Below are 48,674 nucleotides of genomic sequence, written 5' to 3' on the forward strand. Positions count from 1 at the left end.
CTACATGACCGATGAGGCCGTCGAGGGCAGGGACGCGTTCCTGCAGAAGCGGGACCCCGACTGGTCCCCCTTCCCCTGGTACTTCTGAAACCTCCGCGGCACGTCGGAGACCCGCAGCAGGCAGTGTTGGTCCGAACCGTCCGTGATCAATCTCGGTTTTGCCAGGACGGTTCGGACCAAAACCGCCCGCACCGAGGCCACCGACGGCAATCCGGCACCCGATTTCAGTGGAAATCCGGGACCCGATTTCCACTGAAGTCCGGTGCCCGAGTTCCACTGAAGTCCGAAGCTGATGACAATGGTTGTCGTTTTCGTTAGGGTGGAGGTGCATTGCTCGAGAGGAAGGTCGTGGAACGGTGAAGGTGCGCAAGTCGTTGAGGTCGTTGAAGCAGAAGCCCGGGGCTCAGGTGATCCGCAGGCACGGCAAGACCTTCGTGATCAACAAGAAGAACCCGCGCTACAAGGCCCGTCAGGGCTGAAGGAGGGGCGGCCATGGCACGAGGGGGCGAGGTCGGCACGCGGGACGCGTTCGACGCCGCTGCGGCGGACTTCGCCGCTCTCGGTCGTCACCTCTGGGAACCGGTGGGTGCGGACGCGGTGTCGGTCGCCGATCCGCAGCCGGGTGAGCGGGTCCTCGACGCCTGCTGCGGGACGGGTGCCTCCGCGATCCCGTCGGCCCGGCGGGTCGGCCCCGAAGGGCTCGTCGACGCGGTCGACGTCTCCGGCCCGATGATCGCCGAGCTGCGCGAACGGGCCGCCGGGCTGCCGCAGCTGCACGCGCACGAAGCCGACGTCACCAGCTGGGGCGGCGCGGGGTACGACCTCGTCCAGTCGGTGCTGGGCATCTTCTTCTTCCCGGACATGGAAGCCGGCGCCCGGCACCTCATCGGCACCGCCAGGCCGGGAGGTCGGGTCGCGTTCACGATCTGGCGTCGTGGGGCGATGGACCCGGCGGGAAGGCAGCTCGCCCTCGCCGTCGCGGAGGCGACCGGTGCCGAGCCGCCGGGCGAGCGACCGAAGCGTCCCGGTGACCGCATCAACCAGCCGGACACGTTCGCCACCTGGCTGAACGACCTCGGCCTGTCCGAAGTGGACATCGCCGTCCACGAGCGCGGGCTGCCGATGACGCCCGAGGTGGCCTGGCTGCTCGTCCTCGGCTCCGGCTACCGAGGCATCCTCGGCGACCTCGATCCGGATGAGGTCACCCGCGTCCGGGGCCGCTACCTCGCCCGTCTCGACGACGCGGGCCTTTCCGAGCTCGACACCACCACGCTCGTCGGAACAGGCCTCGTCCGCTAGTCACGCCACGTTCGGATCGGTGCACCGCCAAAGCGCCGAACAGCCTCCGACGGCCCAGCCCATCCGCGAATCGTGCGGTTGTGGGCGGTTACGTTTTGGTGTTCCGGGTGTTAACTTAGCGATCGATAAGTGCATCGGAGTTCGGCGGAGGGCGTGTGAGCACAGTGGACAGTGACACCGTTCTGGCGGATCAGCGCGGGCCGGTCCTGACGTTGACGCTGAACCGACCGCAGCGCAAGAACGCCATCGACCCGCCGACCTGGGACGCGCTCCACGAAGCGCTGCGCGAGGCGGAGCTGGACGATGCCGTGCGGGCAGTGGTGCTGACCGGGGCCGGTGGGGACTTCTGCGCCGGAGCCGACCTCTCCGCTGACCGGGGCGGGCACCCGCTGAACCGCATGCACCGGATCAACGACGTGGCGCTGACGCTGCACGAGCTGTCCAAGCCGGTGATCGCCAAGGTGCGCGGGGTCGCGGTGGGGGCGGGCTGGAACCTGGCGCTGGGCTGCGACCTGGTGGTCTCGGCCCCGGATGCCCGGTACTCGCAGATCTTCGCCAAGCGCGGCCTGTCGCTGGACTTCGGCGGCTCCTGGCTGCTGCCTCGCCTGGTCGGCTTGCAGCAGGCCAAGCGGCTGGCGCTGCTCGGCGAGATCATCGGCGCCGAGGAGGCCCGCGAGCTCGGTCTGGTGACCTGGGTGAAGGACGACGACGAGCTGGACGGCTTCGTCGACGAGCTCGCCGACACGCTCGCGGGCGGGCCTCCGGTGGCGATCTCGCAGAGCAAGGCCATGCTCAACGCCGCAGGTCAGCAGACGTTCCGCGAGGCGCTGGAATCCGAGGCGCGAGCACAGTCGGTCAACTTCGCGACCGCCGACGCACCCGCGGCGTTCCGGGCCTTCGTGAACAAGACCGAGCCGGAGTTCACCGGCGAGTGGTTGGTCGACTGACGCCCTCTTGTGCCAGCCGGGACGTGTGCTTAAGGTCACTGAACGGGCGCTAAGGAGGCTTGCATGGACTTCTCGATGCCCGGTGAGCTCGTCGCCCTGCTCGATGAGCTCGACCAGTTCATCGAGTCCGAGATCGTCCCGCTCCAGCAGCAGGACGACAACGAGCGCTTCTTCGACCACCGGCGGGAGTACGCCCGCACCGATTTCGAGGCAGGTGGCACGCCCCGCCCAGAGTGGGAAGCGCTGCTGCGCGAGATGTCCCGGCGCGCCGACGCGGCCGGCTGGCTGCGCTACGGGCTGCCGCAGGAAGTCGGTGGCGGTGGTGGCGGCAACTTCGAGATGGCCGTGATCCGCGAGCACCTGGCGGCCAAAGGTCTTGGTCTGCACAACGATCTGCAGAACGAGGCATCGGTGGTCGGCAACTTCCCCGTCGTGCACATGATGCTGGAGTTCGGGACCGATGCGCAGCGGCAGGAGTTCCTGCAGCCGATGCTCACCGGTGAAGCCCGGCTCGGCTTCGGCCTCACCGAACCCGACCACGGCAGCGACGCCACCTGGCTGGAGACCACCGCGGTCCGCGACGGCGACGACTGGATCATCAACGGCGGCAAGCGCTTCAACTCCGGGATGCACTCCGCTACCCACGACGTGATCTTCGCGCGCACCTCCGGTGAACCGGGCGATGCCCGGGGCATCACCGCGTTCATCGTGCCCACCAGCACGCCGGGGTTCTCGGTGGACTTCCACTGGTGGACCTTCAACATGCCCACCGACCACGCCGAGGTGTCGCTGCGCGACGTGCGGGTGCCGGCTTCGGCGATGTTCGGCGAGGAGGGCCGGGGTCTGGAGCTGGCGCAGTGCTTCGTGCACGAGAACCGCATCCGCCAGGCCGCCTCGGGTGTCGGAGCCGCGCAGTTCTGCATCGACCGCAGCGTCGCCCACGCCCGCGAGCGCGTCACCTTCGGTCAGCCGCTGGCCCGCAGGCAGGCCATCCAGTGGCCGCTGGTGGAGTTGCAGACCGAGGCCGAGATGGTGCGCGGGCTGGTGCGCAAGACCGCCTGGGAGATGGACCGGCGGCCGAACTTCGAGATCAGCGACAAGGTCTCCATGTGCAACTACCGGGCGAACCGGCTGGTGTGCGATGCGGCGGACCGCGCGATCCAGGTGCACGGCGGGCTCGGCTACACCCGGCACGCACCGTTCGAGCACATCTACCGCCACCACCGCCGCTACCGGATCACCGAGGGCGCCGAAGAGGTGCAGATGCGCAAGGTCGCGGGCTACCTGTTCGGCTTCGCCGGTCCGGGGAAGCGCGCATGAGCGCTGCGGAGCTCGGCGAGCGACTGGCCCAGCGGCTGAGCGCGGTCCGAGGGCACCCGGTGCGGGTGATGCGGTTGGAGCGGGCCAGCGGCGGCGCGAGCCGGGAGACGTGGTTCGTCGAGCTCGACAGCGGTCGCCTGGTGCTGCGGCGGGACCCGCCCGGCCTGGTCCGTCCCGACGGCATGGCCCGGGAGGCGGTGGCGCTCGAAGCCGCTGAACAGGCCGGGGTTCCGGTGCCGCACGTGGTCGACCACAGCGCTGACGAGTCGGTTCTGGGTTCGCCGTACGTGCTCACCGAGCACGTCGACGGCGAGACGATTCCCCGGCGCCTGCTGCGGGAGGACGCCTACGCCGCCGCGCGCGACGGGCTGGCCCGCGAGCTCGGCAGGGCCGCCGCGCGCATCCACCTGATCCCGGTTCCGGAGGGTTTCCCGGAGCCCGACCCGCTGGAACAGCTCGTCGCCGACCACGACGCCCTCGGCGACCCGATCCCGGCCGTGGAGGTCGCCTTCCGCTGGCTGCGCGAGAACCGGCCGGTCGGATCGGGAAGGGCCCTGGTGCACGGGGATTTCCGCAACGGCAACCTCATCGTCGACGAGACCGGACTGCGCGCGGTGCTGGACTGGGAGCTCGTGCACGTCGGTGATCCGATGGAGGACCTGGGTTGGCTGTGCACCAACGCGTGGCGCTTCGGATCGCCCTTGCCGGTGGGCGGTTTCGGCACCGCGGACGATCTCCTCGACGGCTACGCCGAGATCGCGGACACGCGGCCGGACCCGGAGGTCGTGCGCTGGTGGGAGGTCTACGGCACCGCCAGGTGGGGCGTGATCTGCCGGTCCCAGGCCGAACAGCACCTCAGCGGCGCGCGCCCGTCGGTGGAACTCGCCGCGATCGGCCGCAGGGTCTGCGAGCAGGAGCACGACCTGCTCACCGAGCTGGGAATCCCGAAATCAGCCGTCGAACCGCAGGTGGAGTCCGATTCCGCGGACCTGCACGGGCGGCCGACCGCCGCCGAGCTCGTCGCGGCGACGCGGGACTTCCTGCGCGACGAGGTGCTCACCGCGTTCGACGGCAGGATGCGGTTCCAGTCGTTGGTGGCGGTGAACGTTCTGTCCACTGTGGAACGTGAGCTGCGGTTCGGCGCCGACCAGGGGCGGCGGCATCGCGAGCGGCTGGGTGCGCTGGGATTCGCCGATCGCGCCGCGCTGGCAGCCGCGCTGCGGGCGGGCGAGGCCGACCCGTGGGACGAAGACGTCGCCGCGCTGCTGTGGTCGGAAGTCCGGGACCGGCTCGCGGTCGCCAATCCGAAGCACGCCAAGGGAACGACCAGGGGAGGCCACGGTGCCTGAGGAGCTGCGCGAACGCCTGCTGGACGAACTGACCGGACCCGGCGGCGATTTCGAGATGACAGACGCCGTGGTGCGCGGAACACCCATGCGCGTCTACGCCAAGCCGTTGCGCACCCTGCGCGACGCCGCCCTGCTCAGCGCCTTCCACGGCGACAACGACTTCCTCATCTACGAGGACCACCGCTGCACCTTCACCGAGCACCAGCGGCTCGTCGCGGGACTCGCCCGAGCGCTGCGCGAGGAGTACGGGCTGACCAGCGGAGATCGCGTCGCCATCGCGATGCGCAACTTCCCGGAGTGGGTGCCGATCTTCTGGGCCGTCCAGGTCGCGGGGCTCGTCGCCGTCCCGCTCAACGCCTGGTGGTCGCGCGACGAACTGCGCTACGGCATGACCGACAGCGGCGCGAAGCTCGTGTTCGCCGACCCCGAGCGCACGGCGCTGCTCGACCGCGAGGTCCCGGTCGTCGAGGTGCGCGGCGGCGAACCGGGGCCGGGCGTGCGCCCCTGGGCGGACCTGATCGCCGGCTTCCCGGACGACGTGCAGCCGCCCGCTGTCGTCGTCGAGCCCGACGACGACTCCACGATCCTCTACACCTCGGGCACCACGGGACGCCCCAAGGGCGCGGTCGCCACGCACCGCAACCACGTCACGAACCTGCTCAACACGGTCGTCACCCGCAAGGTCGGTTCCGCCATCGTCAACGGCGGCACCTTCCCCGAACCCGACTCGAACGATCCGCAGCCCGGGGCGCTGCTGACGTTCCCGATGTTCCACATCGCCGGCATCACCGTGCTGTGCTTCGCGACCCTCGCGGGAGCGAAGCTGGCGACGATGTACCGCTGGGACCGGGCGCAGGCCGAGAAGCTCATCCGCGACAACGACCTGACCAGCGCCGCCGGTGTTCCCACGGTGATGCGGGACCTGGTCGAGAACAGCGATTCGGTGCGCGGCCTGGAGGGCGTCACGATGGGCGGCGCCCCCATCCCGCCCGACCTCGTGCAGCGCATCGGCGGGCTCGGCAGCAGCGCGTCCAGCGGGTACGGGCTGACCGAGACGACCTCCACGGTCGTCGGCAACTCCGGCGAGGACTACCAGGACCACCCCGACAGCGTCGGAAAACCCATGCCGGGAGCGGAGATCCGCGTCGTCGACCCGGCGACCGGCGACGACCTCGCGGACGGCGAGATCGGCGAGCTGTGGTTCCGGGGTCCCAGCGTCGTGCGCGGCTACTGGAACCTGCCCGAGGCCACTGCGGAGTCCTTCACCGACGGCTGGTTCCACACCGGCGACCTCGGTTACGTCGACGACGGCTGGGTGTACGTCGTGGACAGGCTCAAGGACGTGGTGATCCGGGGCGGTGAGAACGTCTACTGCGCCGAGGTCGAAGCCGCGTTGTACGAGCACCCGGCGGTCGCCGACGTCGCCGTCATCGGGCTGCCGCACGCCACCCTGGGGGAGGAGGTCGCGGCCGTGGTGAACCTCAAAACCGGCGTGGATGCGGAGGAACTGCGAGCGCACGTCCGAGAACGCCTGGCGGGGTTCAAGGTGCCGGCGCACGTGGTGGTGCACGAGGACCCGCTGCCGCGCACGCCGACGGGCAAGGTCCTCAAGCGTCGACTCCGAGAGCAGATCGTCCAGCAGGGGTGAGCGCGGTGGAGCTGCCAGGCATCGAACACGACGCGGTCACCGGTTGGCTGGCCGAGCGCGGCGTGCCCGGACCGGTGGAGTTCTCGCTGGTCTCGGGCGGGAGGTCCAACCTCACCTACCGGGTCACCGACGCCGATGGCGTGGTGCGCGCCCTGCGCCGGCCGCCGACCGGGGGAGTGCTGAGCACCGCCCACGACATGAGCCGCGAGTGGCGGTTCATCTCCGCGCTGCACGGGACCGGTGTCCCGGTCCCGGCGCCGTTCGCGTACTGCGAGGATGGCGAGGTCACCGGCGCCGCGTTCTACGTGATGGACTTCGTCGACGGCACCGTGCTCGCCGACGGCTCCTCGGTGGCCGCGATGCCGCTCCCGGCTCGGCACCGGGCTGGGATGGCGACCGTGGAGTGCATGGCCGCGCTGCACAACCTCGAACCGGACGCCGTCGGGCTCGGCGACGTGGCCCGCCGCGACGGCTACCTGCAACGTCAGCTGCGACGCTGGCAGAAGCAGGTCCACGCCTCGGGCGCCCCGGACCTCGGTCTGCTCGACCAGGTGCACGACGCGCTCGTCGCGAACGCGCCCGAGCAGACCACCGGCATCGTGCACGGCGACTTCCGGCCCGGGAACCTCTCCTACGGCCTCGACGGCGAGGTCCTCGCGGTCCTCGACTGGGAACTGGCCACCCTGGGCGAACCGCTGGCCGACCTCGGCTGGCTCATCGCCACCTGGGAGGAACCCGGCGACGACCTCCCCGCCGTCACCCCCGGCCCCACGGCCGAGGACGGCTTCCCGACCCGCGACGACCTCATCGCCCGCTACGCCGAGCTGACCGGCCGAGACCTCTCCGACCTGCCGTTCTACGTCGCCTTCCAGCGCTGGCGCTCCTGCTGCATCACCGCAGGGGTCCGCGCCCGCTACGAGGCCGGCCACATGGGTGACGACGGCTACGACGCCACCGCCAGAGCGGACACCGAACAGCGCCAAGCCCAACTCGCCTGGCAGGCGGTCAAGGACCTCGGCCTGGCCTAGCTGGGTGATCAGTCGAGGGCGGCGCGGACCGAACGCGGAATGGACTGCAACAGAGCCGGTTCGAGCGTCATCGCGCGGAACGCCAGGGCTACGGTAGCGCTGTGGTCCGGCCGGTGGACGATCTCCACGGAGTCGCCGGGTCGGACGTTTCCCGGCTCGATCACGCGCAGGTAAGCCCCGGGCTTCGCCGCCCGCATGAACCGCTCGATCCAGCCGTTGCGCCCCATCCATCCCTGGAAGGTCGCGCAGGGGATCCGAGGGGATGACACCTCCAGCACGACTTCTCGGCCGATGCGCCAGCGCTCACCGATGAGGGCGCCGTTCACGTCGAGACCGCAGGTGGTCAGGTTCTCGCCGAAAGTGCCGTGGGGAAGCGGAGTGCCGAGCTCGACCTGCCACTCATCCAGGGCCTCCCGTGCGTAGGCGTAAACGGCCTGGTCGGAGCCTCCGTGGTGCTTGACGTCGTACACCCGATCGCCCGCGAGCCCGACCGCACCCGTGCCCTTCGGGCCGGGTGCGCGGACAGCCACCGGACCGGTGACCGGCCGCTTGTCGATGCCGGTGGTGCTGACCTTCTTCCACGGGTTGGGCCGAGGTCGGCCGACGTTGACGGACAGCACCTTCATCCCCTGACCGTACGGCCAGGCCGACCTCGGAGCGACTGATTTTTCGCCCGACTCAGGCGGTTCCCCGCAAATGCCGGGCGAAGAACCGGGTGGCGGAATCGCCCTCCCACGGCGGGACACCGGTGTGCCCGCCCATGTTGGCGTGCAGCGACTTCTCCTCGGAACCGAAGGCGTCGAACAGTTTCAGCGACTGCTCCCGGTCGTTCCCCTCGTCGTCCCACTGCAGCAGCACGTGCAGCGGGACGACGACCTTTCGCGCCTCGTCGAACATGCCGCGGGGCACTCTCACACGGCCGCCGAAAAAGTCGCAGCGCCCGCCGCGAACAACCAACCGATTTTCCCGTGTCCGGAATCGGCCGTCGATCACGAATGCCGAGGTGACCTTCCGGACAACCGTCAGCGATGCCCGCATCCCGGGACGGTTCTTCCTGGAATTGACCGGGAAAAAAGGGACAACGATCACGGACGGTTCGGACCAAAACTGCCCATAGCAACACCGACGTTGCCACCGATGTTGTGCGAGGGAGACGAGCAGGGCGAAGGCGATGCGCTGTCATCGGGCCTGGCCGGGGTCAGGGATCTTTCAGCTCTTTGAGGGTGTCGTTGCATTGCGGGCAGGTGGGGGCGTGGATCCAGTCGAATTCGGAGGGTTTGGCAAGCGCGAAGATTCGTTCGCAGACCGAGGGCGCGGAGGGGCCGGTGTCGGCGGCGATTCCGAAGAACGCGTGGCGGACCAGGCCGTATGCGCTGGATTCGTCCGGGGTCGGACGCCAGAAGTAGCGCAGCCACGTGTGCGATGTCGTCATCAGTTCCTCGTTCGTGCCGTGTGCTGTTGGTGCGGCAGTTCCCGCCGGTCGGGAGGGGAAGTGCCCGCGGGCGATGCGACGATCGGCGGGAACTGCCTGTGGGTAGTTTCGTGATCACGGGTGGTGATCCTTGGGCTTTGGGTGTTCACAGGCGTTCACAGCGAAGGTGGGGCTGATGACGGTGGGTGCGGACCTGCGGGCTGCGCGGGAAGCTGCGGGGCTGAGCCTGGCGCGGATGGCGCAGCGCACGCATTTCGCGAAGTCGTACCTGAGCATGGTCGAAACCGGGAAACGGACTGCGGCGCAGGACGTGATCAGCGCCTACGAGCAGGTGCTCGGTGTGTCATTGCGGGCCGGTTGCGGTGATCCGGTGCGGGTTGCGCACGAGTGGCTCGTGGCGGAGTCGCCGATGGCCGCGCACGTCCGTGCCGGTCGGCGGGTCGGGGGTTCGTTGGTGGATGAGCTCGACGAGCGAGTCGTCGAGCTGCGACATCTCGATGACGTGGTCAGCAGCAGGGACCTCCTGCCTGCCGTGTTGAAGGAGCTCGGTGAGGTCGAGGCGCTGGTGGGCTCGGCGAGCTTCGCGGAGCAGGTGGGGCGGCGGCTGTTCACGGCGGTCGGGGAACTCGCGCAGCTCGCGGGGTGGATCGCCAGCGACGCGGGCCGTTGTGCCGACGCGCAGCGGCTGTACCTGTCGGGCGTGGGTGCTTCCGAGGCGGCGGGCGATCGCGTGCTGGGGGCGCAGCTGCTGTCCAGTCTGAGCTATCAGCTCGCCAATGTCGGGAACCCGCGGGACGCAGCCCTTTTGGCGCGGACGGCGGTTCGAGGGGCCGACGGCGCGTCGCCGGTGGTGCGTGCGCTCCTGCTGGAGCGCCTGGCGTGGGCCTCGGTGAAGGCGGGAGACGCCGAGGGCACCTGGCGCGCGTTGGACGGCGTGAACGACTCGTACGACCGCCGAGGCGGTACCGGGTCCGAGCCGGAGTGGGTCTACTGGCTCAACCAGGCGGAGATCGACGTCATGGCCGGTCGGTGCATGATCGAACTGGGGCGTCCCGGCGACGCCGAGCCCCTTCTGGCCAACGCCATCGCGACCTACCCGGCCGACCACGCCAGGGAAGTGGCGCTGTACCTGACGTGGCTGGCCGAATCCCATGCGAGGACCGGTGACCTGGACGCCGCACGCGACGTCGTGGAGCGGGCGCAGCGCCATGCGGCGACCATGCCCTCGTCCAGGGCCGAAGACCGCCTGGACTCGGTCGTGGGGATGCTCTGACGCGTCAGACCGTGGTGGCAACGTCCCGGGACGGTTCTTCCTGGAATTGACCGGGCAATGGTTCTCGGTCGTTCCGGTGAATGTTTCCGGGACCTCGGGTGCGGGGCGCGGGGTCAGGATGTGGCGCGGAGGATGTCGAGGCGTCGCAGTTCGTCGTGGGAGAGGGCCAGGTCGGCTGCGGCGACGTTGTCGCGCAGGTGGCGGACGCTGGTGGTCCCGGGGATCGGGATGACCGCTACGCCGTGCGCCTGCTGCCGGTGGTGCACCCAGGCCAGCGCAACCTGCCCCCGCGTGGTCTCGTGCGCATGAGCGATCTCACCGAGCGCGGTGCTCAGGTCGTTCGTCGTCCGCTCGTCGGCTGTGCTCGGGGACCGGTGGAGAACTCCATGGCCGTTCGGGGAGTGAGCCACGACCGCCACTCCGAGTTCGGCCGCGGTGGGCAGCAGCTCCTGCTCGATGTCACGCTGCACCAGCGACCACTGCTCCTGCAGCGCCGCGATCGGATGTGCGGCGTGTGCGCGGCGCAGGTCGTCCGCCGTGACGTTGGACAGGCCGAGAGCGCGCACCTTCCCCTGGTCGACCAGTTCGGCCATGGCGCCGACGGTTTCCTCGATCGGGACCGTGTCGCTGCGATGGTGCAGGTAGTAGAGGTCGATCACCTCGACACCGAGTCGTCGCAGGCTCGACTCGCATGCCTGTCGCACGTACTCCGGGTCGGCCCGCACGTCGAAGTCACCGGCGACCTCTCCTTGCCACACCAGCCCGAACTTGGCGGCCAGCAGCACCTCGTCACGGCGCCCTCGGATCGTCCGGCCGACCAGCTCCTCATTCTGGTAGGCATCGGCGGTGTCCACCATCGTGATGCCCGCATCCAGGGCGGCGTGGACCACGGCCACCGGGTCGCGGTCGCCACCGTCGGCGACCCCGTCGCGCAACCTCATCGCCCCGAATCCCTGGCGGCCGAACCTCTCTCGGCTCATGGACGAACGCGTTCCCGTCTCAGCAGTTGGCATGGTCTTCACCCTAGGACCTCAACCGCGGTCGAGGTCCAGTCATGTGCGGCGCTGCACCTGACGCGGCTGGTGGAGCGTGCGGACTCGGTCGTGCGTCAGACCGTGGTGGGGGCTTCGTCGGGTTGTTCGGTCTGCGCGGCTTGGCGCTTGGGGTGGTCTGCGGGCATGAGGTAGGACAGGACCGCGAGGGCTGCCGCGATGAGGAACAGCAGGCCGAAGACGACGTGCACCGCGGCCATCAGGCCCGGTCCTGCGGGGGTGCCGTCGGGGCCGACGGTGGTGCGGGCGTTGACGATGGCTCCGCAGACCGCCACGCCCACGGCCGAGCCCAGCGAGCGGGCGAACATGTTGACGCCGGTGACGGCGCCGCGCTCGGTGAACGCGGCCGAGGACTGCGACGCGATGAGCGTCGGCACCGCGGTCAGGCCCATGCCCAGGCCGACCACGAACGTGAACGCCCCGATCATGATCACGGTCGAGTTCTCGCCCAGCAGCAGCGTCAGGCCGGTGCCCACGACCACGAAGGCGGAACCGATCATCGACGTGTAGCGGAACCCGAGGTTGAGGTAGACGCGCCCGGCGTTGGTGGCGGCCAGCGGCCAGCCGACCGTCATGGCGGCCAGGGCGAAGCCGGCGATCAGCGGGCCGAACCCGAGCACGCCTTGGGCGTAGATCGGCACGTAGGTGGACAGGCCGAGCACGATCACGCCCACCAGCAGCGAGACGGCCGTGGGGACGCCCACCACGCGGCGGCGCAGCAAGCGCAGGTTCAGGATCGGGTGCGAGGAGCGCAGCGCGTGCGCGGCGAACGCCGCGAGCAGCAGCACGGCCGTCACGAAGATCAGCACCGACGGCACCGACATCCAGGCCCAGCTGGTGCCGCCTTCGAGCAGACCGAGCAGCACGAGCGTGCTGCCGCCGGTGAGCAGCGCGGCTCCGAGGTAGTCGATCGGTTCGCGGTCGCCTTCGCGCGCGGACTCGTGGTACTTGAGCACCAGCATCGCCGCCGCCGCGAAGCACAGCGGCAGGTTGATCCAGAAGATCCAGCGCCAGCTGATGAATTCGCTGAACACGCCGCCCAGCGTCGGGCCGACGACCGACGAGATCGCCCACACCGAGGCCAGGTAGCCCTGCGTCTTCGCCCGCTCCTGGAGCGTGTAGATGTCGGCGGCGATGGTCAGCGAGACCGGCATCACCGCGCCCGCGCCCAGTCCCTGCAGCACCCGGCCGATGATCAGCGCGGGCATCGACCAGGCCGCACCGCACAGCACCGATCCGACCAGGAAGAACCCGACTCCCGCGAGCATCAGGCGCTTGCGGCCGAGCACGTCGGCGAGCCTGCCGAACAGCGGCGTGCTCACCGCCTGCGCGAGCAGGTAGGCGGAGAACAACCACGGGACCTGAGCGAAACTCCCGAGATCGCGGGCGATCGTGGACGACGCGGTGGCGATGATCGTCGCGTCCAGCGCCACCAGGGCCGTGGACAACATCAGCGCGAGCAGGATCGGGCCGCGCTCGGAGCGCAGCCCGACACCGGAAGATGGAGCGGGCACGACTCCATAAGGTACCCGGAAGCGGAATTATTCCGGGCGCTGCGAAGATTCCCGATTTCCCCGGGTTTGCGGAGATTTCTGGGAAGAGCGCGGTTCTGGTTCGAACTCGCCGGGCATGAGGCCAACGATCAAGGACTGCCGCGTCGCTCCGCCGCAGGAGTCCGATGCTCTCCGGGTATCGGTGAATACCGAACGGATGTTGGACGGGCATTGTCCGGAGATCTAGCGTCGAGCCCGATCATGCCGGGTGATTCAGAGCACTACGACATTCGCCAGCCGGTGGGGGTGCGGTCGAGGCCTCCGAGCCGACGGATTCCGGTGCGCGCCTGACGAGGCGCGTCGGAAACCGGTGCTGGCAAGGGCAAAGGAGCCTCTCGTGGTCGAATCCAAGTCGCTCAACACCACCTCCGCCGCGCCGCCACCGACATCGTTCCTGGGGTACCTGCGGTCGTTCGGGCCGGGCATCGTCATCGCGCTCAGCTGGGTCGGAACCGGCGACCTCATCGACAACTCGGTGGCCGGCGGCAACTACGGCTACGGGCTGCTGTGGGTGCTGCCGCTGTCGCTGGTCTTCCGCTTCCTGTTCGTCAACAGCCTCGCGAAGTACCCGCTCTACAACGTCCAGAACGACTCCAGCATCGTGCGCGGTTTCGCCCGCACGCACCCGGTCTTCGGGTGGCTGATGCTGATCTCCTTCGTGCTCTACACGCACCTGCTGCTGGCGTTCAGCTTCAGCGGTGTGGGCGTGGCGCTGCACGGGCTGTTCGGCGGGCTTCCGCCGTTCTGGTGGTCGGTGATCGGGGCGATCTCGGTGTTCGCGGTGACCTTCCGGGGTGCTTACGGAGTCCTGGAGAACACCTTCAAGGTCGTGCTCGCGGTGATGGTGGGCGCGTTCGTCGTCGGCGTCGTCATGGTGGGCATCAACTGGCCCGAACTGGTGCGCGGATTCGCCTTCGAGCTGCCACCGCAGAGCGGCCTGTTCGACTCCTCGCTGGTGGCGTCGAGCCTGGTCCTGGCCACGCTCGGCTCGATGGCCAACCTGTTCTACCCGCAGTTCCTGCGGGAGAAGGGCTGGGTGACCCCGGCCTACCGCCGTGTCCAGCAGTACGACCTGCTGTTCGGCTCGTTCGTGGTGCTGTTCCTCGGCGTGTGCGTCTGGGCTCTGGGGGCGGAGGTGCTGAGCACCGGTGAGGGAGTCGACGAGGCCTCCGACATCGCCGGAGCGCTGGGCACCGCGATCGGCCCGATCGGCACCTACCTGTTCTACCTGGGCTTGCTGGGCGCGGCGTGGACGACGGTGGCCGGCTCGCTGTTCGCGCTGAGCAAGATGAGCGTCGAAGCCCTGCACACGGTTCGGCCGGGCCGCCGGGAGCGGGTCGGTGACGACCCGCGCGAGGACGGCTTCTACAAGGTGATGGTCGTCTGGGGTCTGGCCGCGATCGTCTGGTCCCTGCCCGCCGCACCGGGATTCGTCGTGCTCGTGGTGATCTCGCACGTGCTGACCTCCCCGTTCCTGCTGATCATCGTGGTCGGCCTGATCGCGATGCTGAACAAGCGCCGGATCATGGGCGAGCACGTCAACACCTGGAAGGAGAACCTGGTCCTGGTCATCGTCGCGCTGCTGGTCTGCGCAGCCGCCGTGCAGGGATTCGCCCAGGTTCTCGGTTTCTGACCCGAGCGAGGAAGCATGAACAAGCTCGAGATCGCCGTCCTGCCGGACCCCGATGGTGGCGTGGCCGAGGTCGCCCGCGAGGCGGGCGCGGAAGTGGTGGGGCTCGACCAGGCCGAGGCGCTGGCCTGGACGACCTCGGCCACCGCCGAGTTCCCTTCAGCGCTGCCGGATTCGATCCGCTGGGTGCAGCTCCCCTCGGCCGGGGTCGAGCAGTGGTTCCAGGCCGGGATCGTCGACGGCGCGCGCACCTGGACCTCGGCGACCGGTGCCTACGCCGCACCGGTCGCCGAGCACGCGCTGTTGCTGCTGCTCACCGGGATACGTCGGATGCCGGAGTGCGTCCGCGCCACCACGTGGTCCAAGGCCGAGCTGATGCCGAGCGTGGGGACGCTCGGTGGTGCGACGGTGGCCATCATCGGCTGCGGCGGCATCGGCCGCGCCCTCCTCCCGTCCCTGCGAGCGCTCGGCGCCCAGGTCATCGCCGTCAACCGCAGCGGACGGACCGTTCCGGGCTCCCTCCGCACCGTGGCGGCCGACGATGCGGCGGAGGTCTGGTCGCAGGCCGACCACGTCGTCGTCGCCGCGCCCGCGACCAGCGACACCCAGCACCTCGTGGGCCGCGACCAGATTCAGCGCATGCGCCCGGGCGCGTGGCTGGTCAACGTCGCCCGAGGTTCGGTCGTGGACACGGAGGCTCTGGTGGAAGCGCTGGACGAGGGAGCCATCGGTGGCGCGGCCCTCGACGTGACCGACCCCGAGCCGCTGCCCGACGGTCATCCACTGTGGACTCATCCGCGAGCCGTCATCACTCCGCACGTGGCCAACCCGGCGGTCACCCTCCGCCGAGGATTCCACGAACGGTTGGCGCACAACATCGGCCGGTACGTCCGAGGAGAACCCCTGATCGGAACGATGGACCTCACACGCGGGTACTAGCCACCCTGATCACCGGGGTTTTCCGGTCCCCGATCACGTCGTGAGCTGATCCGGTGTGCCGCTCAGAGCAGGTGGAAGGTGCCGTAGTGGTCGGGGGAGAAGTACACCTCGTTGGTGGTCGTGTCCAACACCAGGCGGTAGGCCTGACGCTGGGCGCCGCACTCGCGCGGCGTGACGTCGAATTCGAGGTAGCTGTGGCCCTCGGGGAGCTGGCCCTCGTAGTTGTTGTAGGTGCCGCCGGCGAAGTTGCACTGCCCGTCGGGCCAGTCCACCCAGCCGCGCTCCGGCGGGTAGTTCAGCGACGCCCAGATCTCGTTCGAGCTGCGAGCCTCGTCGCAACCCTTGACCTCGCAGGCCTGCGCGACCGCGGCCGTGGCGGTCGGGGTGATCACGGCACTGCCGCCGCCGAGCAAGCCGAGCACGGCGAAAGCGGAAACGAGCAGCTTGATCACCGGGTTGATTCGGTTGTGCCTCACGCGTCCTCCCGAAAGTTGGCAGCGCCTCGGAATCTAGAGGCGTCTGAAGGCTTTCGGGTCGGATCTGCGACAACTGGACAAGTGGATCAAGAACGTGGGAACAGTCCGAACCACATCAGTCCTGACCCCGCGAGGTCACGGCGTCGACCTGGGTGTGCATGAGGGCGAGGGTCTGGTCGAGGGTCAGGCCGGAGTTCACGGCGTGGTCCAGGTAGGTGAGGATGCGCTGCGCGTCCTCACCGAGAACCGCGTTGGTGGAATCCGCCGTGGCGGCGTCGAGGGTGCCGAGGCTCGCGCGCTGTTGGGCGCCCCGCACGGCGCGTCGGAGGATGGTGGTCTCCTGCGCGTTCGGACGCCGGCGCTCCTCGGTGAGGCGGGCGAGGATGCGTCGCACGGTCGGGTCGTTCTTGACCGTCGCGGCCCGCGCGGCGTACGCGGCCACCATCTGCGACCCGCGTCGATCGTCCGGAGCGCCCGGGCCGTTCTCGGCGTGAGCGGGCGGCACGTCGACGTCGAGCGCGTCCATCGCCCGCTGCACGCGCGCGTCCCGGGCGCGCGCTCGGGCGATCGCGTCCGGACGTCCCTTGCCCGCGCGCTCCCGCACCTGCTCACGGGCCTGCTGCCCGGCTGCGGACAACCTCCGGGGCCGGGAGACCAACCCGTCGTTGATCTGCTGCTGGCGCTTGAGCCGCAGGTGCATGTCCAGCGACTGCCCGGCCCGGGGCGGAGCCAGCCGCGCGTTGCGCTCGAAGTCGTCGTCCGAATCGCGGAACCACTTCCGCAACCGCCTGACCAGGAAGTCCTCCGGCGACTCCCGGTCGCCCCGCCGGGGCTGGAAGCCCTCCTGGCCCTCCGGGAGGTTGTCGAGCGCGACCTTGATCGCGTCCACGCACCAGCCCGCGTCGAACCACCGGTTGAGGATCGCGACGGCCTCCGAGGTCACCGGGTGACCTGGGAAGAGCTCGCCGAACAGCTTCCTGGTGGCCAGCTCGACCTGTTCCCGGTCGGCCGGGATGACCCGGCCCGGCCAGGTCTGCGGGGTGAAGGCCATTCGGTTCCTCCAGGGGCTGCGCGTGCGCCACCAGTGTCCATCAACGGTTCCGATGATCGACGCCGGATCGTGATCGCGGACCTACCGGCGGCGTCCGGAGGGCTTCCGTTTGGTGGGTCTCGACTATTTTCGGGGTCCACCACGCCAGGCTGGCTACATATCCCTACTTCCCGGTAACCGGGAGGGTGTTCTTGAACGTCGGGAGTGACAGCTCCCGTGAGGAGATTGGGAGGTCTTGTCGGTGTTCCGTCGTGTGGCGATCGTCAACCGCGGGGAAGCCGCGATGCGGCTGATTCATGCTGTGCGGGAGGTCGAGGCCGAGACCGGAGCCCGGATCGAGACCGTCGCCCTCCATACCGACGCGGACCGCTCAGCGGCCTTCGTGCGGGAGGCGGACCTCGGCTACGACCTCGGCGCGGCTCGGGATCGGCCCTACCTGGACCTGGGTGTGCTGGAGCGGGCGCTGGTCGAGACCGGGGCGGACGCGGCCTGGGTCGGCTGGGGCTTCGTCGCGGAGGATCCGGCGTTCGCCGAGCTCTGCGAGAAGGTGGGCGTGACCTTCATCGGCCCGAGCGCCGATGCGATGCGCAAGCTCGGCGACAAGATCGGTGCGAAGCTGATCGCCGAGGAGGTCGGTGTCCCGGTCGCGCCGTGGAGCCGGGGCGAGGTCGCCGACCTGGACTCGGCCGTCCGCAGCGCGGGTGAGATCGGCTACCCGCTGATGCTCAAGGCCACCGCGGGCGGCGGCGGACGCGGCATCCGGGTGATCAACGACGAGCGGGAACTGGCCGACGCCTACGAGCGCACCCGGCTGGAGGCCGAGCGGGCTTTCGGCAGCGGCGCGGTCTTCCTGGAACGGCTGGTCACCGGCGCCCGGCACGTCGAGGTCCAGGTGATCGCCGACGGCCAGGGCACGGCGTGGGCGCTGGGGGTCCGCGACTGCTCCGTGCAGCGCCGCAACCAGAAGGTCATCGAGGAATCCTCCTCGCCGGTGCTCAGCGCCGAGCAGAGCGCGGAGTTGAAGGCCGCGGCCGAGCGGCTCGCGCTGGCCGTGGACTACCGGGGCGCCGGGACCGTGGAGTTCCTCTACCACCCCGGTGACCGGCTGTTCGCCTTCCTGGAGGTCAACACCCGCCTGCAGGTCGAGCACCCGATCACCGAGGCCACCACCGGCATCGACCTGGTGAAGGCCCAGCTGCACGTGGCGTCGGGCGGCAAGCTCGAAGGGGAGCCGCCCGCCGAATCCGGGCACGCCATCGAGGCCCGGCTCAACGCCGAGGACCCGGAGCGCGACTTCGCACCGGCGCCGGGCAAGATCGTCCGGCTCGACTTCCCCGCAGGCCCCGGCATCCGCGTCGACACCGGCGTGGACGAGGGCGACAGCATCCCCGCCGACTTCGACTCGATGATCGCCAAGATCATCGCCGTGGGGCGCGACCGGGACGAGGCGCTGGGCAGGCTGCGCCGCGCGATGGCGCAGACCACGGTGATCGTCTCCGGCGGCGCGACCAACAAGAGCTTCGTGCTCGACCTGCTCGACCGGCCCGAGGTGATCGACGGTTCCGCCGACACGGGCTGGATCGACCGGGTCCGCGCCGAAGGTGAGCTCCAGTCGCACCGGCACTCCGCGATCGCCCTGGCCGCGGCCGGCATCGAGGCGTACGAGGACGCCGAGCTCGTCGAGCGGCAGCGGTTCCTGGCCGCCGCGCACGGTGGCCGGCCGCAGGCGCAGCACGAGAGCGGGAGGCCCCTGGAGTTCAAGCTGCGGGGCAACTCCTACCGGGTGCAGGTGGCGCGCATCGGGCACGAGCGGTTCCGGATCGGGATCAGCGCGGGCAGCGGCGCTCCGGTGCACACCGCCGACGTCGAGGTCGAGCGCTTCGACGACCACGTCGGGCAGCTCATCGTCAACGGCGAGCGCTACCGCCTGGTCACCGACACCCACGGTCCGGTGTGCCTGGCCGAGGTGAACGGCGTGGCGCACCGGGTCAGCCGCGACGAGGGCGGCGTGCTGCGCTCGCCCGCGCCCGCGCTGGTCGTCGCGACCCCGCTGGAGGTCGGCGCCGAGGTCGAGGAAGGCGCAGCGGTCCTCGTGCTGGAGAGCATGAAGATGGAGACCGTGCTGCGCGCACCCTTCCGCGCCAAGCTGCGGGAGTGCTTGGTGCGCACGGGAAGCCAGGTCGAGACGGGCGCGCCGCTGCTGCGGCTGGAACCGCTCGGCGACTCCGACGAAACCGGCGCGGAGCAGGCCACGTCCGAGACCGCTGATCTCGCGCTCCCCCCGGGACGGGAAGGGATCGATGCGGGCGAGCGCGCGACGCGCAGCCGGCAGGACCTGCGCAGCATGCTGCTCGGGTTCGACGTGGACCCGCAGGACGAGCGCCGCGTCCTCAACGACTACCTGCGGGCCCGCGAGGAACTGGTCGAGGCCGGACGGCGTCCGCTGGCCGAGGAGATCGAGCTCCTGGAGGTGTTCGCCGACCTCTCCGAGTTGAGCCGCAACCGGCCGGTCGGGGAGGAGACGGCGGCGGACTCGCGGGTGCACAGCTCGCGCGAGTACTTCCACACCTACCTGCAGAGCCTCGACGTCGAGCGGGCCGGACTGTCCGAGACGTTCCAGCGGCGCCTGGTCAAGGTCCTCGCCCACTACGGGGTCGACGAGCTGGACCGGACCCCGGAGCTGGAGGAGGCGGTCTTCCGGATCTTCCTCGCCCAGCAGCGCGCCTCCTCGGACGAGGCGGCCATGGCGACCCTGCTGCGGCAGTGGCTCGCCGAGGCGCCGCCCTCCGGCGCGAACCGGCAGCCCGCCGGTCTCGCCCTGGAGCACCTGGTGGCGGCCACCCAGCTGCGGTTCCCCGCCCTGTCCGACCTCGCCCGCACCGTGGCGTTCCGCTGGTTCGCCCAGCCGATGCTGCGGCGCCACCGCGCGGAGGTCTACGCGGGGGTGCGCAAGCACCTGAGGTACCTGGACGAGAACCCGGCCGCACCGGACCGGGCCGAGCGGATCTCCGCGATGGTCTCCAGCGCCGAACCGCTGGTCCGGCTCGTCGGGCAGCGCATCGGCCGCGAGGGAACCGACCCGGCGCCGCTGCTGGAGGTGCTCGCCCGCCGCTACTACGGCAACCGGGAACTCGACGACGTCCGCACGGTCGAGGTAGCCGACTGCACCTTCGTCACCGCCGAGCACCGGAGCGCCGGTTCGCGCGTGGTGAGCACGGCGGTGGACTTCGCCGCGCTGCCCGACGTCGTGCGGGCGATCGGTGAGCTGGCCACCGACGGCGGCCTGGTCGCCGACGTCTACCTGGTGTGGGACGGCCAGCCCGACGACACCGACGCGATGGCTGCCCGGCTCGGCGAGGTGCTCGCCGCTCAGCAGCTGCCGAGCCAGGTCAACCGGATCACCACCACGGTGGCCGGTCCCAGCGGTGCGGTGATGCACCACCACTTCACCTTCCGCCCGTCGCCGGAGGGCTTCGCCGAGGAACGCCTGATCCGCGGGCTGCACCCGTTGCTCGCCGATCGGATGCAGCTGGAGCGGCTGCGCGAGTTCGACCTCGACCGCCTGCCCTCGGCCGACGAGGAGGTCTACCTGTTCCGGTGCGTGGCACCGCAGAACCCCGCTGACGAGCGGTTGGTGGCGCTGGCCCAGGTGCGTGACCTGACGCCGCTGCGGGAGTCCGACGGCAGGCTCGTCGCGCTGCCCGCCGCGGAGGGCGTGCTCACCGCGTGCCTCGACGCGATCCGCAAGGCCCAGGCGAAGAAGCCCAAGGCGAACAAGCGATCCGGGACCAACCGCATCGTCATCTACGTCTGGCCTCCGAACGAGCTGTCCATGGAGGAGCTCGACGTCGTCGCGCAGCGCGTGCTGCCCACGACGGCCGGTGCCGGGCTGGAGGAAGTGCTGTTCCTGGTGCGCCAGCCAGACCCGGAGACCGGTGAGCTCGGCGAGGTCGCGGTGCGCATCGGCTACGACGCCGGGGCGGGGATGCGGCTCTCCGTCGAGCAGCCGTCGGTGGAGCCGGTGCAGCCGCTGGACTCCTACCGGCAGAAGGTGTTGCGGGCGGCCAACCGCGGGACCGCGTACCCGTACGAGTTGACGAAGATGCTCGCCGGCGCCCACGGCCGCTTCGTCGAGCACGACCTCGACGAGGACGGCGTGCTGGTGCCGGTGGACCGGCCGAAGGGGCAGAACTCGGCGGCGATCGTGGCGGGCGTGGTCACCACGCCCACGCGCCGGCACCCCGAGGGGATGTCGCGGGTGGTGCTGCTGGGCGATCCGACCAAGGCGCTGGGCGCCCTGTCTGAGCCGGAGTGCTCGCGCGTGATCGCCGCGCTGGACCTGGCCGAGCGGATGCAGGTGCCGCTGGAGTGGTTCGCGCTGTCGGCGGGCGCGCGGATCTCGATGTCCTCGGGCACCGAGAACATGGACTGGGTGGCCGCCGCGCTCAAGAAGATCGTCACGTTCACGCAGGGTGGCGGTGAGATCAACGTCGTGGTGGCGGGCATCAACGTCGGCGCGCAGCCGTACTGGAACGCCGAGGCCACGATGCTGATGCACACCAAGGGAATCCTGGTGATGACGCCGGATTCGGCGATGGTGCTCACCGGCAAGCAGTCGTTGGACTTCTCCGGTGGTGTCTCGGCCGAGGACAACTTCGGCATCGGCGGCTACGACCGGGTGATGGGCCCGAACGGGCAGGCCCAGTACTGGGCGCCGAACCTCGCCGCCGCCAACGACGTCCTGATGGCCCACTACGAGCACACCTACATCGCCCCGGGCGAGGCCGGGCCGCGCCGCGCGGGCAGCAGCGACCCGCGCGATCGCGACATCTCGAGCTACCCGCACGAGCTCGCCGACAGCGATTTCAGCACCGTGGGGCAGATCTTCTCCGCAGAGCACAACCCGGACCGCAAGAAGTCCTTCGACATCCGGACCGTGATGCGGGCGGTGTCCGACCAGGACCACCCGGTGCTGGAGCGGTGGGCCGGGATGGCCGACGCCGACACGGCCGTCGTCCAGGACGCGCACCTCGGTGGCAGCCCGGTCTGCCTGATCGGTGTCGAATCGCGTTCGGTCGCTCGGCGCGGGTTCCCGCCCACCGACGGGCCGGACGCCTACACCTCGGGCACCCTGTTCCCGCGGTCGTCGAAGAAGGTCGCGCGGGCGATCAACGCGGCCAGCGGGAACCGGCCGCTGGTGGTGCTGGCGAACCTCTCCGGGTTCGACGGCTCGCCCGAGTCGATGCGCAAGCTGCAGCTGGAGTACGGCGCCGAGATCGGCCGGGCCATCGTCAACTTCGACGGCCCGATCGTGTTCTGCGTGATCTCCCGCTACCACGGCGGCGCGTTCGTCGTGTTCTCCAAGGCGCTGAACCCGAACATGACCGTCCTCGCGGTCGAGGGTTCGTACGCCTCGGTGATCGGTGGCGCACCGGCGGCAGCGGTCGTCTTCGCGGGTGACGTCAACGAACGCACCGCGAACGACCCGAGGGTGCGGGAGCTCGAGGAGCTCGTGTCGGCTGCCGACGGTCCGGAACGAGCGGCTCAGAGCCTGAAGCTGGCCGACGTCCGGGCCGAGGTGCGTGCCGAGAAGCTCGGCGAGGTGGCCGCGGAGTTCGACCGCGTCCACAGCATCCAGCGCGCGGTGGAGGTCGGCTCCGTCGACGCGATCGTGAGTGCCGAAGAGCTGCGTCCTCGGATCATCGACGCCATCGAGAAGGCGGCGCAGCAGCGCTGAACCTGAGGGGTGCGGTTCTGGTCCGAACTGTCCGGTCGAAGAGGACATCGATCATGGACGGTTCGGACCAGAACCGACCCTGAACGCAGGCGCGCTGGAGGGCCGTCCGATCGACACGGCATCGGCCGGCTGGCCGCGAAGGGGTCACGGGCCGTGCGGGACCGCTTTGAGGAGGGTGACCCGCTCGGTGCCCCCGTTGGGGACCTCGTAGGTCCGCTCGTCGCCCTGCCGGGCTCCGGTAAGGGCGGCGCCGAGCGGCGATTCGGGGGAGTAGACCGCGAGACCGTCGGTGTCGGTCCCGTCGCGGGTGCCGAGCAAGAAGGTCTCGATCTCGCCGTCGTCGTAGCGGACGGTGAGCTGCATGCCGGGCTCGGCGACCCCGTCGTCCGGCGGCGGGTCGCCGACCACCGCGTTGTTCAGCAGATCCCTGATCTGCCCGATGCGAGCACGCCGGTGCCCCTCGTCGTCCAGCTCGGCGGCGGGACGGTGGGAGACCAGTTCGGCGAGCTCGGCCCGCAGCCGGTCGTGAGCGTCCTGGGTCATCCAGTGGGGGTGCGTGGTCGTCATGGTCTTCCTCGTGTCGACGGGTCGGTTCGGGGACGCCGGGATCAAGGCGTTGCTGCCGCGCGATGCGAAGAGGTGTGCGCCCGGACCTCATCGATCCGAGGTGCGCGGCATCGGGAGGAGGCTCGGCGAGGCGTCGGCGGACGATGTCCGCTCGCGCCGCTCAGCCGTGCGGGGTGATCACCGTCGGCGGCGTACCGGTCTGAGCCGGATGTTTCCGCGGTCTTCGGAAGGCGAGCCGATCACCGCTGAGGCCCGCGGACCACGACGGGTGCGTGCGATAGCGCCCATGACCAGCCCTCCCGTGATCTGACCTCACCGTTCAAGCCCGATCATGGCAGACGTTCAGACCAACGACACTGTGGAAAACGAACAAATCGACCAGTGGCACCTGTGCGGTTCCTCCAGCCCGCGGCGCGACCTCGGTCTACCGCAGGTCGAAAAGGAAGAGGCCGCCGGTCAGAGCCAGACGAGAGCTGCCACGACGAGAGCCTGGGTGCCCGTGGTCAACGTCGGTTGGATCACCGGGGCGAAGGTGGGCGAGTGGTTCCCCGGGACGTCCTGGGAGCCGTCGCCGACCAGGTCGGGATCGAGGCCGCCGATGCCCCAGTAGGTGTAGGGGATGTCGAAGGCGGTGGCCAGGTCGCTGAAGTCCTCGCTGGCGGCCCACCGGCCGAGAGGCCCGGCGCGGTCCCCGAAGAAGTCGGCGAACGCTTCGGCGACCTTGCCGGTGGACGAGGCGTGGCTGTCGGCCGCGGCGAGCGTCGGGCCCGCGTTGGTGGCCACGGTCCCGGCCGGCATCGGCAGCACGTGCTGGGCCAGCGCCACATCAGGACGGGGGATGAGCGCGCGGAGACCGTCGTCGACCATGCCCCGGGCGCCGTCGGCGACCTCCTCGGCGGGCTGGAACAGCACGACCAGCGTGCCGTTCCACCGGCCGGTGGCCGAGGCCATCAGCTGCGCGGCCCCGAGCAGGCAGGCCACGTGCACGTCGTGCCCGCACGCGTGCATCACCGGTTCGCCGTCAGCGGTCGCGGTGCTCGCGTAGGGCAGGCCGGTGTCCTCCCGCACCGGCAGGGCGTCCATGTCGGCCCGCAGCAGGACCGTGGGCCCGTCACCGTTGGCCAGCACCCCGACCACGCCGGTGCCGCCCACCTTCTCGTGGACCTGGTAGCCGGATTCCCGGAGCCGTTCGGCGACCAGCGATGCCGTGCGGGTCTCCTGGTGGGACAGCTCCGGGTGCGCGTGCAGATCCCGGTAGAAGTCCTCCTGCCACGACAGCGCGGAGTCCAGATCGGCGAGCACCGCTGCGGCTCGTGGCGTGTCCGTGCTGGTCTCACTCCTAAGTGTGCGCCCGGAATCTCGGTCAGGATGCGTCGCAGCCGGCCGGGCCGCACCATCGCGTCGCGGCGTGCTGGGCACCCGCAGGCTGTACCGGACCCCGAGCATCCGGATGGTGAAGCACACCGCCGCGGCCACGAGCGCGCTCGCGATCCCGTAGACCCCCAGGTGCACGGTGAGCACCGTCAGCATGGCGCCCACCAGCGCAGGAACGGCGTAGAAGTCGCTGGTCAGCACCGAGGGAACCCGCTTGATCGCGACGTCGCGCAGGGTCCCGCCGCCGACGGCCGTGAGCGCCCCCAGCAGCACCGCCTGCACCCCGCCGAGACCGTACGCCAGCGCCTTGCTGGCACCGGTCACGCAGAACACGCCGAGCCCGATCGCGTCGAAGATCGTGATCAGCTTCGCGAACCGCTCCAGTTCCACGCTGATGAAGAACGCCACGAGCGCCCCACCAGCGGCGACACCCAGGTAGAGCGCGTCGCTGAAGGTGGCGGGCGGCAGCGACCCGATCAGGATGTCCCGCAGGATGCCGCCGCCGAGCGCGGTCATCATGCCCAGCGTGAGGACCCCGACCAGGTCGAGCCGCACCACCCGCACGGCGGTGAGCGCACCGTTGAGGCCGAACGCGAACGTCCCCGTCAGATCCAGCGCGAGCAGCAACGGCGGTTGAGACATGACCACAGTCTGACCCCGACCCCCGCCTCGCACGCGGGTGGATGCTCACGGTCGCATCGATCCGTGCTGGACGTAGCGGTGGTGCCAGGACAGGGATTCGTCGAGCAGGTGCGGGGTGTGCAGCCCGAACGACGAGTGCTGCGCGCGCTGGAAGTAGTCGTGGAGCAGCGGCCGGAAGTCGGGGTGCGCGCAGCGGTCGATGATGCGTTCCGCACGCTTCTTGGGCGACAGGCCGCGCAGGTCGGCCAGGCCCTGCTCGGTCACGACGACGTCCACGTCGTGCTCGGTGTGGTCGACGTGCGAGACCATCGGCACGATCGCCGACACGTCGCCGTTCTTGGCCTGCGACGGTGTCACGAAGATCGACACGTAGGCGTTGCGCGCGAAGTCGCCGGAGCCGCCGATGCCGTTCTGGATGCGGCTGCCCATCAGGTGCGTGGAGTTGATGTTGCCGTAGATGTCGGCCTCCACGATCCCGTTCATCGCCAGGCAACCGAGCCGTCGCACCACCTCGGGGTGGTTGCTGATCTCCTGCGGCCGCAGCACGATCTTGTCGCGGTAGGCGGCGGTGTCCCGGTTGAACCGGTCCACCGCGGTCGGGCTCAGCGAGAACGCCGTCGCGGAAGCCATCAGGAGCTTGCCCGATTCGATGAGCTGCAGCATCCCGTCCTGGATGACCTCGGTGTAGGCGGTCAGCCCGTCGAACGGGCCGGTTTCGAGACCGGCGAGGACGGCGTTGGCGACGTTGCCCACCCCGGACTGCAGCGGCAGCAGCTCCCGGGGCAACCGGCCGCTGCGCACCTCCAGCTCCAGGAAGTCCAGGACGTGTTCGGCGATCTGCTCGGAGGTCCGGTCGGGTGGTGTGAAAGCCGCGTTGCGGTCGGGTGATTCGGTCTCCACGACCGCGATCACCTTGTCCGCCGGGCATTCCAGGTGCGGCACGCCGATCCGATCGGCCGGGTGCGTGATCGGGATGGGCTTGCGGTGGGGCGGGAGAGCGGTCCCGTAGTAGATGTCGTGCATGCCGTCGAGGTGCTCGCTCTGCCACGAGTTCACCTCGAGGATCACCCGATCGGCCTGCTCCAGCCACGTCTTGTTGTTGCCCACCGACGAGGACGGGATCAACCGGCCGTCCGCGGTGATGCCGCTGACCTCCACGACGGCCACGTCCAGCTCGCCGTAGATGCCCTGCCACACCCGCTGCGCCACGTGCGAGAGGTGGATGTCGGTGTAGTCCAGGCGGCCCGAGTTGATCTTCGCCCGGCTCACCGGATCCGACTGGTACGGCAACCGGAGGTCGATCCCCTCCACCTCGGCCAGCGCCCCATCGAGCTCCGGAGCGGTCGACGCCCCGGTCCACAACCCGACCTTCATCGGCCGACCCTGCTCGTGGGATCTGGCGACCCGCTTCGCCAGCGCTCCCGGCACCTCCTTCGGATACCCGGCACCGGTGAACCCGCTCATGCCCACGTTCTCGCCGGGCTCGATCATCTCGGCGGCCTCCTCAGCCGAGACGATCTTCGACGCGAACTGCCGATTCCGAATCCTGCCGGTCATCCACGACCTCCCGCTCAACGTTGAGACGCGCAGCGCCATCTCGGGCCAAGGGCGCTTGTTGTGACGCGGATCCTAAGCACGACACCGGGCGGAACCGGCTGTGACGTGGGTCACGAAAAGCACCGAAGGAGCGCGCTCACCAGGCAAGACGCGGCGGCCGATGGTTCAGGCGACGTCTCGGCATCGTTCGCTGAGCGACACCGCTGGTCGCTCAGCGAACTCCACCGGCGCGCTTCCGGAGCGCGAGCACCGTGGTCACCGCGAGGACGACCACCCCGACCGACTCCACGACGATCGAGGTCGGCGCCAGCCGGTAGCCGAGGCTCGACCGCATCCCGAACAGCGAAACCGGGCTCAACGCGATCAACAACGCCAACAACGTCCCCAACACGAACAGCAGCCCCAGAGCACTCGCCAGCGCCAACCGCTGCTGCCCGGCCACGATCACCGCCACGGCCAACGCAACCGCCCCCACCGCGTTCACCACGAACAACACCCCGAGCAAACCCCCGGTCCCGGTGAGCACGAGAAAAAGATGAATCCCACCCATGCCCAGCAGGAAAGCCGCGCTCAACCCCCGCCAGACAGCCAAAGCCCGGCCACCCGCAACCGAAGACGACGCACCCGAACGCTCAGACGACATCTCCCCACCTGCCTCCCGCACGGCGGCGCACACCGCCCAGTCCACCACGCCCCAGATCACTGCGCAGGCCTTTTGCCCCCGATCATCGGATGGGCATCTGTCATCGTCGCCAGGTCCGCGCGTTCACGCGCGTCGACGCGACGAAGAGGGAGGAGCGAGCTCCGGGCGAGCGGGCTTTCCGCGGCTTCGTGCCGACGGGTGGCCGTCGGCTTGGCTGCTCGCGATCCACGAGTCCCGCGACCGTGGAGCGATTCCCTCTCGTGCGTTCATGGGCGAGTGTTGGACGTCGGGATCGCACTGATCACCTCTTCTGGGCGCCACCAGGGCCTGGCATCTGCCTGCACAGATCGAGGAAGTGGTTGAGCGCTGGGCTGGTCTCGGGGTGGTAGGCGAGGGCGAGGTCGACGGTGGGGCGTGGTGCCGCGAGGTGTTTGAGGCGTACGCCGCGGGTGCGCAGGGAGCGTGCGCGGGGCGCGGGCACCGGTGCGATCCCGGCGTTGTCGGCGACGGCGCGGAGGAGTTGTTCGTCGTCGGGTTCCTCGCGCACGACTCGCGGGGTCGAACCCGGCCAGATCTGGTTGACGATCCGGTCGTACATGCCCGGGGCGTTCTCACGCGGCCACAGGACGACGGGCTGGTCCTCGACCTGGTCGCGTCGGACCGTGCGCACCGACGCCAAATCGTGCCCCGCGGGTACGGCCAGCAGGAGTTCTTCCGTGGTCAGGGTGTCGCAGCGCAGGTCGGGGATGTCCAGCGGTGGGCGAACGAACGCGGCGTCGAGCGAACCGTTCCGCAGATCGGCGATGTTGCGGGCGGTCCACCCGGTGGTGAGCGCGAGTTCGATGCCCGGGTGGTGCTCGCGGAAGCGGTCGACGAGTTCGGCCGTCACACCGCCCGGAGCTGACCGCGTGTAGGCGATGCGCAACCGGCCGGCCTGGCCGGTGACGGCGTCGCGGATGGCCCGCTCGGCGCGATCGAGCCGGTCCATCACCTGCCGGGCTTCGGCGACGGCGACCTCACCGACCGGGGTCAGCGCGATCCCGGTGGACCGGCGGTCGACGAGTGCCGCGCCGAGCTCGCGTTCGAGCAACCGGATCTGCTGGCTGAGCGCGGGCTGGGCGATGTGCAGCGAAGCCGCCGCGCGGGTGAAGCTGCGGTGCTCGGCCAGGTGGACCAGGTAGCGCAGCCGGCGAACCTCCATCCAGCCACTATAAGCGCTCCTTATGGGCGCATACCAATCGGATCTTGGACAACGGCCTGGTGGACGACGTGCACTGGGCTGGTTCGTGTCGTCGTGGGAGAGCGGGGCAAGGTGGAGGAGTTCGACGTCGTGGTGGTCGGTGGCGGCATCGTGGGGATGACCTGCGCCGTCGAGTTGCGCCGACGCGGTGCGCGGGTGTGCGTGGTGACCGCCGACGAACCCGCGAGGACGACGTCCTGGCTCGCGGCCGCGGTCTGGTACCCGGTCGGCATCGGCGGCAGCGAGCGCGCGTTGACCTTCGCGCAGGAGACCTTCGACGTCTTCGCCGACCAGGCGGCACGGGGAGTGCCCGGGGTGCGCATGATCGGCACGCGCATGCTGCACCGGCGCCCGCTGCCCGCGGACCCGTGGTGGTCCACGGCGGTTCCCGGGTTCGAGACCGAGGACGCGGACGATCCGTTCACCGGAACCTGGCGGTTCTCCGTGCCGCTGGTGGAGGTTCCGCTGTACCTGCCCTGGCTCCACGCGCAGGCGCGGGAACTCGGCGTCGAAGTGCGCAGCAGGAACCTGGCGTCGCTGGCGGAGATCACCGACCATGCGAGGTTCGCGGTCAACGCGACCGGCTTGGCCGCCGGCGCGCTGTGCGGGGACACGACCGTGCAGCCCGTGCGCGGGCAGGTCATCCGGGCGTCGAACCCCGGACTCGCGGTGTCGGTGCGCGACGAGCACAACCCCGGCGGGCACACCTACGTCCACCCCCGCCACGACGACGTGATCATCGGAGGCACCTTCGAGCCCGGCAAGACCGACACCGCTCCCGACCCCGACACGGCACGGGCGCTGTGGGCGCGCGCGACCGAACTCGTCCCCGAACTGCACCAGGCCCGCGTCCTGGAACACCACGCCGGTCTGCGCCCCGCCCGCGAAGACGGCCCACGCGTCGAACTCGACCGATCCCTGGTCCCCGGCCGAACGGTCGTGCACAACTACGGCCACGGCGGCGCGGGAATCACCCTGTCCTGGGGAAGCGCCCGCGCAACCGCCGACCTCATCGCCCACGCGTGACATCGGACGGCGACGCCACCGCGTCCGCGCCCCCGGAGCCACCTCCGGGGGCGCGCAGCGCGGGTGATCAGGAGAGGTTCTTCTCCACCAGTTCGACGTAGTGGTCGATGAAGTGGTCCCGCACGCCGTCGGTGCCAGGAGCGAGAGGGTCACTGGTGAGGCCCTTGATGCCGTCGGTCAGTCCGCCGGTGAAGCTGGGCTTCTCGCGCAGGACGCCGTCGCTGTCGAAGTACCGCACGTCGTCGACGTGGTGGAACGCCGGTTCCGGTGGCACCTGCGCGACGACGTCGTTGTTGTTGACGAAGCGGAAGACTCGGGAAGCGAACGCCTCGTTGTACGGCGCGGCCAGCGACCTGTCGCAGGTGCGCGGCTGCCCGAAGGTGTACACACCGTTGGGCAGCAGGTTCGGGTCCTCGAAGTGCATCCGTGCCGATGCCAGCATGGCCAGCGCGCCTCCGAGGCTGTGCCCGGTGATCCACAGCGTCTGGTCGTTGTCCCGCAGCTCCTGCACGGCTTCCTTCACCTGCGGGTAGATCGAATCCAGTGCCCGGCTGAATCCGTCGTGCACGAACCCCTTGCCCGCGGGTCCCGGCGTGCCCAACGCGTTGACGTCGGAAAGCCAGTCCTTGATGTTCGTCGGTTCGGTTCCCCGGAACGACACGATGATCATCTTGTCGCTGCCCGCGACGAACGCCTGCGTGTCCTCGATCGGGAACGACGCGTCCAGTTTGGTGTGGAAGAACTCGCACCGGTCCAGCCCCCACCGGCGGGTCGTCTCGCGAACCTCAGCTTCGTCCGAGTAGGCGAGCTTGGCCGCCTTGACGAGCCAGTACACGTGGGAGAGCCGGTAATCGGTCACCGTCTGGTCCAGTTCGGACACCGTTGTCATCTTGTTCGTCACCTCTGCAGCTAGGGACTCGTGTGAACGCCGCAGTGCGCTGCGGTACCACCGCAACGATGGCAACGACTGCTCCCGGAGTCCCGGGTGATCACCGTAAAGAATGGTCAGACTGGCACGCTTCAGCGACCCGCTCGGCGCGGCGCGGGCGACGTGTGGGGATTGCGGCCGACTTCGGGATCAGGGCTCTACGCCCGCTCTGGCGGGCCGGGACAGGCGGCCGGCGACGAGCGGGAACAGGAGCACGGTGACCGCTCCTGCGGAGACCATGACCGAGGCCGTGGCGGCGGTGATGAGCTGGGAGGACGCCGCGATCTGCGTGACCGCGACGATGATGGGGAGCCCGGTGGCCGCGTACAGCCCGAGCGCGACCTGCTCGCGGGTGTCGGTGATGCCGGAACGGGTCGTGGTCCACGCCTCGCGCAGGAACACGGGCAGGCCACGCACCAGGAGGATCATCGCGATGAACCCGAGCAGCAGCGGCCACTGCGAGGCGACCGCCGCGATGTCGATGGCCATGCCGCTGGTCACGAAGAACACCGGGATGAGCAGGCTGAACCCGACGATCTCGATCTTGTGCGTGATCTCCTCGGCATGACCCTGGGCGACCGCCTGCAACACGGCGTTCGACAGCAGACCGGCGGAGAAGGCCCCCAAGGCGACATCGAGTTCGAGCACCGCCGTCAGCAGCATCAAGGTCACCAGCACGAGAACGGTGATCCGCAGCGTCGTCTGCATCGTCGTGTTGGACGCTCCCATGACCGCCCGTCCGAGCAGCGGCAGCCTGCGCAGGATCCGGGCTGGAAGCACGACCACGATCACAGCCGCCGCGGCGAAGGCCAGCAGCACCGCGGCGGCCTGCCACGTGCCGCGGGTCGACAGCAGCACCGACATCGCCACGATGGGCAGCAGCTCACCGTAGGCGCCGTGGGTCATGATCGCGCGCCCCAGCGGCGTTCCCGTCCCGCCGGAGTCCTTCAAGATCGGCAGCAACGTTCCCAGCGCCGTCGACGTCGAGGCGATCGCGACGACGATCGCGACCTGCAGCTGGCCGTGCGTCAACAGCAGCCCGGCGCCGACACCGAGAACGACGCACCCCACCCACGTCAGCGCCGCGTGCCTGCCCTGCGCGCCGTGCATGTCCGCCACGCGCACCTCGAAGCCCGCGAGCAGGAACAACAGGCCCAACCCGAGCTCACGCAGGAACCCCACCGCATCGGTCTCAGCCGCCAGGCCCAGCGCGTGCGGCCCGATCAACGCGCCGAACACCAGCAACCACACCACGTCCGGAACGACCCGCCGAGTGACCAGCGCGAACACGGGCCCCAACGCCGCGGCCAAAGCGATCCACCACACCGACAGCAGGTCCGTGACCAGTGCGTGCTCCTCACCCATGAGCAGCAACGCTAACGGGGAAGAGCGCCAACCGCCCTCCCGCAGAACCAGGACGCGCACCGACCTGGCGGCGAGAGCACCGCGTGATCCAGCCGCCGGAACCGCTCAGAAGCCTCGAACATCGCTGTGCCGGAGGCACTTCAGTCTTGGACGAAGGAGCTCTGGATCGACGTTCTTGCGGGCATCCTTGATCTCATGTGGGGATACCTCGTTCCTCGGAGATTCCGTCGACCAGGGCAGTGTTGCCCGTTTCGCGCTCAGGGCACTTCGCCTCTGCCGACTGCACCGCCGGCGACTACACCGTTGGTTGACCGCTCTTGCTACTGCGGCATGAGTTCTCCTGGAAGGAGTGCGCCATGCGGTTCCCACAGCTCCGGATCTTCACTTGGGTCATCCTCGCCATCAACGCGATTTTCCTGATCTGGATCATCGGCGGCATCGCCACTCGCCCCGACCCGAATGACACTGCGGCGAACGTCGGCACGGCCATCGGAGTCGGGCTCATCATCGGCTTGTGGGTCGCCGCCGATGTGATCCTCGGGATCCTCTGGCTGATCACCAAGCCAAAAACCCGTGATTGTCCGGCATGCGGCCGGACGGTCAAGCGGGGTCAGATGGAGTGCAAGGGATGCGGGTACGACTTTGCCCAGGCTGCGCGATTCACCCAGGGCGGCAGGCAACGTCCTCCAAACCCCGCGTGATCTCACTACCGACTCGATGCTCCTCGATGGTGATTCCGAGTCCAGGCGCTCCCCGCCACCCCGGCCAACGAGCCCGAGCGCCCAAGCGATTTGCGCCGCACGTCACCCTGTCAGCGCGAAAGTCGCCATCAGCAGCAGCCCGATGGTCGCTGACGGACGCCCGATCTCGAAGAAGATCGCTGCGGAATCGACGGCGTCGTCCATGAATTGATCTTGCGGATGATCACCGATCACGGTGAGGTAACGCCGCGCCACTTTCTGCAATTCCACACGCGCACAGGGCGCCCTGCGAACTTCATCGCCGAGAGTTCGCCGGGTGTTACCAATTTGCTGAAAAAGGCGCTGGAGCTGGGGATATCACTGCGTGTTCGCATTCAATCACGCTATCCAACCTACTTTTGAGTATGGTTGTCACGTTTCGATCACGTGTGTATGGTCGCTGCCGTTGTGAACGGCCAGTCGGGGCTTCGTGGGTCGCTTCTTTTTTGACGAGTGCTGCCTACACACATTAGGGAATCATGGGTCAAATAGGCTCGATGACCGAGTTCGGTTTCGGCTGGTTGACGCCGGTGCTGTCGTACGTGATGGCGTGCGTCGGCGCCGGGCTCGGGCTGCGCTGCATGGTCCGGGCCCTGGGGACGACGGGGCGTGCGCGGCGCAGCTGGCTGATCAACGGCGCGTTCGCGATCGGTACCGGGATCTGGACGATGCACTTCATCGCGATGCTGGGCTTCAGCGTCACCGGGACCGACATCCGCTACGACGTGCCGTTGACCGTGTTGAGCCTGGTCGTGGCCGTCATCGTGGTCGGCATCGGGGTTTTCGTGGTCAGCTACAGCCGCAGCAAGACGCCTGCGGTGCTCGGTGGTGGCGTGATCACGGGGATCGGCGTCGCCGTCATGCACTACGTCGGGATGTCGGCGATGCGGATGTCCGGCTCGATCCACTACGACCTGCTGACCGTCGCGCTTTCCGTGCTCATCGCGGTCGTCGCGGCCACCGCCGCGCTCTGGGCGACGCTGACCGTGCGGGGTTCCCTCGCCGCGTTCGGCGCGTCGTTGGTGATGGGCATCGCGGTGAGCCTCATGCACTACACCGGAATGGCCGCGGTGCACGTCGAACTCCACTCGGGAGCGCACGCGATCCATTCGGAACTGCCCGGTGCGACGCCGATGTCGTTCATCTTCCCGCTGACCGTGCTGCTGGGGACGTACCTGTTCCTGTCCTCGGCGTTCGTCGCGATCTCACCGAACGTGCCCGGATCGAATTCGCGCCGGAAGAACCCCGCCAGACCCGAGGAAGCGGCTGAGGAACACCAGCCCCTCTCCGGATAACACCCGTTCGCCAAGTTTTCCGCCGCGCCACATTCCGCTGGTAGCGGGCGGACCCGCACATCTCATTCCCGGATTCTCCATTTCGGGATGGAGGCCTGAGCATGTCTGCAAAACCGGCACACTCGAAGCCGGACCATTCCCGGGCGAGACTTCGCGCTCCCGCCCTTCCGAAACTGCTGCGCCCGAAGACGGTGCGGGCCAAAACCGTCGCACTGCTCGCGGTGCCCGTCGTGTCGCTGATGGCGCTGTGGTCGCTGACCACGGTGACCGCCGTGCAGGACGCGTGGTCGCTGCACCAGGCCGAGCAACTCGACCGCAGCCTGTCCGCGCCGATGCACGACGTGGTGGAACGCCTGCAGGCCGAGCGCGAAGCCGTGGGCAGGCACCTCGCCGCCCCCGGTTCCACCTCCGAACTCACGTCGCTGCACGAGCAGACCTCCTCGGCCGCAGCGGCGTTGCAGACCGCGGTCCAGCAGGCCAGCGCCAACATCGCGAACCTCGCGCCGGAGTTGCGAGGACGCGTCGACGTGCTCAACGACGACCTGGAGCGGCTGCGGCCCCAGCACGAGGCGGTGCTGGCGGGGAACACCGACTGGAACTCCACCTACCGCGCCTACACGCGCGCGATCGACGACGTCTTCTCCATCGAGGAGCGGATCACCGGCGTCCAACGAGGTGAGGCCGCCGAGGGTGCGCGACTGGTGCTGGGCATCGGCCGGGTCGAGGAGATGGTCGAGCGGCAGGACGCCGCGGCGACATCGGCGTTCGCGGCCGCGCGGATCAGTCCCGAGCAGCACGCGGCCTTCGCCGAAGCGCTGGGAGGCCAGCGGGTCCTGACCGATGACCTGCTGCCGGAGTTGTCGAGCGCGGACCAGGACGCCTATCAGCAGCTCACCCGCAGCGACGGCTACCGCGCGCTGTCGGAGATGCAGGCCCGGCTGCTCAGCGCCGATCCGGCCGCCCTCGGCACCATTCCGCCGAACCAGTGGGGCGACGCGGTCGACCAGGTGACCCAGGCGATGGAGGCCGGAGGGGACCGGGCGCAGCTGGCGAGCGCGGCCGCGGCGGAGGCGGCGAGCGCGTCGGTGCGCACCAACGCGATCTGGACGGTCGTCGCCGGTCTCGTCGCCGTGCTGCTGGCGCTGGCGATCTCGGTGCGCATCGGACGCGGCATGGTGATCGAGCTGGTCGGTCTCCGGAACTCGGCGATGGAGCTGGCCGATGAGCAGCTGCCGGAGGCGATGCGGCGGCTGCGCGCGGGGGAGAAGATCGACGTCTCCACCGCTGTTCCGGTGATCACCCCTGGTGATGGCGAGGTCGGCCAGGTGGGCGAGGCGATCAACGCCGTGCAGCACTCGGCCATGCAGGCTGCCGCCGAACGCGCCGAGCTGCTCACCGGTGTCTCCGGCGTCTTCGTCAACCTCGCGCGGCGGAACCAGGCGCTGGTGCACCGGCAGCTGGGGCTGCTGGACGCGATGGAGCGTCGCACCGAGAGCGAGAGCGACCTCGAAGACCTCTTCCGCATCGACCACCTGGCCACCCGCATGCGCCGCCACGCCGAGAGCCTGATCATCATGTCCGGCGCGACCCCGGGCCGCGCGTGGCGCACCCCGGTGCCGCTGATGGACGTGATCCGGTCCGCGGTCTCCGAGGTCGAGGACTACACGCGGGTGGAGATGCGCCGGCTGCCGCAGGAGCTGTCGGTGCTGGGCTCGGCGGTGTCGGACGTGACGCACCTCTTCTCGGAGCTGGTGGAGAACGCCACGGGCTTCTCTCCGCCGGACGCCACGGTGCTGGTGCACGGTGAGCCCGTCGGCTCCGGTTTCGTGGTGGAGATCGAGGACCGCGGCCTGGGCATGGCACCGGACCGGATGGCCGAGGCGAACCAGCGGGTCCAGGAGGCTCACCGGCTGGAGCTGTTCGACAGCGGCCAGCTCGGCCTGTTCGTGGTGAGCCGGCTGGCGCACCGCCAGGGCATCCAGGTGTCGCTGCGGCGCTCCCCCTACGGCGGTACGACGGCGGTGGTGCTGATCCCATCGGCGATCCTGGTCAACCCGGTGCGGGACGCCGAGTCCACGGTGGACTCGATCCGACCCGTCGAGGCGTTCCCGGAGCCGGAGCCGGAGCCCGTCCCGATGAAGGCGGTGGCGACCAGGCTTCCGGAGCGTCGCCCGAAGCCCGAATGGACACCACCGGACGTGGTCGAAACAGCGCCCGCTGACCACGCGGTGGACGTTCCGCCGAGGATCGAAGGCCGGCTCGACGAGGACGAGATCGCGGGTCTTCCCCGCCGCAAGCGCCAGGAGAACCTGGCGCCGGGCCTGAAGGCGGTGGATTCCCGCGGCAGCGCGGAGGAAGGACCGGCGCCGTTCGGCGGAGGGGTGTCGCCCGAGACGGCGCGCTCGATGATGTCGGCCCTCCAGGAGGGTTTCGCCCGCGGCCGAGGCGACCGCGCCGACGACTGACACGAGGGGATGCACGAGATGTATGCGACTGAGCAAACCAGGGAGCTGAGCTGGCTCCTGGACGACTTGGCCACCAAGGTGCCGATGGTCCGGGTCGCGCTGCTGCTCTCCAACGACGGCCTGGCCATGGCCGCATCGGCGTCGATCAGCGACGAGGAGTCCGAGCACCTGGCAGCGGTGGCCTCCGCGCTGCAGAGCCTGGCGAAGGGCACGAGCAGGCACTTCGACGCCGGTTCGGTGCGCCAGACCATGATCGAGATGGACGGCGGTTACCTGTTCGTGGTGGCGGCCGGCGGCGGCACGTGCCTGACGGTGTTCGCCGACTCCGGCGCCGACATCGGCTTCATCGCCTACGAGATGGCGCGACTGATCAACCAGGTCGGCGAGCACATGTTCACCGCCGAACGCGCGCGCGATGTGTGACGCGGGGGCCCGGACGTGAACAGAGCGGATCAGCGCTGGTTCGACGACGAGGCCGGCCCGATGGTGCGGCTGTTCGCGCTGACGCGCGGACGCGCGAGGCCCCAGCACACCAACCTGGACGTCATCGCGCTCGTCGCCGCCCGCACCACACCGGAAAAGGACATGACGCTCACCCCCGAGCAGGCGGGGATCCTCGACCTGTGCCGGGAACGCCCGACACCGGTCGCGGAGATCTCGGCCCGCTCGGACCTGCCGCTGAGCGTCGTCCGCGTACTGCTCGCCGACCTCGTCGAAGCCGGACACATCCAGGTCGAACGCCCGACCCCGGCCCACGAGCTGCCGAGCGAGCACATCCTCAGAGAGGTAATCGATGGTCTCCGCGCGCTCTGACTCCCGCACCCACTCGCCGACCGGCCCGATGGCGCTGAAGATCCTCATCGCAGGCGGTTTCGGCGTCGGCAAGACCACCATGGTCGGCACCGTCAGCGAGATCCAGCCGCTGCGCACCGAGGAGAAGCTCACCGAGGCGAGCGTCGAGGTCGACCGGACCGACGGCGTGGAGCAGAAGACCACCACCACGGTCGCGCTGGACTTCGGCAAGATCACGCTGCGGGACCGCTTCGCGCTCTACCTCTTCGGCACGCCCGGCCAGGACCGCTTCTGGTTCTTCTGGGACGACATCGCCCAAGGGGCGCTCGGTGCGGTGGTCCTCGCCGACACCCGCAGGCTGCGGGACTGCTTCGCCGCCGTCGACTACTTCGAGCGCCGGGAGATCCCGTTCATCGTCGCTGTGAACCACTTCGACGGCTCCCGCAGCTACGACGTCAGCACCGTGTCCGCGGCGCTCGACCTGGATCCGGGAATTCCCGTCATTCTCTGCGATGCCAGGGACAAGAACTCGGCGAAGGAAGTGCTGATCACCCTCGTCGAGCACGCCAGCCGCCTCTACGCCGAACAGCGCGAGCGCCCCGCCGAACCCGCCCGCTACGTCGGTCCGGCGCGCTCGCGGAGGTAGGGCTCCTTCCTGCCATGCGCTGACCAACTTCCGCGTTCGTCAGCAGGACTGAAAGTTCTTCCGATCCATGCGCACTCGACCCGACGATGCTGAATCTTCGGGACACCGGGACATCGACGACGGATTCCGGTGATCTTCACGCAAAGCGGATCGCGGTTTCGATCATGTGGGTGACGATGCCGTGAAGGTCTGACGCAACCAAGTTGAAGAGAGTGGGGGACAGTGCGACACAGGGGTCGTGACTCCCTGTCGGCACCCAACTCCTCGGTTTCGGAGACTTCCGCTTCACAGGAAGGCATTACGAGTCGCGCCAGGCAGGAACGCAGCTCGTCATCACCGAAACCGAGGCGCCGCAAGGACACCCAGCCATCATCCATTGTGGAGGTGGGGCTCGCTTGTCATGAGGACACGATCGGCAGGACGATTGCTGCGGTGATGAGCGAGATTCCGCTCAGCAGGTCGGTCCGGACTGGGATCAAGCGCGTGACGAATCGTCCGATGCACAACCCGGCCAGTGACATCACGGCGGTGATGGCTCCGAACACCAGGGCGGAGACCAGCGGAGCGAATCCGAGAATCCCCAGTCCCGTACCGGCGAGCAGGTTGTCCACGCTCAACGTGAGGGGCATGCCGAACAGGGTCACCCACGGCTGGTCGATCTCTTCCGGCGCGGGCTTCCGAATCGCTCCGATCAGGAGGTACAAGCCGTACACGCCCAGCAGCGCAGGCCCCGCGTAGTCGGCGACCTCGCCCATGGCCGAGCCGATGTAGTGGCCGAGCACGCCGCCGATCAGCGGTGCCACGGTGTCCCAGATGCCGAACACGACGGCTATCTGGAGGGCGCGACGGAATTTGAACGGGATCGTCCCGATGGCAATCGACGATCTGAAGTTGTCCAGGCTCAGGAAGAATCCGAGGGCAAGCGTCTCAAGCATCGAAACACCGTTCAGCTAAGTGACTTGTGTGCAGTCATCCGGCAAACGCGAATTGAACATTACATATGAATTCTTCTACGGGCAAGGATTGCCGTTAATTGCAGGTTGAATACCAGTCGTCAATGTCAGGAAGCCGTTCGTGCGAGATTCATTGATGTTGTTGCCGGATCAGGTTATTTTTCGCGGTTCGAGCTGGGGGACCAGTCCGAGCTTGTGTTCGACCTCGCTCCACAGGCCGCTGTCGTCGGGGACCGCACGACCGCTGTCGAGCGCGGCCCACGCTGCGGCGACCACGGACCGCAGCAGTTCCCCGTTGTCGGCATCGTTCTCCGCGCGAAGGACGGCGTCGGGCGTGATGCCGATGCGATCGCCGGATTCGGTGGTGCCCAGCGGCAGTCCGGCCGTGAGCAGTCCGGCCAGATCGGCGGCGACGTACGTCGGCCGCTCGGACCGAGCGGCGAACACCAGGTCCCGGAGCCGCGAAGATCCGCTCAGGACGAACAATGAATCGAGCCCGGCCGCGTTCGCGCCCTCGATGTCGGTGTCCAACCTGTCCCCGCACACCAGCGTCTCAGGCCGGCAAGTGCCCAGCCGGGAGCGGGCCAGGTCCAGCAGAGCTGCCCGCGGTTTGCCGACCACGTGCGGCGATGTGCCGGCCGCCGCCTGCACCGCCGCGACCAGCACGCCGTTGCCGGGGGCGTTCCCGTGCGGGGTGGGCAGGGTGGGGTCGAGGTTCGTGGCCACCCAGGTCGCTCCGGCTTGGACGAGGTATCCGACCGCCGCCAGCTCGCGCCAGGTGACGTCGAATCCCAGCCCCTGGACGACCGCCTCGACCGGCTCCTCACCCAGCTCCGCTGCCCGCACCGGGGTCAACCCGGCTTCTGTGAGCGCGCGAGCGATGCCGGGCCCTCCCACCGCGCACACGCGAGTTCCTCGGTCCAGGTGCTGCGCGAGGTGGGCCGCGGCCGCCTGGGAACTGGTGACCACCGACCAGCCCTCGCTCACGACGCCGAGCCCGCGGAGGTGATCGCCCACGTCCTCCGGGGGGCGGGAGGCGTTGTTGGTCGCGAACACGACCGGTACGCCGTCGGCTGTCAGTCGGTTCAAGGTCTCGACCGCGTCCGGAACAGCCGTGGCGCCGCGGTACACCACACCGTCGAGATCGCAGATCAGTCCTCGGTAGCGCGCGATGAGGGGCTCGTGCCGGACGGACGTTGCGGTGATCTCACCGATCATGCGTGCTCCTGCAGGTCATGGGCGCTGTGTCGAGGCAGTGCCCGACTGCCGGTGCGCCGTCGGTTCGTGAGACGCGCTCGCCGATGATCCCCAATTCGATTCCGGACCAGGCGAACTGCCGAAATCGTTCCGCCGTTGCCCGCGGAGAGCGGAAATCAGGAGTGATCGGAAAGGGGTGCCGGCGATTCGAATCGATTGGGGGTTGATTGCCCGAATTCCTGCCGACGATCAATTTTACGCCTGCCGAACCCCCGCTGGAAGTGTGAACCGCCGACCCGGTCGTTCATGCCGTTCACACGGTGGGACCTACCGTTCAAGCTCGAAGCGCATCGCCATTCGCTGTTGCGGCACCGCTGCCCCGTTCCGCTGCTCCCGCCGGAGCGGAAGGCATGCACTTGAAGTGCCGCACCTCGGAAGCTATGTTGTGGCCTCCGTCACTTCGCGGCAGTTCGGGGATGCCCGTGTGCCCGAGCGACTAGGAGGTCGGGGTGACCGTGAGTTTGCCGCCTCTGGCGATCGCATCGAGCGCGTCCAGGGGTCATGATCACGTGGGGAACGCGCTGGGACCCACGTCCACAGCCAGAAGTGTCGCTCGTGCGCGGGAGAGGTTCGCCGCCGGCGAAGACATCGTGAAGGGCGTCCGGCCTGAGATCCTGGCTTCGTGGTACCGATGCCGAGATCGGTACGAAGTGGACCGCACGCTGGACGTCGCGCCGGGGGCGACGGGCGAGAACGACGCTCGTCTCGACAGCCGCGTGTTCTTCACGGCGCTGGGAGGCCTCGGCGCGCTGGCCGGCCGGGAGGTGGAACGGGACAGCGGCGTGGTCACGGTGACGGATGGCTGTGGGCGCGTCCTCGGAGTGTGGGGCGATCCTTCCGCGCGGCGGCAAGCCGATCTGAACAACCTCGCTCCGCGGTCCTCGTGGTCGGAGCAGTGCACCGGCACGAACGGGATGGGGACATCGCTCGAAGTGCCCGGACCGGTGACGGTGATCGGTCCGGAGCACTGGTGCGAGAGCTTCAACCAGTGGTCGTGCGCGGGCATTTCCGTGCGGGACGTGGTGACCGGGGCGCCGGTCGCGTCGATCAACATCTCGCGTCTGAACGCGCCGCTGTCCCAGCACGTCTCGGCCTGGCTGACGAAAGCCGCCGCGTGCGTCGAACACGGCATCTACCAGAACGCCATCGCCGAAGCGGAGAAGGTGCTGGCCGAGTTCCACCGCAAGCGCGCCCAGAGAACCGGTCCGCTCATGGCGATGGACCGCGGCGGGAACGTGATCGCCGCCAACGACGCAGCCGTGTCGATGCTCAAGCTGGCGGACGACAACCCCATCGCCTCAGGCGCGCTCGAACCGTCAGACCGCTGGAACCCGAACATTCCCGGGCTTCTCGACGTCGCTCGATGGGCGATGGACCGGGCGCTGGAATCCGCGCAGTGGAGCGGTTTCGCGAGTCTGCCCGCATGCCCGGGCGAAGCTGCGATTCCGATGACCATGCGGCCCGTCGTCGAATCGAATCACGTGGTGGGCGTTCTGTGCGCGCTCGGGGTGCAGGAAGGTGAGCCGTACCGCGGCGAACCGGGCCCGCCGGTCCACTCGATGCCCCCGCGCGTCATCGGCGTTCGCGACGATCGGCTGGTGCTGCTCTCCCCGGCGGAGATCCGGTATGCCGAGGCCGACCGGAGCACCGTGTGGTTGAGCACGGACCGCGGAAGGGTCCAGGCCGCCACCCGTGGTGTGGACAACGTGGAGGCGGCGCTGACGAGCTTCGGCTTTTACCGCGTGCATCGGCGCTTCCTGGTCAACCTCCGACGGGTGGTCGAGGTGGAGCGAGGCATCAAGGGCGAGCTCGTCCTGATCACGGACCCCCGTTCGCCCGAACTCGTACCCGTTTCGCGGCGTCACGCCCCGGAACTCCGACGGCTTCTGGGGGTGTGAGACCTCGGTCCCGTCGAGGGGCAGCACGTGATGCCGTGAGGCTTCCGTTCGTACCGCGCGGGAAACCACCCGTGCCGAGTTGAACTCCACTGGTTCCGCAGAGCTTGTCCGCACAGGAGTGGGCGGACAAGCTGTTCGCGGCTCGCCGGGCGCTGAGACCGCCCCGTGCCCGGCCACGGTGCAGGGGTGGACCCGCGGACCACCTCCCGCACCGGGCCGAACTCCGGTGCGGCGCGGGAAGCGCTGCCGTGTGAGAAGCGTTCGTCGAAGGGACTCTTGGTGATCAAGTCGCGTGCGGTGGTGGCATCCGGTCGGGGGCAGCCGGTCGAGGTGGTGTCGATCGGGATTCCGGAGCCAGGGCCGGGTGAGGTTCTGGTGCGGGTGCAGGCCTGCGGGGTGTGCCACACGGATCTGCACTACCGCGAGGGCGGGATCGGCGACGACTTCCCGTTCCTGCTCGGGCACGAGGCCGCGGGCGTCGTCGAAGCCACGGGGCCGGGAGTGACCGAGGTGGGGGAGAACGACTTCGTCGTGCTGAACTGGCGCGCCGTGTGCGGCACCTGCCGCGCTTGCTCGCGAGGGCGGCCCTGGTACTGCTTCGACACCGGCAAAGCCGAGCAGCCGATGGTGATGGGTGACGGTACGGTCCTGTCTCCGGCGCTGGGCATCGGTGCTTTCAGCGAACGCACGCTGGTCCACGCCGGTCAGTGCACGAAGGTGGACCCGGCGGCTCGGCCGGCCGTGGTCTCCCTGCTGGGTTGCGGCGTCATGGCGGGTGTCGGTGCTGCGATCAACACCGCGCAGGTCTCCCGCGGGGATTCGGTGGCGGTGATCGGTTGCGGTGGCGTCGGTGACGGTTCGATCATGGGCGCTCGACTGGCCGGGGCTTCGCGCATCATCGCGGTCGACACGGACCCGACGAAGTTGAAGTGGGCCGAGGAGTTCGGTGCGACGCACGCCGTGAACGCCTTGGAGGTCGACGCGGTTTCCGGGATCAAGTCGTTGACCGGGGGACACGGTGCGGACGTCGTGATCGACGCGGTGGGGCGCCCGGAGACCTTCCAGCAAGCGTTCTACGCGCGCGACCTCGCCGGCACCGCGGTCTTGGTCGGCGTTCCGACACCGGAGTTGGAGCTCCGGCTCCCGTTGATCGACGTGTTCGCGCGCGGTGGCGCCATCAAGTCCTCGTGGTACGGCGATTGCCTGCCGAGCCGCGACTTCCCCGTGCTGGCGGACCTGTACCTCCAGGGGCGGCTGCCGCTGGAGAAGTTCGTCACCGAGGAGATCGCGCTCGACCAGGTCGAGGAGGCGTTCGTGAAGATGGAGCGCGGCGAGGTGCTGCGATCGGTGGTGGTGTTCTGATGGACGCCCGCATCGATCGCACGACCACCTCCGGCACGTTCTCGCTTGACGGTCAGACCTTCGAGGTGGACAACAACGTGTGGGTGCTCGGTGATGACGACGAGTGCGTCGTCATCGATGCTCCCCATGACGCAGCAGCGATCCGGAGGGTGGTCGCCGGACGCCGCCTCGTCGCGATCCTGGCCACCCATGCCCACGACGACCACGTCCGGGTCGCCCCCGCTCTCGCGGAGGCCACGGGTGCGCCCGTGTTGTTGCACGCTGACGATCTCGTGCTGTGGCGGCAGGCCCACGGGAGCCGAGAGCCGGCAGGCCACCTGGTGGACGGCCAGGAGATCGATGTCGCCGGCGTCGTCCTGCACGTCCTGCACACCCCTGGGCACGCGCCGGGGGCGGTGTGCTTCGACGTTCCGGCCCTGGACGTGGTCTTCACCGGGGACACCCTCTTCGCCGGGGGCCCGGGTGCGACCGGCCGGTCCTATTCGGACTTCCACCTCATCATCCGCTCCATCCGGGACAAGCTCTTCCACCTGCCCGACTCCCGGTCCGTCCTCCCCGGACACGGAGCGACCACGACCATCGGCGCTGAACGACCGCATCTCGATGAGTGGATCAGCCGAGGCTACTGACCGATGGGCGCTGAGCGGTCCACAGGAGACGGCCCCTCTCGTGGGGCCTCACGGACCGCTCAGCGCTGATTCCGGGCCACCGGTGGAACATGCGTTGCGGGAATTCCGAAAAGCCGAATACGCTCCTCTTCGCGCGCGAATTGCAATGGCGCTGAATTCCGATCCGTCAGGGCGACGGTGTTCGGTCCTCCACCCACTGCTCGGGCGCGGTCAACGCGAGGAGGGAGATCTGATGTCGGAAATTCCCAGCGCCCGCACAACAGGTGACCGGGTGATGTCCCGTGCAACATCCACCGCCCTCCGGCTGACGGCCTTGGATTCCGTGAGCCGGGGAAGTATCTGCTTCCACAACGGATTCCGCGATTCCGAAGTCGGATACTCGTGGGTTCCTGGAGTGGTCAGTCCGATGACCGATGAGCTGCGTCAGGCGCTCCACGATCTGTGGGTTGCGGATCTGATCGATATCGAGACGCGCGATCTGTTCGCGCCGCGAGGTCACCGGGTGGTGATCACCCGGAAGGGGACCCGAGCGCTTCGCTACTGGTCGCTTTCCGATCACGGCGGTTTCGCCGCGTGATGCGCTTGCGGTCGATCGTCCAACCGGCGTCGGCAATGCCGCGTCGGCCGGAAACCCGCTCGTGATCCGAAGATCCCGCGCCCGGTCCGTTCTGCCGAGGTCTCCGGTCGGTCGGCAGGAGGAATGATGACGAGCGAACCCGCTGTGCGCTGCAACGGTCTGCGCTACCGCTTCGGGCGCACCGCAGCGGTCGACGGCGTGGACCTGAGAGTCGAACCAGGCACTGTCTTCGGCTTGCTGGGTCCGAACGGAGCCGGGAAGACGACCACGATTCGAATGATCTCGACGCTGCTGCGGGTGCCGACGGGAGCCGTCGAGATCTTCGGAGTGGACGTGAACCTGCACAAGCTCGCCGTCCGCAGGTTGATCGGTTACGTTCCGCAGCAGCTCTCAGCGGATTCGGCGCTGACCGGCCGGGAGAACGTCGCTCTGTTCGCGCGGCTCTTCGACGTTCCCCGAGCGCAACGGCGGTCCGCGGTGGAGACGGCGCTGCGAGCGGTCGGGCTGGAGGAGGTTGCGGGGCGAACGGCGAGCACCTACTCCGGCGGTTTGATCCGACGCCTCGAGCTGGCGCAGGCACTGGTCAGCGAGCCCCGCCTGCTCGTGCTCGATGAGCCGACGGTGGGGCTCGACCCCGTCGCGCGAGCGGGCGTGTGGGAGCACATCGAGCGAATGCGCGCCACGACGGGGATGACGGTCCTGATCACCACGCACTACATGGAGGAGGCCGACAGGCGGTGCGACCGGGTGGCCTTCATGCACCGCGGCCGGATCCGGAGCGAAGGGGCGCCGCAGGAACTCCGCGCCGCTGTGGGCCCGGAGGCGACGTTGGAGGACGCGTTCCGCGCGGTCACCGGCGGCACGCTCGCCGGTGATGCGGGGGAGGGGATGCGCCAGGTCCGCGCTGCCCGACGGGACGCACGTCGTGGCGGTTGATCACGTGCGGTGCGGACCGGTGCGCTTGATGTGGTCGCGGATCACGACGATGTGCCTGGTGGAGCTGCAGAAGCTGCGGCACGACCGGACCGAGCTGCTGACGAGGGCGGTTCAACCGGCGCTGTGGCTGGTGGTCTTCGGCACGACGTTCAGCCGGACACCCGCGTTCCAGACCGGGGGAGTGCGGTACCTGGACTACCTCGCACCGGGCATCGTCGCCCAGTCCGCGCTGTTCATCGCGATCTTCTTCGGCATTCAGATCATCTGGGAGCGGGATGCCGGGATCCTCGCCAAACTGCTGGTCACGCCCACGCCGCGGATCGCGATCGTGAGCGGCAAGGCGTTCGCGGCCGGTGTGCGCGCCCTGGTCCAGGCTCTGGCGGTGCTCGTGCTCGCCGTCCTGCTGGGCGTCGAGATCACGGCGAACCCCGTGCGGTTGCTGGCCATGTGCGCGGTCGTGGTGCTCGCATCGGTGTTCTTCTGCTGCTTGTCGCTCACCATCGCGGGCCTGGTGCTGTCCCGGGATCGCTTGCTGGGCCTCGGGCAGGCGATCACCATGCCGTTGTTCTTCGGTTCGAGCGCGCTCTACCCGGTCGATCTGATGCCGCACTGGTTGCGGGTGGTCAACGCCGTCAACCCGCTGAGCTACGAGGTCGATGCTCTGCGCGGCCTGCTCATCGGTACGCCCGCGAACCTGGCTCTGGACTTCGCGGTGCTGGTGGCCGCCGCAGCGGCCATGGCCGGGGTCTCGTCCGCGCTGCTGGGAAGGCTCGTTCGCTGATCTGCCCCGGTGGTAGCTCGACCCGAACCTGAATCGCGTCAACAGAAATCGGACGGGCAGAGGCCATGAGGTCGCGAAAAGGGACGGAATTCTTCGCCGCGCAAATGTCGAGGACGACCGACCGCCGTTCGGGTCCGGTAGGAATCCCTTCGTGCTGATTCGGGTTCCACTCGTTCCCAACTCATTGTCCGAAACGACTGAGACGTGGCATGTTTCAAGCGGGAGCATTCCCATCTGGAGAATCTCGGGGATTCCCGAGAACTTCCCGTCAGCGGCCGTCGTCCACGCGAAGTCGGCGATGTCAATCCGGCTCTGCGGCGGCGCCGCGAAATCGCGCACCCGAAAACCGCAAAGGAGCGGATCGTGACCGCATCGGAAGCAGCGACAACTGACCGCGAAACGCCCGTGAACCAAGATCCCGAGCCGACACCAGGTCCTCTGACCGGTGACCCCGCACTGATCGGCGTTCCCACCTTCATCGTCGGCTCGATCGCCCTCGGAATGACCCTCGTCGGCTACGTGCCTGCCGCAGCGGTCGGAGCACCGGTGGCGATCATCCTCGCCGCCACCGGGATCGGACAACTCGTCGCCGCGGTGTGGGCGGCCGGCATCGGCCAGAGCGCGGTGGCGTCCATCTTCGGAATCTTCTCCGGGTTCTGGCTCAGCTACGGATTCCTCGTGCTCGGATTGACCCACGACTGGTTCGGGGTGCCGTCTGAGAGCGCAACCGCCACCCAAGGTCTTTTCCTGACTTCGTGGTTCGTCACGGTTGCGTTGCTGACCCTGGCGACGCTGCGCCTTCCAGCCGCGTACACCTTGCTCTTCGGGTTGATCGCCGCTGCCCTCGTCATCGTCCTCGTCGCGACGCTGCAGGGATCGACGGAGTTGAAGGCCGTCGGCGGGTACGTGGTCTTCACCTTCGCCGCTCTGGGCTGCTACTTGTTCTTCCACGTCATGTCGGTGGCGACAGGAGGACGGGGATTGCCGCTCGGCCATCCGGTGCTGGGCCGGTGAACGAGGAAGCGCGGAGGCGGTTTCACACCGCCTCCGCGCTTCGCCTTCTGCTGCTGACCGTCGTGCGAACACCACCGCGTCCACGATCAGCCGGTCGGCAGCGCGGGCGGCTCCCCGGAGCACTCGTAGTGCGACAGCTGGTCGATCCTGCGCTGGTGGCGGCCGCCTTCGAACTCCGTGGTGAGGAACGCGTGGACGATGCGCTCGGCCTCGGTGAGCGTGTGCATCCGGGAGCCGATGGCGGCCAGCAGCGCGTTGTTGTGCTGGCGGGCAAGCCGGGCGATGTGGACGTTCCAGATCAGCGCGGCGCGGGCGCCGGGGACCTTGTTCGCGGCGATCTGCTCCCCGTTCCCGGAACCGCCGACGACGATGCCGAGACTGCCCTCGTCGGCCACGACGCGACGAGCCGCGTCGATGCAGAACGGTGGGTAGTCATCCTCGGCGTCGTAGGCGGACGGGCCGACGTCGGTCACCTCGTGGCCGACGTCGGAGAGCTTCTTGGCGAGGTAGGTCTTGAGCTCGAGTCCGGCATGATCGGAGCCTATGTAGATGCGCACGGGCCTTGTCCTTCGCGGTGAATGGGTTGATGTTCGCGGCGCGATCACCGCGCTCGGGCGTCAGCCCGGCCGCACGGTGCTCACGGAGCGTCGCGCGGCCTCGGTGACCGCCTCGGCCGTGATGCCGAACTCGGTGTACAGCCTCTGGTAGTCGGCCGAGGCGCCGAAGTGCTCCAGGGAGACGATTTCGCCGGCGTCACCGACGAAGCGGTGCCACGGCTGGGCGATGCCCGCCTCGACCGCGACCCTCGCCCGCACCGACGGGGGCAGCACGGATCGGCGGTAGGTCACGTCCTGCGCCTCGAACCACTCCACGCACGGCATGGACACCACGCGCGTCGGGATTCCTTCGGCTTCCAGGGACTTCCTGGCCGCCACGGCCAGCTGCACTTCGGATCCGGTCGCGATCAGCAGCACCTCGGGACTGCCGGAGGAGGCCTCGGCGAGCACGTAACCGCCGCGGGCGACACCCTGCGGGTCCGTGCTTTCCAGCGTCGGCACCCCTTGGCGGGTCAGCGCCAGGCCGGCGGGTCCGTGGGGGTTCTCCAGGATCGCTTTCCAGGCCGCAGCGGTCTCGTTGGCGTCGGCCGGGCGCACGACGGCCAGGTCCGGAATGGCTCGTAGGCTGGAGAGGTGCTCGACGGGCTGGTGTGTGGGGCCGTCTTCGCCGAGTCCGATCGAGTCGTGCGTCCACAC

Annotated in this window: 43 protein-coding genes and 1 pseudogene; 25 read left to right on the forward strand and 19 right to left on the reverse strand. The window is 69.1% G+C overall.

From position 1 onward, the window contains the following. Window positions 1-356 precede the first annotated feature (356 nt). The 7 genes from ykgO to AB0J91_RS28290 all read left to right on the forward strand — a co-directional run bounded on the left by ykgO (window position 357) and on the right by AB0J91_RS28290 (window position 7,591). Entirely contained in the window at window positions 357-479 is a 123-nt protein-coding gene (gene ykgO, locus AB0J91_RS28260) for a type B 50S ribosomal protein L36 (RefSeq protein ID WP_093416249.1), read from the forward strand. 13 nt (window positions 480-492) lie between these two features. Next, complete coding sequence (locus tag AB0J91_RS28265) at window positions 493-1,299, forward strand: methyltransferase domain-containing protein (RefSeq protein WP_363874736.1); 807 nt, start codon at window positions 493-495, stop codon at window positions 1,297-1,299. Window positions 1,300-1,454: 155 nt separating this feature from the next. Next, a complete protein-coding gene (locus AB0J91_RS28270) occupies window positions 1,455-2,246 on the forward strand; it encodes an enoyl-CoA hydratase (RefSeq protein ID WP_363874739.1) in 792 nt (263 codons plus the stop codon). A gap of 63 nt (window positions 2,247-2,309) precedes the next feature. Next, window positions 2,310-3,566, forward strand: coding sequence for an acyl-CoA dehydrogenase family protein (locus AB0J91_RS28275; protein WP_363874742.1), 1,257 nt, complete (start codon window positions 2,310-2,312; stop codon window positions 3,564-3,566). Further along, complete coding sequence (locus AB0J91_RS28280; RefSeq protein ID WP_363874745.1) at window positions 3,563-4,915, forward strand: phosphotransferase family protein; 1,353 nt, start codon at window positions 3,563-3,565, stop codon at window positions 4,913-4,915. Before AB0J91_RS28275 ends, AB0J91_RS28280 begins: the two co-directional genes overlap by 4 nt. Continuing rightward, the gene (locus AB0J91_RS28285) at window positions 4,908-6,563 is read left to right on the forward strand and encodes a class I adenylate-forming enzyme family protein (protein WP_363874747.1); all 1,656 of its coding nucleotides are present in this window, start codon (window positions 4,908-4,910) and stop codon (window positions 6,561-6,563) included. Before AB0J91_RS28280 ends, AB0J91_RS28285 begins: the two co-directional genes overlap by 8 nt. A gap of 5 nt (window positions 6,564-6,568) precedes the next feature. Further along, the gene (locus AB0J91_RS28290; protein ID WP_363874750.1) at window positions 6,569-7,591 is read left to right on the forward strand and encodes a phosphotransferase family protein; all 1,023 of its coding nucleotides are present in this window, start codon (window positions 6,569-6,571) and stop codon (window positions 7,589-7,591) included. Window positions 7,592-7,599: 8 nt separating this feature from the next. On the opposite strand, the gene AB0J91_RS28295 is transcribed toward AB0J91_RS28290, so the two are convergent. The 3 genes and pseudogenes from AB0J91_RS28295 to AB0J91_RS28305 all read right to left on the reverse strand — a co-directional run bounded on the left by AB0J91_RS28295 (window position 7,600) and on the right by AB0J91_RS28305 (window position 9,023). After that, the gene (locus AB0J91_RS28295) at window positions 7,600-8,217 is read right to left on the reverse strand and encodes an MOSC domain-containing protein (RefSeq protein WP_363874752.1); all 618 of its coding nucleotides are present in this window, start codon (window positions 8,215-8,217) and stop codon (window positions 7,600-7,602) included. A 52-nt stretch (window positions 8,218-8,269) separates the two neighbouring features. Then, window positions 8,270-8,500: pseudogene (locus AB0J91_RS28300) on the reverse strand (alpha/beta hydrolase); the annotation flags it as partial. A 289-nt stretch (window positions 8,501-8,789) separates the two neighbouring features. Next, the gene (locus AB0J91_RS28305; protein ID WP_363874755.1) at window positions 8,790-9,023 is read right to left on the reverse strand and encodes a hypothetical protein; all 234 of its coding nucleotides are present in this window, start codon (window positions 9,021-9,023) and stop codon (window positions 8,790-8,792) included. 175 nt (window positions 9,024-9,198) lie between these two features. Between AB0J91_RS28305 and AB0J91_RS28310 the strand changes: the two genes are divergently transcribed. Beyond that, window positions 9,199-10,296 carry a helix-turn-helix transcriptional regulator gene (locus AB0J91_RS28310; protein WP_363874758.1) on the forward strand — a complete coding sequence of 366 codons (1,098 nt, stop codon included), beginning with the start codon at window positions 9,199-9,201 and terminating at the stop codon, window positions 10,294-10,296. 113 nt (window positions 10,297-10,409) lie between these two features. On the opposite strand, the gene AB0J91_RS28315 is transcribed toward AB0J91_RS28310, so the two are convergent. Further along, on the reverse strand, window positions 10,410-11,237 hold the full coding sequence (locus AB0J91_RS28315) for an aldo/keto reductase (RefSeq protein WP_363874761.1): 828 nt from the start codon (window positions 11,235-11,237) through the stop codon (window positions 10,410-10,412). Between the two features lie 167 nt (window positions 11,238-11,404). Further along, a complete protein-coding gene (locus AB0J91_RS28320) occupies window positions 11,405-12,862 on the reverse strand; it encodes an MDR family MFS transporter (protein WP_363874764.1) in 1,458 nt (485 codons plus the stop codon). A gap of 376 nt (window positions 12,863-13,238) precedes the next feature. Here AB0J91_RS28320 and AB0J91_RS28325 point away from each other — a divergent pair, with 376 nt between their 5' ends. Both AB0J91_RS28325 and AB0J91_RS28330 read left to right on the forward strand, forming a co-directional pair. Further along, window positions 13,239-14,534, forward strand: a complete 1,296-nt coding sequence (locus tag AB0J91_RS28325) for an Nramp family divalent metal transporter (RefSeq protein ID WP_363874767.1) — start codon at window positions 13,239-13,241, stop codon at window positions 14,532-14,534. A 15-nt stretch (window positions 14,535-14,549) separates the two neighbouring features. Next, window positions 14,550-15,470, forward strand: a complete 921-nt coding sequence (locus AB0J91_RS28330) for a D-isomer specific 2-hydroxyacid dehydrogenase family protein (protein WP_363874770.1) — start codon at window positions 14,550-14,552, stop codon at window positions 15,468-15,470. 62 nt (window positions 15,471-15,532) lie between these two features. Here AB0J91_RS28330 and AB0J91_RS28335 read toward each other — a convergent pair whose 3' ends face one another. Beyond that, on the reverse strand, window positions 15,533-15,946 hold the full coding sequence (locus tag AB0J91_RS28335) for a ribonuclease domain-containing protein (protein ID WP_363874773.1): 414 nt from the start codon (window positions 15,944-15,946) through the stop codon (window positions 15,533-15,535). A 115-nt stretch (window positions 15,947-16,061) separates the two neighbouring features. After that, window positions 16,062-16,997, reverse strand: a complete 936-nt coding sequence (locus tag AB0J91_RS28340; protein ID WP_363874776.1) for a hypothetical protein — start codon at window positions 16,995-16,997, stop codon at window positions 16,062-16,064. A gap of 241 nt (window positions 16,998-17,238) precedes the next feature. On the opposite strand from AB0J91_RS28340, the gene AB0J91_RS28345 reads away from it, so the two are divergent. Further along, window positions 17,239-22,734 (forward strand): carboxyl transferase domain-containing protein, encoded by a 5,496-nt coding sequence (locus AB0J91_RS28345; protein ID WP_363874779.1) that lies wholly within the window; start codon window positions 17,239-17,241, stop codon window positions 22,732-22,734. Window positions 22,735-22,878: 144 nt separating this feature from the next. On the opposite strand, the gene AB0J91_RS28350 is transcribed toward AB0J91_RS28345, so the two are convergent. The 5 genes from AB0J91_RS28350 to AB0J91_RS28370 all read right to left on the reverse strand — a co-directional run bounded on the left by AB0J91_RS28350 (window position 22,879) and on the right by AB0J91_RS28370 (window position 28,718). Beyond that, window positions 22,879-23,301, reverse strand: coding sequence for a GreA/GreB family elongation factor (locus AB0J91_RS28350; RefSeq protein WP_363874782.1), 423 nt, complete (start codon window positions 23,299-23,301; stop codon window positions 22,879-22,881). Window positions 23,302-23,757: 456 nt separating this feature from the next. Further along, the gene (locus AB0J91_RS28355) at window positions 23,758-25,317 is read right to left on the reverse strand and encodes a M20/M25/M40 family metallo-hydrolase (RefSeq protein ID WP_363874785.1); all 1,560 of its coding nucleotides are present in this window, start codon (window positions 25,315-25,317) and stop codon (window positions 23,758-23,760) included. Between the two features lie 45 nt (window positions 25,318-25,362). Then, on the reverse strand, window positions 25,363-26,874 hold the full coding sequence (locus AB0J91_RS28360) for an acetyl-CoA hydrolase/transferase family protein (protein WP_363874788.1): 1,512 nt from the start codon (window positions 26,872-26,874) through the stop codon (window positions 25,363-25,365). A gap of 211 nt (window positions 26,875-27,085) precedes the next feature. Then, window positions 27,086-27,466, reverse strand: a complete 381-nt coding sequence (locus AB0J91_RS28365) for a hypothetical protein (RefSeq protein WP_363874791.1) — start codon at window positions 27,464-27,466, stop codon at window positions 27,086-27,088. Between the two features lie 352 nt (window positions 27,467-27,818). Next, window positions 27,819-28,718: a LysR family transcriptional regulator gene (locus AB0J91_RS28370; RefSeq protein WP_363874793.1), complete on the reverse strand. Its 900-nt coding sequence runs from the start codon at window positions 28,716-28,718 to the stop codon at window positions 27,819-27,821. Window positions 28,719-28,811: 93 nt separating this feature from the next. On the opposite strand from AB0J91_RS28370, the gene AB0J91_RS28375 reads away from it, so the two are divergent. Then, the gene (locus tag AB0J91_RS28375) at window positions 28,812-29,783 is read left to right on the forward strand and encodes an FAD-dependent oxidoreductase (RefSeq protein WP_363874796.1); all 972 of its coding nucleotides are present in this window, start codon (window positions 28,812-28,814) and stop codon (window positions 29,781-29,783) included. Between the two features lie 67 nt (window positions 29,784-29,850). Here AB0J91_RS28375 and AB0J91_RS28380 read toward each other — a convergent pair whose 3' ends face one another. Further along, entirely contained in the window at window positions 29,851-30,672 is an 822-nt protein-coding gene (locus AB0J91_RS28380) for a lipase family protein (protein WP_363874799.1), read from the reverse strand. A 189-nt stretch (window positions 30,673-30,861) separates the two neighbouring features. Further along, complete coding sequence (locus AB0J91_RS28385; RefSeq protein ID WP_363874802.1) at window positions 30,862-32,076, reverse strand: cation:proton antiporter; 1,215 nt, start codon at window positions 32,074-32,076, stop codon at window positions 30,862-30,864. Window positions 32,077-32,432: 356 nt separating this feature from the next. Here AB0J91_RS28385 and AB0J91_RS28390 point away from each other — a divergent pair, with 356 nt between their 5' ends. Next, on the forward strand, window positions 32,433-32,777 hold the full coding sequence (locus tag AB0J91_RS28390; RefSeq protein WP_363874805.1) for a hypothetical protein: 345 nt from the start codon (window positions 32,433-32,435) through the stop codon (window positions 32,775-32,777). A 102-nt stretch (window positions 32,778-32,879) separates the two neighbouring features. Here the strand turns inward: AB0J91_RS28390 and AB0J91_RS28395 are convergent, their stop codons facing one another. Beyond that, window positions 32,880-33,047, reverse strand: coding sequence for a hypothetical protein (locus AB0J91_RS28395; RefSeq protein ID WP_363874808.1), 168 nt, complete (start codon window positions 33,045-33,047; stop codon window positions 32,880-32,882). A gap of 266 nt (window positions 33,048-33,313) precedes the next feature. Here AB0J91_RS28395 and AB0J91_RS28400 point away from each other — a divergent pair, with 266 nt between their 5' ends. The 5 genes from AB0J91_RS28400 (at window position 33,314) to AB0J91_RS28420 (ending at window position 38,014) form a co-directional block, all read left to right on the forward strand. Then, window positions 33,314-34,111: an MHYT domain-containing protein gene (locus AB0J91_RS28400; protein WP_363874811.1), complete on the forward strand. Its 798-nt coding sequence runs from the start codon at window positions 33,314-33,316 to the stop codon at window positions 34,109-34,111. 101 nt (window positions 34,112-34,212) lie between these two features. Then, a complete protein-coding gene (locus AB0J91_RS28405; RefSeq protein WP_363874814.1) occupies window positions 34,213-36,576 on the forward strand; it encodes a nitrate- and nitrite sensing domain-containing protein in 2,364 nt (787 codons plus the stop codon). A gap of 18 nt (window positions 36,577-36,594) precedes the next feature. After that, complete coding sequence (locus AB0J91_RS28410) at window positions 36,595-36,999, forward strand: roadblock/LC7 domain-containing protein (protein WP_363874817.1); 405 nt, start codon at window positions 36,595-36,597, stop codon at window positions 36,997-36,999. Window positions 37,000-37,014: 15 nt separating this feature from the next. Further along, window positions 37,015-37,389: a DUF742 domain-containing protein gene (locus AB0J91_RS28415; protein ID WP_363791069.1), complete on the forward strand. Its 375-nt coding sequence runs from the start codon at window positions 37,015-37,017 to the stop codon at window positions 37,387-37,389. Beyond that, a complete protein-coding gene (locus AB0J91_RS28420) occupies window positions 37,370-38,014 on the forward strand; it encodes an ATP/GTP-binding protein (protein WP_363874820.1) in 645 nt (214 codons plus the stop codon). Before AB0J91_RS28415 ends, AB0J91_RS28420 begins: the two co-directional genes overlap by 20 nt. A 398-nt stretch (window positions 38,015-38,412) precedes the next feature. On the opposite strand, the gene AB0J91_RS28425 is transcribed toward AB0J91_RS28420, so the two are convergent. Then, a complete protein-coding gene (locus AB0J91_RS28425) occupies window positions 38,413-38,949 on the reverse strand; it encodes a manganese efflux pump (protein ID WP_363874823.1) in 537 nt (178 codons plus the stop codon). A gap of 168 nt (window positions 38,950-39,117) precedes the next feature. Continuing rightward, a complete protein-coding gene (locus AB0J91_RS28430) occupies window positions 39,118-40,185 on the reverse strand; it encodes an HAD-IIA family hydrolase (RefSeq protein WP_363874826.1) in 1,068 nt (355 codons plus the stop codon). 689 nt (window positions 40,186-40,874) lie between these two features. Here AB0J91_RS28430 and AB0J91_RS28435 point away from each other — a divergent pair. The 7 genes from AB0J91_RS28435 (at window position 40,875) to AB0J91_RS28465 (ending at window position 47,421) form a co-directional block, all read left to right on the forward strand. Further along, complete coding sequence (locus AB0J91_RS28435; protein WP_363874829.1) at window positions 40,875-42,122, forward strand: LytTR family transcriptional regulator DNA-binding domain-containing protein; 1,248 nt, start codon at window positions 40,875-40,877, stop codon at window positions 42,120-42,122. Between the two features lie 276 nt (window positions 42,123-42,398). Continuing rightward, window positions 42,399-43,484, forward strand: a complete 1,086-nt coding sequence (locus tag AB0J91_RS28440; RefSeq protein WP_363874850.1) for an S-(hydroxymethyl)mycothiol dehydrogenase — start codon at window positions 42,399-42,401, stop codon at window positions 43,482-43,484. After that, a complete protein-coding gene (locus AB0J91_RS28445) occupies window positions 43,484-44,113 on the forward strand; it encodes an MBL fold metallo-hydrolase (RefSeq protein ID WP_363874832.1) in 630 nt (209 codons plus the stop codon). Before AB0J91_RS28440 ends, AB0J91_RS28445 begins: the two co-directional genes overlap by 1 nt. 406 nt (window positions 44,114-44,519) lie before the next feature. Next, window positions 44,520-44,690, forward strand: coding sequence for a hypothetical protein (locus AB0J91_RS28450; protein WP_363791086.1), 171 nt, complete (start codon window positions 44,520-44,522; stop codon window positions 44,688-44,690). A 126-nt stretch (window positions 44,691-44,816) separates the two neighbouring features. Continuing rightward, window positions 44,817-45,626 carry an ATP-binding cassette domain-containing protein gene (locus AB0J91_RS28455; protein ID WP_363874835.1) on the forward strand — a complete coding sequence of 270 codons (810 nt, stop codon included), beginning with the start codon at window positions 44,817-44,819 and terminating at the stop codon, window positions 45,624-45,626. Between the two features lie 28 nt (window positions 45,627-45,654). Then, window positions 45,655-46,407 (forward strand): ABC transporter permease, encoded by a 753-nt coding sequence (locus AB0J91_RS28460; RefSeq protein ID WP_363874838.1) that lies wholly within the window; start codon window positions 45,655-45,657, stop codon window positions 46,405-46,407. A 204-nt stretch (window positions 46,408-46,611) separates the two neighbouring features. Next, complete coding sequence (locus AB0J91_RS28465) at window positions 46,612-47,421, forward strand: GPR1/FUN34/YaaH family transporter (protein WP_363874841.1); 810 nt, start codon at window positions 46,612-46,614, stop codon at window positions 47,419-47,421. Between the two features lie 86 nt (window positions 47,422-47,507). Here AB0J91_RS28465 and AB0J91_RS28470 read toward each other — a convergent pair whose 3' ends face one another. Both AB0J91_RS28470 and AB0J91_RS28475 read right to left on the reverse strand, forming a co-directional pair. Then, window positions 47,508-47,978: a ribose-5-phosphate isomerase gene (locus AB0J91_RS28470; protein ID WP_363874844.1), complete on the reverse strand. Its 471-nt coding sequence runs from the start codon at window positions 47,976-47,978 to the stop codon at window positions 47,508-47,510. A 60-nt stretch (window positions 47,979-48,038) separates the two neighbouring features. After that, window positions 48,039-48,674: transketolase C-terminal domain-containing protein (locus AB0J91_RS28475; RefSeq protein WP_363874847.1), on the reverse strand; the 636-nt coding region annotated here is incomplete at its 5' end.

This window comes from Saccharopolyspora sp. NPDC049357, assembly GCF_040677225.1.
In the GTDB taxonomy this organism is placed as follows: domain Bacteria; phylum Actinomycetota; class Actinomycetes; order Mycobacteriales; family Pseudonocardiaceae; genus Saccharopolyspora.

What these genes read in the sequence shown, in the direction of transcription:
- AB0J91_RS28265 (WP_363874736.1), top strand. Translation starts at nt 493, where the DNA reads ATGGCACGAGGGGGCGAGGTCGGCACGCGGGACGCGTTCGACGCCGCT.
- AB0J91_RS28275 (WP_363874742.1), top strand. Translation starts at nt 2,310, where the DNA reads ATGGACTTCTCGATGCCCGGTGAGCTCGTCGCCCTGCTCGATGAGCTC.
- AB0J91_RS28280 (WP_363874745.1), top strand. Translation starts at nt 3,563, where the DNA reads ATGAGCGCTGCGGAGCTCGGCGAGCGACTGGCCCAGCGGCTGAGCGCG.
- AB0J91_RS28295 (WP_363874752.1), bottom strand. Translation starts at nt 8,217, where the DNA reads ATGAAGGTGCTGTCCGTCAACGTCGGCCGACCTCGGCCCAACCCGTGG.
- AB0J91_RS28305 (WP_363874755.1), bottom strand. Translation starts at nt 9,023, where the DNA reads ATGACGACATCGCACACGTGGCTGCGCTACTTCTGGCGTCCGACCCCG.
- AB0J91_RS28310 (WP_363874758.1), top strand. Translation starts at nt 9,199, where the DNA reads ATGACGGTGGGTGCGGACCTGCGGGCTGCGCGGGAAGCTGCGGGGCTG.
- AB0J91_RS28315 (WP_363874761.1), bottom strand. Translation starts at nt 11,237, where the DNA reads ATGAGGTTGCGCGACGGGGTCGCCGACGGTGGCGACCGCGACCCGGTG.
- AB0J91_RS28330 (WP_363874770.1), top strand. Translation starts at nt 14,550, where the DNA reads ATGAACAAGCTCGAGATCGCCGTCCTGCCGGACCCCGATGGTGGCGTG.
- AB0J91_RS28340 (WP_363874776.1), bottom strand. Translation starts at nt 16,997, where the DNA reads ATGGCCTTCACCCCGCAGACCTGGCCGGGCCGGGTCATCCCGGCCGAC.
- AB0J91_RS28350 (WP_363874782.1), bottom strand. Translation starts at nt 23,301, where the DNA reads ATGACGACCACGCACCCCCACTGGATGACCCAGGACGCTCACGACCGG.
- AB0J91_RS28355 (WP_363874785.1), bottom strand. Translation starts at nt 25,317, where the DNA reads ATGTCTCAACCGCCGTTGCTGCTCGCGCTGGATCTGACGGGGACGTTC.
- AB0J91_RS28360 (WP_363874788.1), bottom strand. Translation starts at nt 26,874, where the DNA reads ATGACCGGCAGGATTCGGAATCGGCAGTTCGCGTCGAAGATCGTCTCG.
- AB0J91_RS28370 (WP_363874793.1), bottom strand. Translation starts at nt 28,718, where the DNA reads ATGGAGGTTCGCCGGCTGCGCTACCTGGTCCACCTGGCCGAGCACCGC.
- AB0J91_RS28380 (WP_363874799.1), bottom strand. Translation starts at nt 30,672, where the DNA reads ATGACAACGGTGTCCGAACTGGACCAGACGGTGACCGATTACCGGCTC.
- AB0J91_RS28385 (WP_363874802.1), bottom strand. Translation starts at nt 32,076, where the DNA reads ATGGGTGAGGAGCACGCACTGGTCACGGACCTGCTGTCGGTGTGGTGG.
- AB0J91_RS28390 (WP_363874805.1), top strand. Translation starts at nt 32,433, where the DNA reads ATGCGGTTCCCACAGCTCCGGATCTTCACTTGGGTCATCCTCGCCATC.
- AB0J91_RS28400 (WP_363874811.1), top strand. Translation starts at nt 33,314, where the DNA reads ATGACCGAGTTCGGTTTCGGCTGGTTGACGCCGGTGCTGTCGTACGTG.
- AB0J91_RS28405 (WP_363874814.1), top strand. Translation starts at nt 34,213, where the DNA reads ATGTCTGCAAAACCGGCACACTCGAAGCCGGACCATTCCCGGGCGAGA.
- AB0J91_RS28410 (WP_363874817.1), top strand. Translation starts at nt 36,595, where the DNA reads ATGTATGCGACTGAGCAAACCAGGGAGCTGAGCTGGCTCCTGGACGAC.
- AB0J91_RS28420 (WP_363874820.1), top strand. Translation starts at nt 37,370, where the DNA reads ATGGTCTCCGCGCGCTCTGACTCCCGCACCCACTCGCCGACCGGCCCG.
- AB0J91_RS28425 (WP_363874823.1), bottom strand. Translation starts at nt 38,949, where the DNA reads ATGCTTGAGACGCTTGCCCTCGGATTCTTCCTGAGCCTGGACAACTTC.
- AB0J91_RS28430 (WP_363874826.1), bottom strand. Translation starts at nt 40,185, where the DNA reads ATGATCGGTGAGATCACCGCAACGTCCGTCCGGCACGAGCCCCTCATC.
- AB0J91_RS28445 (WP_363874832.1), top strand. Translation starts at nt 43,484, where the DNA reads ATGGACGCCCGCATCGATCGCACGACCACCTCCGGCACGTTCTCGCTT.
- AB0J91_RS28450 (WP_363791086.1), top strand. Translation starts at nt 44,520, where the DNA reads ATGACCGATGAGCTGCGTCAGGCGCTCCACGATCTGTGGGTTGCGGAT.
- AB0J91_RS28455 (WP_363874835.1), top strand. Translation starts at nt 44,817, where the DNA reads ATGACGAGCGAACCCGCTGTGCGCTGCAACGGTCTGCGCTACCGCTTC.
- AB0J91_RS28460 (WP_363874838.1), top strand. Translation starts at nt 45,655, where the DNA reads ATGTGGTCGCGGATCACGACGATGTGCCTGGTGGAGCTGCAGAAGCTG.